General features: G+C 61.7%; 43 protein-coding genes (2 of these 43 running past the window's edge). 30 read left to right on the top strand and 13 right to left on the bottom strand.

Annotation, left to right across the window (positions count from 1 at the left end):
• Both hrpB and ACHZCU_RS08625 read left to right on the top strand, forming a co-directional pair.
• On the top strand, positions 1 to 1,542 hold the 3' portion of the coding sequence (gene hrpB, locus ACHZCU_RS08630) for an ATP-dependent helicase HrpB (protein WP_394706039.1). Its footprint begins 915 nt before the window's first position; 1,542 of the gene's 2,457 nt are visible here — the last part of the coding sequence; the start codon falls outside the window, past its left edge; it ends in the stop codon at positions 1,540 to 1,542.
• A 60-nt stretch (positions 1,543 to 1,602) separates the two neighbouring features.
• Positions 1,603 to 2,910 carry an ActS/PrrB/RegB family redox-sensitive histidine kinase gene (locus ACHZCU_RS08625; protein ID WP_319518438.1) on the top strand — a complete coding sequence of 436 codons (1,308 nt, stop codon included), beginning with the start codon at positions 1,603 to 1,605 and terminating at the stop codon, positions 2,908 to 2,910.
• On the opposite strand, the gene ACHZCU_RS08620 is transcribed toward ACHZCU_RS08625, so the two are convergent.
• Positions 2,901 to 4,166: an MFS transporter gene (locus ACHZCU_RS08620; RefSeq protein ID WP_319518437.1), complete on the bottom strand. Its 1,266-nt coding sequence runs from the start codon at positions 4,164 to 4,166 to the stop codon at positions 2,901 to 2,903. The genes ACHZCU_RS08625 and ACHZCU_RS08620 overlap by 10 nt on opposite strands.
• A 373-nt stretch (positions 4,167 to 4,539) precedes the next feature.
• Positions 4,540 to 5,634: a cytochrome c3 family protein gene (locus tag ACHZCU_RS08615; protein ID WP_227023735.1), complete on the bottom strand. Its 1,095-nt coding sequence runs from the start codon at positions 5,632 to 5,634 to the stop codon at positions 4,540 to 4,542.
• 259 nt (positions 5,635 to 5,893) lie between these two features.
• Here ACHZCU_RS08615 and ACHZCU_RS08610 point away from each other — a divergent pair, with 259 nt between their 5' ends.
• From ACHZCU_RS08610 to ACHZCU_RS08565, 10 genes are all read left to right on the top strand, one after another.
• Entirely contained in the window at positions 5,894 to 7,114 is a 1,221-nt protein-coding gene (locus ACHZCU_RS08610; protein ID WP_319518436.1) for a Na(+)-translocating NADH-quinone reductase subunit A, read from the top strand.
• Positions 7,111 to 7,887: an RnfABCDGE type electron transport complex subunit D gene (locus tag ACHZCU_RS08605; RefSeq protein WP_106309415.1), complete on the top strand. Its 777-nt coding sequence runs from the start codon at positions 7,111 to 7,113 to the stop codon at positions 7,885 to 7,887. Before ACHZCU_RS08610 ends, ACHZCU_RS08605 begins: the two co-directional genes overlap by 4 nt.
• Entirely contained in the window at positions 7,880 to 8,680 is an 801-nt protein-coding gene (locus ACHZCU_RS08600; RefSeq protein WP_319518435.1) for an FMN-binding protein, read from the top strand. Before ACHZCU_RS08605 ends, ACHZCU_RS08600 begins: the two co-directional genes overlap by 8 nt.
• A 1-nt stretch (position 8,681) precedes the next feature.
• The gene (locus tag ACHZCU_RS08595) at positions 8,682 to 9,344 is read left to right on the top strand and encodes an NADH:ubiquinone reductase (Na(+)-transporting) subunit D (RefSeq protein WP_106309410.1); all 663 of its coding nucleotides are present in this window, start codon (positions 8,682 to 8,684) and stop codon (positions 9,342 to 9,344) included.
• Positions 9,344 to 9,955: an NADH:ubiquinone reductase (Na(+)-transporting) subunit E gene (gene nqrE / locus ACHZCU_RS08590; RefSeq protein ID WP_106309511.1), complete on the top strand. Its 612-nt coding sequence runs from the start codon at positions 9,344 to 9,346 to the stop codon at positions 9,953 to 9,955. Before ACHZCU_RS08595 ends, nqrE begins: the two co-directional genes overlap by 1 nt.
• Positions 9,952 to 11,178: an NADH:ubiquinone reductase (Na(+)-transporting) subunit F gene (nqrF, locus tag ACHZCU_RS08585; RefSeq protein WP_319518434.1), complete on the top strand. Its 1,227-nt coding sequence runs from the start codon at positions 9,952 to 9,954 to the stop codon at positions 11,176 to 11,178. The genes nqrE and nqrF overlap by 4 nt, the downstream gene beginning before the upstream one ends.
• A gap of 3 nt (positions 11,179 to 11,181) precedes the next feature.
• Entirely contained in the window at positions 11,182 to 12,198 is a 1,017-nt protein-coding gene (locus ACHZCU_RS08580) for an FAD:protein FMN transferase (protein WP_319518433.1), read from the top strand.
• 22 nt (positions 12,199 to 12,220) lie between these two features.
• Entirely contained in the window at positions 12,221 to 12,388 is a 168-nt protein-coding gene (nqrM, locus tag ACHZCU_RS08575; protein WP_319518432.1) for a (Na+)-NQR maturation NqrM, read from the top strand.
• Complete coding sequence (locus tag ACHZCU_RS08570) at positions 12,385 to 12,777, top strand: CBS domain-containing protein (RefSeq protein WP_319518431.1); 393 nt, start codon at positions 12,385 to 12,387, stop codon at positions 12,775 to 12,777. The genes nqrM and ACHZCU_RS08570 overlap by 4 nt, the downstream gene beginning before the upstream one ends.
• 205 nt (positions 12,778 to 12,982) lie before the next feature.
• A complete protein-coding gene (locus ACHZCU_RS08565) occupies positions 12,983 to 13,564 on the top strand; it encodes an ActR/PrrA/RegA family redox response regulator transcription factor (protein ID WP_394706104.1) in 582 nt (193 codons plus the stop codon).
• 12 nt (positions 13,565 to 13,576) lie between these two features.
• Here the strand turns inward: ACHZCU_RS08565 and ACHZCU_RS08560 are convergent, their stop codons facing one another.
• Positions 13,577 to 14,074, bottom strand: a complete 498-nt coding sequence (locus tag ACHZCU_RS08560; protein WP_106309399.1) for an MmcB family DNA repair protein — start codon at positions 14,072 to 14,074, stop codon at positions 13,577 to 13,579.
• A 167-nt stretch (positions 14,075 to 14,241) separates the two neighbouring features.
• On the opposite strand from ACHZCU_RS08560, the gene ACHZCU_RS08555 reads away from it, so the two are divergent.
• From ACHZCU_RS08555 to coaBC, 4 genes are all read left to right on the top strand, one after another.
• The gene (locus tag ACHZCU_RS08555) at positions 14,242 to 14,886 is read left to right on the top strand and encodes a L,D-transpeptidase (RefSeq protein ID WP_106309396.1); all 645 of its coding nucleotides are present in this window, start codon (positions 14,242 to 14,244) and stop codon (positions 14,884 to 14,886) included.
• Between the two features lie 168 nt (positions 14,887 to 15,054).
• Complete coding sequence (gene nspC / locus ACHZCU_RS08550; protein WP_319519769.1) at positions 15,055 to 16,149, top strand: carboxynorspermidine decarboxylase; 1,095 nt, start codon at positions 15,055 to 15,057, stop codon at positions 16,147 to 16,149.
• A 97-nt stretch (positions 16,150 to 16,246) separates the two neighbouring features.
• On the top strand, positions 16,247 to 17,491 hold the full coding sequence (locus tag ACHZCU_RS08545; RefSeq protein WP_106309390.1) for a saccharopine dehydrogenase NADP-binding domain-containing protein: 1,245 nt from the start codon (positions 16,247 to 16,249) through the stop codon (positions 17,489 to 17,491).
• Between the two features lie 104 nt (positions 17,492 to 17,595).
• Entirely contained in the window at positions 17,596 to 18,795 is a 1,200-nt protein-coding gene (gene coaBC, locus ACHZCU_RS08540; protein WP_319518430.1) for a bifunctional phosphopantothenoylcysteine decarboxylase/phosphopantothenate--cysteine ligase CoaBC, read from the top strand.
• On the opposite strand, the gene ACHZCU_RS08535 is transcribed toward coaBC, so the two are convergent.
• Complete coding sequence (locus ACHZCU_RS08535; protein ID WP_319518429.1) at positions 18,796 to 19,122, bottom strand: chaperone modulator CbpM; 327 nt, start codon at positions 19,120 to 19,122, stop codon at positions 18,796 to 18,798.
• 5 nt (positions 19,123 to 19,127) lie between these two features.
• Positions 19,128 to 20,066: a DnaJ C-terminal domain-containing protein gene (locus ACHZCU_RS08530; protein ID WP_319518428.1), complete on the bottom strand. Its 939-nt coding sequence runs from the start codon at positions 20,064 to 20,066 to the stop codon at positions 19,128 to 19,130.
• 170 nt (positions 20,067 to 20,236) lie between these two features.
• Here ACHZCU_RS08530 and ACHZCU_RS08525 point away from each other — a divergent pair, with 170 nt between their 5' ends.
• The 5 genes from ACHZCU_RS08525 (at position 20,237) to pyc (ending at position 29,211) form a co-directional block, all read left to right on the top strand.
• A complete protein-coding gene (locus ACHZCU_RS08525) occupies positions 20,237 to 20,437 on the top strand; it encodes a DUF2892 domain-containing protein (protein WP_106309384.1) in 201 nt (66 codons plus the stop codon).
• A gap of 13 nt (positions 20,438 to 20,450) precedes the next feature.
• On the top strand, positions 20,451 to 21,443 hold the full coding sequence (locus tag ACHZCU_RS08520) for an efflux RND transporter periplasmic adaptor subunit (RefSeq protein WP_319518427.1): 993 nt from the start codon (positions 20,451 to 20,453) through the stop codon (positions 21,441 to 21,443).
• Complete coding sequence (locus ACHZCU_RS08515) at positions 21,440 to 24,634, top strand: efflux RND transporter permease subunit (protein WP_319518426.1); 3,195 nt, start codon at positions 21,440 to 21,442, stop codon at positions 24,632 to 24,634. Before ACHZCU_RS08520 ends, ACHZCU_RS08515 begins: the two co-directional genes overlap by 4 nt.
• A 262-nt stretch (positions 24,635 to 24,896) precedes the next feature.
• Positions 24,897 to 25,646 carry a helix-turn-helix transcriptional regulator gene (locus ACHZCU_RS08510; RefSeq protein ID WP_319518425.1) on the top strand — a complete coding sequence of 250 codons (750 nt, stop codon included), beginning with the start codon at positions 24,897 to 24,899 and terminating at the stop codon, positions 25,644 to 25,646.
• Positions 25,647 to 25,752: 106 nt separating this feature from the next.
• Positions 25,753 to 29,211 carry a pyruvate carboxylase gene (gene pyc, locus ACHZCU_RS08505; protein WP_319518424.1) on the top strand — a complete coding sequence of 1,153 codons (3,459 nt, stop codon included), beginning with the start codon at positions 25,753 to 25,755 and terminating at the stop codon, positions 29,209 to 29,211.
• A 36-nt stretch (positions 29,212 to 29,247) separates the two neighbouring features.
• On the opposite strand, the gene ACHZCU_RS08500 is transcribed toward pyc, so the two are convergent.
• Positions 29,248 to 30,165 carry a DMT family transporter gene (locus tag ACHZCU_RS08500; RefSeq protein WP_394706038.1) on the bottom strand — a complete coding sequence of 306 codons (918 nt, stop codon included), beginning with the start codon at positions 30,163 to 30,165 and terminating at the stop codon, positions 29,248 to 29,250.
• A gap of 66 nt (positions 30,166 to 30,231) precedes the next feature.
• Here ACHZCU_RS08500 and ACHZCU_RS08495 point away from each other — a divergent pair, with 66 nt between their 5' ends.
• The 5 genes from ACHZCU_RS08495 to ispG all read left to right on the top strand — a co-directional run bounded on the left by ACHZCU_RS08495 (position 30,232) and on the right by ispG (position 34,542).
• Positions 30,232 to 30,714 carry a MarR family transcriptional regulator gene (locus ACHZCU_RS08495; protein ID WP_319518422.1) on the top strand — a complete coding sequence of 161 codons (483 nt, stop codon included), beginning with the start codon at positions 30,232 to 30,234 and terminating at the stop codon, positions 30,712 to 30,714.
• A 146-nt stretch (positions 30,715 to 30,860) separates the two neighbouring features.
• Positions 30,861 to 31,631, top strand: coding sequence for a DeoR/GlpR family DNA-binding transcription regulator (locus tag ACHZCU_RS08490; protein ID WP_319518421.1), 771 nt, complete (start codon positions 30,861 to 30,863; stop codon positions 31,629 to 31,631).
• A complete protein-coding gene (locus tag ACHZCU_RS08485) occupies positions 31,628 to 32,023 on the top strand; it encodes a VOC family protein (protein ID WP_319518420.1) in 396 nt (131 codons plus the stop codon). The genes ACHZCU_RS08490 and ACHZCU_RS08485 overlap by 4 nt, the downstream gene beginning before the upstream one ends.
• 11 nt (positions 32,024 to 32,034) lie before the next feature.
• Positions 32,035 to 33,222 carry an MFS transporter gene (locus ACHZCU_RS08480; protein WP_319518419.1) on the top strand — a complete coding sequence of 396 codons (1,188 nt, stop codon included), beginning with the start codon at positions 32,035 to 32,037 and terminating at the stop codon, positions 33,220 to 33,222.
• 60 nt (positions 33,223 to 33,282) lie between these two features.
• Positions 33,283 to 34,542: a flavodoxin-dependent (E)-4-hydroxy-3-methylbut-2-enyl-diphosphate synthase gene (ispG, locus tag ACHZCU_RS08475; RefSeq protein ID WP_319518418.1), complete on the top strand. Its 1,260-nt coding sequence runs from the start codon at positions 33,283 to 33,285 to the stop codon at positions 34,540 to 34,542.
• Between the two features lie 9 nt (positions 34,543 to 34,551).
• Here ispG and ACHZCU_RS08470 read toward each other — a convergent pair whose 3' ends face one another.
• The 5 genes from ACHZCU_RS08470 to acs all read right to left on the bottom strand — a co-directional run bounded on the left by ACHZCU_RS08470 (position 34,552) and on the right by acs (position 38,843).
• Complete coding sequence (locus ACHZCU_RS08470; RefSeq protein ID WP_106309357.1) at positions 34,552 to 34,773, bottom strand: DUF1413 domain-containing protein; 222 nt, start codon at positions 34,771 to 34,773, stop codon at positions 34,552 to 34,554.
• Position 34,774: 1 nt separating this feature from the next.
• Positions 34,775 to 35,413, bottom strand: coding sequence for a LysE family translocator (locus ACHZCU_RS08465; RefSeq protein ID WP_319518417.1), 639 nt, complete (start codon positions 35,411 to 35,413; stop codon positions 34,775 to 34,777).
• 12 nt (positions 35,414 to 35,425) lie between these two features.
• On the bottom strand, positions 35,426 to 36,211 hold the full coding sequence (locus ACHZCU_RS08460) for an NAD(P)-binding domain-containing protein (RefSeq protein WP_319518416.1): 786 nt from the start codon (positions 36,209 to 36,211) through the stop codon (positions 35,426 to 35,428).
• A 103-nt stretch (positions 36,212 to 36,314) separates the two neighbouring features.
• Positions 36,315 to 36,809, bottom strand: coding sequence for a hypothetical protein (locus ACHZCU_RS08455; protein ID WP_319518415.1), 495 nt, complete (start codon positions 36,807 to 36,809; stop codon positions 36,315 to 36,317).
• A 75-nt stretch (positions 36,810 to 36,884) separates the two neighbouring features.
• Positions 36,885 to 38,843, bottom strand: coding sequence for an acetate--CoA ligase (gene acs, locus ACHZCU_RS08450; RefSeq protein WP_319518414.1), 1,959 nt, complete (start codon positions 38,841 to 38,843; stop codon positions 36,885 to 36,887).
• 200 nt (positions 38,844 to 39,043) lie between these two features.
• Here acs and ACHZCU_RS08445 point away from each other — a divergent pair, with 200 nt between their 5' ends.
• Positions 39,044 to 39,760, top strand: a complete 717-nt coding sequence (locus ACHZCU_RS08445) for a DUF1013 domain-containing protein (protein WP_106309344.1) — start codon at positions 39,044 to 39,046, stop codon at positions 39,758 to 39,760.
• Positions 39,761 to 39,874: 114 nt separating this feature from the next.
• On the opposite strand, the gene ACHZCU_RS08440 is transcribed toward ACHZCU_RS08445, so the two are convergent.
• Positions 39,875 to 40,249: a helix-turn-helix domain-containing protein gene (locus ACHZCU_RS08440; protein ID WP_319518413.1), complete on the bottom strand. Its 375-nt coding sequence runs from the start codon at positions 40,247 to 40,249 to the stop codon at positions 39,875 to 39,877.
• Positions 40,250 to 40,361: 112 nt separating this feature from the next.
• Here ACHZCU_RS08440 and ACHZCU_RS08435 point away from each other — a divergent pair, with 112 nt between their 5' ends.
• Positions 40,362 to 41,489 carry an NADH:flavin oxidoreductase gene (locus tag ACHZCU_RS08435; protein WP_319518412.1) on the top strand — a complete coding sequence of 376 codons (1,128 nt, stop codon included), beginning with the start codon at positions 40,362 to 40,364 and terminating at the stop codon, positions 41,487 to 41,489.
• Positions 41,490 to 41,524: 35 nt separating this feature from the next.
• Here ACHZCU_RS08435 and ACHZCU_RS08430 read toward each other — a convergent pair whose 3' ends face one another.
• Complete coding sequence (locus ACHZCU_RS08430; RefSeq protein ID WP_319518411.1) at positions 41,525 to 42,196, bottom strand: YggS family pyridoxal phosphate-dependent enzyme; 672 nt, start codon at positions 42,194 to 42,196, stop codon at positions 41,525 to 41,527.
• A gap of 178 nt (positions 42,197 to 42,374) precedes the next feature.
• On the opposite strand from ACHZCU_RS08430, the gene leuS reads away from it, so the two are divergent.
• Together leuS and ACHZCU_RS08420 are read left to right on the top strand one after the other, a co-directional pair.
• A complete protein-coding gene (gene leuS, locus ACHZCU_RS08425) occupies positions 42,375 to 45,005 on the top strand; it encodes a leucine--tRNA ligase (RefSeq protein WP_319518410.1) in 2,631 nt (876 codons plus the stop codon).
• On the top strand, positions 44,998 to 45,524 hold the 5' portion of the coding sequence (locus ACHZCU_RS08420; protein ID WP_319518409.1) for a hypothetical protein. Its footprint extends 28 nt past the window's final position; only the first 527 of its 555 coding nucleotides appear in the window; the start codon lies at positions 44,998 to 45,000; its stop codon lies beyond the right edge, outside the window. The genes leuS and ACHZCU_RS08420 overlap by 8 nt, the downstream gene beginning before the upstream one ends.

Here is a 45,524-nt window from a genome sequence, read left to right as displayed (position 1 = left end):
GCAACCGGCATCACCCGGCTGGAGACCGTGAAGGTCTCAAGGGCTGCGGCAGACCAGCGTGCGGGCCGTGCCGGGCGAACCGCACCGGGGATTGCGCTGCGCCTCTGGCATGAGGGGCAGATCGCCGCACTTCCGGCCTTCAGCCCGCCGGAAATCCTGTCGTCCGATCTTTCCGGGCTGGCGCTTGATCTTGCCCATTGGGGTGTCACCGACCCCGCGCAGCTTTCCTTTGCCGATCAGCCGCCCGGGCCGGCCTATGTCGAAGCGACGAAACTGCTGGGTGCGCTGGGCGCGCTGGATGCGGCGGGGCGGCTGACGGAAACCGGCGAACTGATGCGCGCCATCCCCCTGCCGCCGCGCCTTGCCGCCATGGTCATCAGCGCAGCGGAAGCCGGCAACGCCTTTGAGGCGGCCGAACTCGCTACCCTCCTGAGTGAACAGGGGCTTGGCGGCAACAGCCTCGATCTTTCGGAGCGCTTGCGGCGTTTCCGCCGTGAGAAAACCCCGCGCGCAGAGGCCGCGCGCGGCCTTGCCGGACGGATCGCCAAAACGACCGGCGGCGGCAGAAGCGGCGAACCTTTCGATCCCGGCGCAGCCCTGATCCACGCTTTTCCCGACCGGATTGCCATGGCGCGCGGTGGCCGGGGTCGCTATCTGATGGCAAACGGACGCGGCGCGGAGCTGGCCGAGGACGATCCCCTGGCGGCCCATGATTTCCTCGTTATTGCCGACCTCACGGGCGCGGCCGCGCGCGGCCGCATTCTTGCCGCCTGCCCTGTCTCACGTGAAACAATCCTTAAAGCGCGGGCCGATGCGATTGTGACCCGCGAGGAATGCCGCTTCGACCGACAGAGCCTTTCGGTGCGGACGCGCAGCGTGACCCGGCTTGACGCGCTGGTGCTGGCAGAACGGCCCGGCAGCAAGCCCGCCGGGGAAAAAGCCGCCGAAGCGCTTGCCGAAGGATTGCGCACGCACGGGCTTGAACTTCTCGCCCTTCCGAAGGAGGCGGCGCATCTTGTCGAGCGCATCGGCTTTCTTCACCGCAAGCTGGGGGCGCCATGGCCGGATGTCTCGCAACAGGGGCTGCTGAAAAGCCTCGATATCTGGTTCACGCCCTTTCAGGTCAATGTCGCAGCACTTACGGCGATCAGCCCGAAAAGCCTGACCCAGGGCCTGCAGGCGCTGCTGCCTTATCCACTTGCGAGCGACCTCGACCGACTGGCGCCGACGCATTTCACCGCGCCCACCGGCGACCGGGTTCCGATCCGCTATGACCGCGACGAGCCGGTGCTTTCCATTCGCGTACAGATGCTCTACGGGCTGAAGAGCCATCCGACGATTGCGGGAAGCGTGCCGCTGCTGCTGGAGCTGACCTCACCGGCGGGACGGCCGATCCAGACGACACGGGACCTTGCCGGTTTCTGGGCGGGATCATGGAAGGATGTGCGTGCCGACATGCGCGGGCGCTACCCCAAACATGCCTGGCCGGAGGACCCCGCCAATGCGGAAGCCACACGGCGGGCAAAACCGCGCGGAACATGAGACGATGACGCCAACATTCAACGGTTTGCGCCGCTGCCACGGACGAAGGGAGATTTCGCAATGAAAGCACCGGTCCCGGAAATGGTCGGACAGGAACGTCGCGGCAGCCTGCGCCTGCAGACGCTCGTGCGGCTCAGATGGCTGGCGGTTGCCGGACAGGCCGCAACCGCACTGACGGTTGCCTACGGGCTTGATTTTCCGATGCCGCTGTTTCCCGTTCTGGCGCTGATTTTAGCCCTGGCGCTCGGCAATCTGGTCTTGAGCCTGCATTTTCCGGCGACCCAGCGGGTTTCCCCGCGCATCGCCTTTTCGCTGATCGGCTTCGACCTTCTGCAACTTACCGCGTTGCTTTATCTGACGGGCGGGCTTGCCAATCCGTTTGCGCCGCTGATCTGCGTGCCGGTGATCATCTCCTTTGCCGCATTGCCGCTGCATTATGCCTTTGCGCTTCTGGCCTTTGCTGTTTCCGGCGTTTCGGCGCTGGCGCTCAGCCCGTTTCCCCTGCCCTGGCACGAGGGGATTATTCTGGAGATCGAGCCGATCCTGAAATTCGGCATCTGGATCGCCATCATCTCGATGCTGGGTTTTGCGGCCTTTTATGCCCAGCGCATCACCCTTGAGGCCCAGCAGATTTCCGATGCACTGGCAGCCACCGAACTGGTGCTGCAACGCGAACAGCATCTTTCCCAGCTCGACGGGCTGGCGGCCGCGGCCGCACATGAACTCGGCACCCCGCTTGCCACGATTTCGGTGGTGGCCAAGGAGATGGCGCGCGCGCTTTCCGATGATCCCGACCATGGCGAGGATGTGCAGCTGCTGGTCAGCCAGAGCCAGCGTTGCCGTGAAATTCTCGGCCGCCTGACCTCGCTTTCCAATGAGGACGAGGCGCATATGCGCCGCCTGCCGCTGACCTCGCTGATCGAGGAGGTTGCGGCGCCGCACCGGCCGTTCATCGCCGAAATGGAAATCAGGGTTTCAGGCGAAACCAGCGGCGAGCCGGTGGGAACCCGCAATCCCGGCATCATCTACGGGCTTGGCAATATCGTCGAAAACGCCGTCGAGCATGCCCGCCGCAAGGTCGCAATCGACGCGCTTTACAGCGAAACACAGGTGACGATCACGGTGACCGATGACGGCGAAGGCTATACGCCGGATATCCTGCCGCGCATCGGCGATCCCTTCGTGTCCGACCGGCCGAAAGACCCGGCCAACAGCCGCGCCGGCGGGCTTGGCCTCGGCCTGTTCATCGCCAAGACCCTGCTGGAACGCTCCGGCGCGCATCTGACATTCGAAAATGCCGGCGGCGCGCGCATCACCGTTTCCTGGCCACGCTGGCGGATGGAAACAGAGGCTGCCGATCAGAGCTGAGACTTCTGCGCCGGGATCACCTGTGTGAGGAAGATCGCAACCGTGGCAAGGGCCGCAAACAAGGCCAGCAGGAAGCCCGGCGCAAGCGTGATGCCGGTCTGCTGGATGATGAAGGTGGCCAGAAGCGGCGTCAGCCCGCCGACAATGGCAAAGCCGATATTGTAGACGAAGGCGACACCGGTATAGCGCACATCGGTCGGAAAGATTGCCGTCAGCAGCACCGGGCCGACACCCCAGGCAAAGGCGCCGATCAGCGAAATCACGATCATGGCCGGCATCAGCGACGCGACCCCTTCATGTATCCAGACATAGACAGGGATCGCCGCGATCGCCAGCAGCAAGGACGCGACAAAGGCCGGAACCTTGATGCCGACGAAATCGGAAATGGCCCCGGCAACGGGCATGGGCAGCGAAAACACGATGATGCCGATGAGCACGGCGCTGGCCACCTGATCGGGGTCATAATGCAGGAAATCGGTCAGATAGCTGTTCATATAGAGGTAAAGAAGCGGCACGGCGGCAGCCCCAAGCCCGGTGATGAACAGCCCAAGCCAGACGGCGCGGGCATTATCGCGGAACAGGGCGGCCAGCGGCACCTTGTGGGCCGAGGCTTCCATTTCGGCAAAGGCCGGGCTTTCGGCAAGGCGCGCGCGCAGCACAAAACCGGCAATCGCCACCAGACCACCGATGAAAAAGCCGATGCGCCAGCCATAGGAGAGCACGGCCGCATCGCTCAACAGGTGCTCGATCGCCCATTGCACGGCCTGGGCGGCCAGCATGCCGACATTGATGATCATGAACAGGAAGCCGCAGGCAAGACCGCGCCGCTTCGGCATGGTTTCGGTGATCAGCGTCATCGCGCCGGGGATTTCCCCGCCAAGACACAGCCCCTGCACCATGCGCAGCACGACCAGCGCGATGGTTGCCGCAATGCCCCAGGTGGCATAGCCGGGCATGAAGGCGATCAGGAAGGTGGCGCCGGCCATGCCGGCGATCGAAACGCGCAGCATCAGCTTGCGGCCATGCCTGTCGCCGAAATGGGAAAACAGGATGCCGCCAAGCGGGCGCACCAGATAACCGGCGGCAAAGACGGCGAACGCGGCCAGAAGGCGGGTCGCCGCCGCTTCGGAAGGAAAGAAGGTCTTGCCGATCTGCGAGGCGAAGGAGGCGTAGATCACGAAATCATAGAATTCCAGACCGCCGCCCATACTGCCCAGAAACAGCGCCCGATTGCGCTCACCGGCTGTTACCGCCATATGCCTTCCTCCGAAAATTGCATCGAAAAAGACGTTGGCCGAACGACGGGCGAAAGGCAAGCCTGCCGCAAAACCCTGCATTGAGATAATGGCGATCCGTTTTCATGCGGCGGATCAGTCCGGATCAGACAAAACCCATCTGCAGACCGGCCAAACTGCTGACAAAGCGCGTCCCGCGTTCTTTCGTCATACCGACCTTGAGCCGGTATCCAGGGCCGCTTACGGCACCCTCCTGCCCTCTCCCGTCGTGCCTTCAAGAGTGCCGCGCTGACGTGCAGCGGCGAGATCGACATGAAGCGTCGGGCCCGCCGCCGAACAACAGAATGTCCCGCCGGGCGAAAGGCCCGGCGAGAAGCAGAAATGCGGAAGATACCTAGCGCTGGATCCCCAGCTCGCTGACATCGACCTCAAGCGGGCCGGAAAGGTCCTCGATCGAATCGTAAAGCAGTTCCAGCACATATTGCGGATTATGCGCGAAGGCGCCGGGGTCGGCCGTCACGAATTTCCAGTTATAGGCCGCCTTCAGGCTGCGCGGGGTCCAGGCATTATAGTTTACAGAGCGCCCATCGACCTGGTCGCCGCGACCGTCCTGATCGGCATCAACGAAGAAATAGGGATAATGCGGCTCAAACACGATCGGCGTGCCGGCGACATTGGCGGCATAATCCTGAAGCATCTCCATCAGCAGCGCCGCATTATTGGCGACATCGGAGCGGATGCCCTTGGAAAGATCGCCGCTGCCGTCATAGCTCACGCGCGAAATCCGGATTTCGTCGACATTTCCGGTCTCGTGACAGGTCAGACAGGTCTGTTCGGCGACCGTCAGCGTGTGCGGATTGTGACAGGAAACGCAGTCGGCCACCGGACGGGCGTGGAAGAACCGGCCCGAATAGGTCTTGTCGGGGTATTCGAAGCCGCCCGCACCGACAGCGCCGAGACGCACGGCACCGGCCAGCGCATAATGCGGATTGACGAAACCGATTTCGGGATCCGGCGTATCCTCGGCCTTGTCGCCAACGGCATTCGACACGCTCACCCCGGCCTCACGACCGGAGTGACAGGTGAGACAGGCCGCCTCGACACCGGGTTTGACGGGGTGCTCGACACCGCTGGGCAGGGTGATCGCGGTGATTTCGGCAAGGCCGGGATTGTGGCAGGTCTCGCAGTCGACGACACCGCCGACCGGCACGGCCGCCGCCACGCCGGGCTCGCTGCCATCCAGCCCGTGAAAGGCGCGAAAGCCCGCGCCGGAGTGACAGGTGGAACAGCTTGCGGGCACCTCGCCCTCGCCATCCCAGTGCGTAAAGGCTTCAGCCGAGGCATCGGCATGCGCCGAACGCGCCCAGGCCTCGATCATGGTCTGCTGCGGTATCGAAATCTGGTCCGGTCTGAACGGCCCGGACTGCGGCATGACAAAAAGCTCCAGCGCATCGACAGCCGCTTCGCCTTCATCGTTGTCCTGCGCCAAAACAGTATTAGAATTGACAAATGTCAAACTCGCCGCAATAATGGCGACGAAAATTGAAGAAAATCGCTTCACTTCTGAAGACATGGCTTTTCACCCCCGCTGAAAATTCATAGTCTGCGTTTTAAGTATGCTAATCAATTCGGCCCGTTCCGGCAAATCAAATGTCGGATAGACCGTAGGGTTTCATGCGGAAAGTCTCAGGAGTGTTTTGTTGGACCGCCTATTTTCTTCCGGTTTGTCCGTACCGACCGGCCCTTCATTGCCAGACGATCATGTTGCCGACACGCTTCTCACCGAGGAAGCGGCGCTCACGCCTGCTTTCGGGGAAGAACTCCGGGTTGTGCCGCTGGTCGAGGTTGACGCCCTGGTCGCGCAAGGTCAGCCATTGCTTTCGCTGCGCGGTGCGCCGGACGTCAGGCTCGTCGCCCCGATGGCGGCCCGCGTGGCAGCCATCGAGCTCAATCCCGGCCGTCGGCTGATCCAGATGCTGCTGTTCCGCGAAAACGGCGGCGGCCGGCATCAATTTACCACCGAGGGGGCCGGCAATGACGCTGCTGCCCTGCGCGCGCTGATGCAGGACGCCGGTCTCTGGCGCCTCTGTCGCAGCAGGCCGTTCGGGCATATGCCCGGCCTTGCCGAGACCCCGACCGCAATTTTCGTGATGGCCGCCGATTCACGGCCTGCCGCTCCCGACCCGAAAACAGCACTTGCCGGACGCGAGGAGGCGCTGGCGCGCGGCCTTGCCGCGCTCAACCTTCTGGCCGAAGACGCCGTCTTCCTGTGCGAGACCAAGGGCAAGACGCTCGACCTTGCCGATACCGGCACCGTGCGCCGCATTACCTGCGGCAAGCTGCACCCGCAGGGACTTGCCGGCATCCAGATCCACCACCACGCACCGGCCGAAGTCGAGGCGCGCGTCTGGGATATCCATGCCGAGGATGTCGCCGATCTCGGTGATCTTCTGGCCACCGGCCTCCTGCCCGAAACCCGTCTGGTCACCGTCACCGGTTCGGCCATGCGCGAGCCGCGCCTGTTGCGCTGTCAGCCCGGTGCGGACCTGCGCGGCCTCTGTCACGGCTATGTGCGGCCGGGCCCCTATCAGGTGCTCGCCGGTTCCGTGCTCGACGGCCGGCCCGCGCACTGGCTGGGTCCGCGCGACCGGCAGGCCAGCGTGGTGACCCGCGGCTCCGGCAGGCGGCGCGGCCACTGGTTTTCCGCCGCACTGACACGCGCTTCCCGACCGTTGCCGATCATTCCGACGGCGGCCCTTTCCCAGTCGTTCGGCGGCGATATTCCCGCCGCGGCCCTGATGCGCGCGCTTTCGGCCGGCGATCAGGAAGCCGCGGCCCGCCTTGGCGCCCTGTCGCTGCTGGAGGAGGATCTCGCGCTGGTCGATTACGTCACATCCTCCGAACCATCGCTTGCCGCACAATTGCGCGGGCTGCTGAATGCCATCGAACAAGAGGAGGCGCCGGCATGAATCACGGCTTGTGGGACCGCGAAACCGTCGCCCTGCTTCTTCTGATCTCGGTCATGCCGCTGGCGCTGACCTGGCTTTGGTATGGCGGGCTGGACGCCATTGGTCTTTTGCTGCTGGCGCTGATCATTTCCGGCCTGTGGCATGTCATCTTCATGCTGGCACGCGCCCAGCCGCCATCCTTTGCCGGCGCGCTGACGGCGCTTGCGATCGCCATGCTGGCGCCCGAAGACCTCAGCATCATTCAACTGGTCCTCGGCATCAGCTTCGGTTCGGTCATGGCAGAACTCGTGTTCGGCGGCTGGGGGCGCAATGTGCTGAACCCTGCCACCGTAACACTGGCCTTTCTCGGCTTCGGGTTCGTAACCGCGCCCTGGCCGGAACTGCCGCTGCCGCTGGCCTGGGCGGCCATCCCGGCTGCCCTGCTCGGCGCGCTGACCGGCGTGATGCCCGCACGGGTCATTGCCGGCGCGGTGATCGTCATCGGCGGCGCCCAGCTGGCGGGTGTGCCGATTGAACCGATACTGCCGGCCGTCGCCGTGGTTCTGGTTCTTCTGGTTGCCGATCCCGTTGCCAGCGCCTCGACCCGGCTCGGCGGCTGGCTCAACGGCGCCTTTTTCGGCGCATTGATAATCCTGTTCACGCTCGGCTGGCAAAGCGCCGCCCCCTTGCAGATGGCGGTGTCGGCAGCGCTTTTGACCTCGCTTGCCGCCCCGTTGCTGGACGAAGCCGCGATTTCCGTGTGGCTTGCCCAAAGGAGAAGACGTCATGGCTGACCTGAACCCCATCTCGGCATGGCGCCGGTTCCTCGCACTTCCGAATGAAAACCGGACCAAGACCGTCATTGTCGCCTTTCTTGTATCGGCCGTCTGTGCGCTTCTGGTGAGCGGCGCGACCGTCGTGCTGCGGCCGATCCAGGCGGCAAACCGCGCGGCGGAAGAACAGGCCCGGCTGGAAGCGCTGGTCGCCGGCATTCCCGGCATGACCGAATTGCTGGAACAGTCCGGCGGTTCGCTTTCAACGGTGGTGATCAACCTGCCCGAGGGCGCGGCCGCACAGGATGTGACGCCCGAAACACTTGCCACCGCGCTTGACGATGCGGCAAACTGGACCACGCTTTCGCCCGGAGAGGATACGGCGGGTCTCGGCCGGCGGCCGGATTATGCCCAGATCTATCTGCTGCGCGGTGAAAACGGTGACATCTCGCTAGCACTGCTGCCGATCAGCGGCGCGGGCTATCAGGCGCCGATCGACGCCATCCTGGCGCTGCGCGGCGACATGAACACCATCGCCGGCCTTGCGATCACCAACCAGGCGGAAACGCCCGGCCTTGGCGGGCGCATCGAGGAGCCGGCCTGGCTGGCGCAGTTCCCCGGCACCGAACTGGCCGACACCACGGGCGATGTGCGCTTTGCCGTTGCCAAGGGGGCGGCCGGCAATGAATACGAGGTTGACGGCATCACCGGCGCCACAAACACCGGCAACGCATTCACCAAGATCATGCGGTTCTGGGGCGGGCCGGAAGGTTACGGCCCGCTGATCGACGCCGTCCAGCGCGGGGAGTTCTGATATGGCGGACCGCACCAAACTCTGGTCGACGCTGACGGAGCCGCTCGTCCAGCAAAATCCGGTGACGCTGCAGATCCTCGGCATCTGTTCGGCGCTGGCGGTAACCACCTCGGTGGCGACCGCGCTGACCATGTCCGCCTCGCTGACCACGGTGCTGGTACTGTCGTCCATGCTTGTCAGCCTGATCCGCCGCCATATTCCCGATTCCATCCGGCTGATCGTGCAGATCGTCATCGTCGCCTCGCTGGTGGTGGTCATCGACCAGATCCTGCAGGCCTATCTCTTCGACATCAGCCGCAAGCTCTCGGTGTTCGTCAGCCTGATCACCACCAACTGCCTGGTGCTGGGGCGGACCGAATCCTATGCGCGCTCCAACCCGCCGCTGCCCTCCATGGTCGACGCACTCGGCAACGGGCTCGGCTATTCGCTGGTGCTGATCATCATCGGATCGGCGCGCGAACTGTTCGGCGCCGGCAAGCTGATGGGGTATCAGGTCTTTCCGGTGGTCGCCGATGGCGGCTGGTTCACGCCGCTCAACCTGATGCTGCTCGCCCCGAGCGCCTTCTTCATGCTCGGCGGGCTGGTCTGGGCCATTCGCTCCGTGCTGCCGGAACAGGCCGAGCCGTCCGAATTCAACCCGCCGGAAACAGAGGAGGCCAGATGATGAGTGACCTCTGGTCCCTGTTTCTCAGCGCAGCCTTCGTTGAAAATGCGCCGCTGACGCTGTTTCTCGGTCTGTGTACGTTTCTGGCGCTGTCGCGGCGCACCGGCTCGGCCATCGGCCTGGGCATCGCCGTGACTGCGGTTCTGGGCGTCACCGTGCCGCTCAACCAGCTGATCTATCACGCCCTTCTGGCGCCGGGCGCATGGGCCTGGGCCGGCATGCCGGATGTCGACCTTTCCTACCTGAAGCTGATCTCGTTCATCGGCGTTATCGCCGCGACGGTGCAGCTTGTGGAAATGGTGCTCGACCGGTTCTTCCCGGCCATCTACTCTTCCTTCGGCGTCTTCCTGCCGCTTTTGACGGTGCATTGCGCCATTCTCGCCGGCAGCCTGTTCATGGTCGACCGTGATTACAGCGTCGGTGAATCGGCGGTATTCGGCATCGGTCTCGGCTTTGGCTTCGGCGTTGCCGTGGTTCTGCTCGGCGCGATCCGGGCACGCCTTTCCTATGCCGATCTGCCCCAGGGGCTGCGCGGGCTCGGCATTACCTTCACACTGGCCGGAATGATGTCACTCGGCTTTTCGGCATTTGCGCAAATGGTGACGCCATGAACGAGATCGCTGTTGGAGCCATTGTCATTATCGGCCTCGTCCTGGTGCTGACGCTGGCGCTGCTGATCACGCGCGCGCGCCTGATCCCCGCCGAAGCGCTGATGGTCAAGGTCAACGATACGATGGAAATCGAGGCCAATCGCGGCGACCGCCTGCTCGGTGTGCTGCATGGCGCCGGTATCGGCATTCCCGCCGCCTGCGGCGGTTCGGGCACATGCGGACTGTGCCGTGTGCAGGTGGAGGGCGAAGGCGCGGGCGAAGCGCAGGCCACCGAACGCGGCGTGCTTTCAGCCGCCGAGCGCAAGGCCCATATGCGCCTTGCCTGCCAGACCGCGCTTCGAGGCCCCTGCTCGGTGACCGTGCCGCAGGATTTTGTCGGGGCGACCGGCTTTACCTGCCGCGTGGTTTCCAACGAGATGAAGGCGCCGCTGATCCGCGAACTGGTGCTGCAACTGCCCGAAGGCCAGCCGTTTGATTTCGTGGCCGGCGGGTTCATGCAGTTGACCGCACCGGCATACGGGCTTGATTTCCGCGATATCGACATTGACCCGCCGTTTCGCGAGCCCTGGCGGGTCTCCGGCTGGTCGGAGATGACTTCCTACGCCGAAAAATCCGTCACCCGCGCCTATTCGATTGCCTGCCGGCCGGAAGATGCCAGACAGGAACGCGCCGTCTTCAATATCCGCCTCGCCGCACCGCCGCCCGGGCGCGAACAGGAAATTCCGCCGGGCATCGTCTCCTCATGGCTGTTCGCCCTCAAACCGGGTGATGAAGTCGAGGCCTCCGGGCCGTTCGGCGAATTCGAGGTGCAGCCGACAGAGCGCGAAATGGTATTCATCGGCGGCGGTGTCGGCATGGCGCCGCTCAGGGCCATGATCCACGACCAGATCGGCAAGAACACCCAAAGGCGGATGCGCTATTTCTACGGCGCGCGGTCGGTTGCCGACCTGTTCTATGTCGAGGAGTTCGAGAAGATCGCTGCCGAACACGACAATTTCTCCTGGACACCGGCGCTTTCCGATCCCGCACCGGGCGACCGCTGGACGGGGGCAAGCGGTTTCATCCACGATGTGGTGCGCGCGGAACTCTCCCGCCATCCCGCACCGGAAGACTGTGAATATTACATGTGCGGACCGCCGGTGATGATTTCGGCGGTGATCTCCACCCTGCACCGGCTCGGTGTCGAGTCGAAGTCCATCTTCTACGACGATTTCGGAGTCTGACCCATGAACGCACGCCAAACCTTTCTGACCCGCCGCCGCGTTCTCGCACTTTCCGGAACGGCTTTTCTGGCCGCTGCCGGCGCCCACGCAAAAACCCCGGCCATCCTGCAATCAGCGCCTGCGACGCAACAGATCACCGGCGAGGCCTTTGCCACGACATGGCGGGTGACGGTTCCCGATAGCGGCAGGCCGGAAGCATTGCGGGGCGACATCGAGGCTCTGCTTGCCGGCATCGACCGGATGATGTCGCCCTGGCGCACCGACAGCGAGATCAGCGCGTTCAACGCGGCCGGCGCCGGTGGCCGGCCGGTCTCGGCCGAAACCGCTTTCGTGGCTGACGCAGCACTCGATATCGCAATCCGCAGCGACGGCTGGTTCGACCCGAGCGTCGGCCCGCTGGTGGCGCGTTTCGGCTTCGGACCAATTAAGGGAAAAACCGCCGAAGAGGGCGCACCGCCGCTGTGGCATGCGCTCGCCGTTGACGGCAATCGCCTCGAAAAGACCCAGGGCGGTGTGACAATGGATCTCTGCGGCATTGCCAAGGGGCGCGCGCTCGACCTGATGGCTGACCGCCTTCTGGATGCCGGCCATACGGATTTCCTGATCGACCTCGGCGGCGAGCTTGTCGCCCGCGGAAACCATCCCGCCGGCCGGCCATGGCAGGTCGCCGTCGAAGACCCGCGCCTGAACGCAAGCGGCGGCGCCGGTGTGCTGAAACTTGCCGATGGCGCCGTTGCCACCTCGGGTCTTCGCGCGCAAAGCTATGCGCTTTCCGGCCACAGCTACAGCCACATCATCGATCCGCGCCATGCCGTTCCGGTCGAGGGCGCCATCGCATCGGTTTCGGTGCTCGCCCCCGACGCGATGACCGCGGATGGCTGGGCAACGGCACTGACGGCTGCCGGCGGCAACGGACCGGCGCTTGCGCGCAGCCGCGCGATTTCCGCCCTTTTCCTGTTTCATGACGGTGAGGGCCTGCGACGTGAAACCACGGGCGGTTTCAGCCGTTTTCTGCTATAGTGTTCCAGAGAGGAGTACTGACATGGAAATCCTGATGGCAATTGCGATCGTGCTTCTGGGCATGGGTGGCCTGGCTGTCGGCCTTCTTGTCGGGCGCGGTCCGCTCAAGGGCTCGTGCGGCGGCATGGCCTGCATGAAGGAAGCGGCCTGCGAGGGCTGCCCGAACCGTGGGCAGGGGCCGGCGAAATGACGGACACGATCGCCGAGATCACCAAGACCGAGACGCTGACCGTCACCCCGGAAACGCCGATCCGGCGCGCCGTGGCGCTGCTGGTCGAAAGCAAGGCGGCCGCCGCCCCGGTTGTCGATGACAGCGGCATGCTTTGCGGCATCCTCACCCAGAAGGACTGTTTCAACCCGGCGCTTCAGGCAAGCTATTACCAGGAATGGAAAGGCACGGTGGCCGACTATATGAGCCACAACGTCGTCAGCCTGCCGGCCAGCGCCGATCTGGTCACCGCCGCCGAAGCCTTCATTGCCCATCCGCACCGGGTGTTTCCGGTGGTCGACGGCAACCGGCTGGTGGGTCTTCTGCGCCGCTCCGATGTGCTCTCCGCCCTCGTGCGACTCAGCGGCTAAAACGCTTCGGCCATGTCCCTGAGCGGCAGGCATCCGGCCCTGCCGCAACATTTCCGCCTGCTTTCGAAAACCCATCCGGCGGCCTGCCTGCCTGTCACTCCCCGTGGGTCTTTTGGGGTTTACCCCCCGGCTTTCGGGAGTCATAAGCATCTGATACCATTGGAGCGCGGTCATTTGCCGCGGGAAGATTTCAGGCATGGCAGATATGGACGACACGCAAATACCGGGTATCGGGCGGGATGAAACAGCGGGCGATTCCAGCGGCGAAATGAGCCTGCTGATCGTTGACGATGATACGCCCTTTCTGCGCCGTATCGCCCGGGCCATGGAAACGCGCGGCTTTTCGATCGACACTGCCGGCACCGTTGCCGAAGGGGTGGAAAGCGCAAGGGCGCGGCCGCCAAAATATGCGGTCGTCGATCTAAGACTGGAAGACGGCAGCGGCCTTGATGTGATCGCCGCCATTCGCGAGGCCCGAGAAGATACCCGCATCGTGGTACTGACCGGCTACGGCAATATCGCCACGGCCGTGACCGCCGTGAAACTCGGCGCGCTCGACTATCTGGCAAAACCGGCTGACGCCGACGACATCGTTCACGCGCTGACCCAGGCGCCGGGCGAAAAGGTCGACCCGCCGGAAAACCCGATGTCGGCCGACCGGGTGCGCTGGGAACATATCCAGCGGGTCTACGAGATGTGCGACCGCAATGTTTCGGAAACCGCACGCCGCCTCAACATGCACCGCCGCACCCTGCAGCGGATTTTGGCCAAGCGCGCGCCGCGCTGACAATCCGCTCGTTCAGAACGTAATCCCCTCCGCTTCGAGCCGTTCCAGCACCAGTTCCGCCGCTGTCAGCCGCTCGGCGGCATTGCGGGCAAAAGCGAGTGTCAAAAGCTTGCGGCGCGCCGGCGCCAGCTTGTGTTCGGGCGCCGGCCTGATGATTTCCGCACCGTAGCGATCAGCCAGCAACAGCCCGCAATCCTCGGGAAAGATATCCAGCGGCACATCGGCATGGGTGGCGAAGAACAGCCGGTCGCAATAATCGCGATATTGCGGCCATTTGCGGTCGACACGGAAATCCTCGATCGATGACTTGATCTCGATGATCCATATCTCGCCCTTTTCGGTCAGACAGATGAGATCGGCACGGCGCCCGTTCCTGAGCGTCATCTCGCTGATCGCGGCATTGCGCATGTGCTTCATCAGGTGCTGAACGCCGCGACGCACCAGCATGGCACGCTCGGACTGACGCCCGTCGGCCGTCGGGTTTTTCGCGTGAAGGTCGACAATCGCCATGGAACCTCCTTCCGATCGATGCATTTTCACAACAGCGCATGGCCCCTGTAGGGCCATTCACGGGACTTCACATCACTTGCGCTTGTCACGCAATAAAATGTTAACCATAAGCTTCTATCAGCTAACCATTATCATTTTTCGGTTCAATCGTCGTCACGAGTCAGCCTATGCACATCAGAACACTTCTTCTTGCACTCTCCTTAACAGGTCTGCTTGCCGTTGCCGGCTGCACCACGACCGACGGCATGTCTTCGGGCAGAATGGCGCCGGTTTCCGCCTATGCAGCCACCAATGACGAGGGCATCGACCTGCCGCGGGTGCCGATCACGGATGTGGACGAGAAGTACCGCCGCCAGATCGTTGACTACGAAACCGACCAGGCACCGGGCACCATCGTCGTCGATACCAAGGAACGGCTACTCTATTACGTGCTCGAAGATGGCAAGGCCGTGCGCTATGGCATCGGCGTCGGCCGCGACGGTTTCCGCTGGTCCGGCGAGGCTTATATCGGCCGCCGCGCCGAATGGCCGACCTGGCATCCGCCGTCAGCCATGATCAAGCGTCAGCCCGAGCTGAAGGAATTTGCCGGCGGCATGGAACCCGGCATCATGAACCCGCTCGGCGCCCGTGCACTTTACCTCTACCGCAACGGCAATGACACCATGTACCGCATCCACGGTAACCCCAACTGGACGTCGATCGGCCAGGCTGTGTCTTCCGGCTGCATCCGCATGATCAACCAGGACATTATCGACCTTTACGCCCGCGTCGATCCCGATACCCGCACCAAGGTGGTCGTGCTTCCCGGCTGAGGTCGCGCAAAGCGCAATATTCGAAAGGCGGCTTCTGTTCGGGGCCGCCTTTTTCATTTCCGCCGGCGATTTGTCGGGCCTCACGCTTGATTTTGACGGTTCGTTCGATAGATAAGGCCCAAACCCCGAAGCGGCATGACCTTTCGCCGCAACCCGAAAGGCCCGGCTATGCAGACCCCCTATTATCTGATCGACAGATCCCGCCTGCAGGCGAACCTCGACAAGATCGCCTGGCTGCGGCAAGCCTCCGGCGCAAAGGCGCTGCTGGCGCTTAAATGTTTCGCCACATGGTCGGTCTTCGACCAGATGCGCGACTATATGGACGGCACCACCTCGTCCTCGCTTTACGAGGTCAAGCTCGGCTTTGAGAAATTCGGCGGAGAGACCCATGCCTATTCGGTGGCCTATGCCGAAAACGAAATCGAAGACGTGCTCGCAAACTGCGACAAGATCATCTTCAATTCCATCGGCCAGCTGACCCGGTTCGAAAGCCAGTCGGCATCAAAAATCCGGGGCCTGCGCGTCAATCCGCAGGTTTCCACCTCGGATTTCGATCTTGCCGACCCGGCCCGGCCGTTTTCGCGCCTCGGGGAACATGATCCGGAAAAGATCGAAGCCGTGCTCGACAGGGTTTCCGGCTTCATGTTTCACAACAATTGTGAAAACGAGGATTTCGACCGTTTCGACGAGATGCTCGGCGTCATCGAGGCACGCTTCGGCCACCTGATTGCGCGCCTCGACTGGGTCAGCCTTGGCGGCGGCATCCATTTCACCGGCGAAAACTATCCGCTGGAAAAGCTGGCCGAACGACTGAAGGGCTTTGCCGAAAAATACGGCGTTCAGGTCTATCTGGAACCGGGCGAGGCCGCGATTACCGGGGCGGCAACGCTGGAGGTCACCGTGCTCGACACGCTTTATAACGGCAAGGACCTGGCGATTGTCGACAGCTCGATCGAGGCGCATATGCTCGACCTGCTGATCTATCGCGAACCGGCAAAACTTTCGCCCGATGAAGGCCCGCACAAGGTGATGATCTGCGGCAAGTCCTGCCTGGCAGGTGATATTTTCGGCGAGTTTTCCTTTGCCGAACCGGTGAAACCCGGCGACCGTCTGTCCATTGAAAATGCCGCCGGCTACACCATGGTCAAGAAGAACTGGTTCAACGGCGTGAAAATGCCGGCCATTGCCATTCGCGAGAAAGACGGCACAATCCGCACCGTGCGCGAATTCGGCTATGCGGATTATGTATCGAGCCTTTCATGAAGGCGTCACAAGCGCGCGCAAGGATTTGCGCCGCACCCGATTTCACTGGCCCATCGGCCGGACACAACGGACTTGAAAAACCGGAGGCGTTGTCCTGATGAAGAAGAATGTCCTGATCATAGGCGCCGGCGGCGTCGCCCAGGTGGTGGCGCATAAATGCGCCCAGAACAACGACGTGCTCGGCGACATCCACATCGCCTCGCGCACCAAGGCGAAATGCGACGCGATCATCGAGAGCGTTCTTGAAAAGCAGGCGATGAAGCAGGACGGCGTTCTGCTCGCCCACCAGCTCGACGCCCTCGATATCCCGTCAACCGTGGCGCTGATCAACCAGACCGGCGTCGAGATCGTCATCAATGTCGGCACCGCCTTCCTCAACATGTCGGTGCTGGAAGCCTGCCTTGAAACGGGCGCGGCCTATATCGACACCGCCATCCACGAAGAGCCCGACAAGATCTGCGAAACCCCGCCGTGGTACGCAAACTACGAATGGAAGCGCAAGGAACGCTGCGCTGAAAAGGGCGTGACCGCCATTCTCGGCGCGGGCTTCGATCCGGGCGTCGTCAATGCCTATGCCCGCCTTGCCAAGGACGATTATGTCGACGACATCACCGATATCGACATCGTCGACATCAATGCCGGCAGCCACGGCAAGTATTTCGCCACCAATTTCGATCCGGAAATCAATTTCCGCGAATTCACCGGCACGGTTTACGCCTGGCAGAACAATGAGTGGACGCAGAACAAAATGTTCGAGGTCGGCCATGAATTCGACCTGCCGGTTGTCGGCAAGCAGAAGGCCTATATGTCCGGCCATGACGAGATCCACTCGCTGTCGAAGAACATGGGCTCGCCCAATGTCCGTTTCTGGATGGGTTTCGGCGACCACTACATCAACGTCTTCACCGTGCTGAAAAGCCTCGGCCTTCTCTCCGAACAGCCGGTGATGACGGCGGAAGGTGAGGAAGTGGTGCCGCTGAAGGTGGTCAAGGCGGTGCTGCCCGACCCCTCCTCGCTTGCGCCCAACTACACCGGCAAGACCTGCATCGGCGATTTCGTCAAGGGCACAAAGGACGGCAAACCGGCCGAAGTCTTCATCTACAATGTCTCCGACCACAAGGAGGCTTACAACGAAGTCGGTTCCCAGGGCATTTCCTTTACCGCCGGCGTGCCCCCGGTCGCCGCCGCCATTCTGGTCGCATCCGGCGAATGGGATGTGAAGACCATGGCCAATGTCGAGGAACTGCCGCCCAAGCCCTTCCTCCACATCCTCAACCACATCGGCCTGCCGACGCGCGTGAAGGATGAAAACGGCGACCGGGCGCTCGATTTTTCGAAGTAACGCCGAAAACAGGAAAATCGTGAAACCCCGTAGTGACAACACTGCGGGGTTTTTCTTTGTCCGCGTCGTGCTAAAACCGTTGCAACGAAACAGGCGGGCTTATCATGTCGCTGAAAGACAAACGCATTCTTCTGATCATCGCCGGCGGTATCGCGGCTTATAAGAGCCTCGATCTGATCCGGCGGCTGAAGGAGCGCGGCGCGCGGGTGACGCCGGTGATGACGGCGGCGGCGACCGAATTCATCACGCCGTTGGCCGTCGGCGCATTGTCCGGCGGGCATGTGTTTACCGATCTGTTTTCGCGCACTGAGGAACAGGATGTCGGCCATATCCGCCTTGCGCGCGAAAACGACCTGATCGTCGTTGCGCCGGCGACCGCCAATCTGATTGCGAAAGCGGCCAATGGCCTTGCCGACGATCTGGCAAGCGCCGTGCTGCTGGCGCGCGACTGCCCGCTGCTGCTGGCGCCCGCGATGAACCCGAAAATGTGGGGCGCGGCGCCAACGCGGCGCAATCTTGCGACCCTTGTCGCCGACGGCGTCATGACCATCGGCCCGATGGCCGGTGAAATGGCCGAAAGCGGCGAGGCCGGAACCGGCCGTATGGCAGAACCGATGGAGATTGTCGCCGCCATCGAAGCGGTGTTCGATGACAAGCCGAAGCCGCTTTCCGGAAAGCGCGCCGTCATCACCTCCGGTCCGACCCATGAGGCCATCGATCCGGTGCGCTATATCGCCAACCGTTCCTCCGGCCGTCAGGGCCACGCCATTGCCGCAGCCCTTGCGAAACTGGGGGCGGATGTGACGCTGGTTTCCGGCCCGGTGTCGATTGCCGATCCCGAAGGCGTCAGCACCGTGCATGTGGAAAGCGCGCGCGACATGCTGGCCGCCGTCGAGGCCGCCCTTCCCGCCGATATCGCCGTCATGGTCGCAGCCGTTTCCGACTGGCGGGCAACGGATTCCGCCGTGCAGAAGATGAAGAAAAAGCCCGGCGAGGCACCGCCCCCGCTTCAGCTGACGGAAAATCCCGACATTCTGAAAACCATCGGCCATCATGCGCAGCGCCCGCATCTCGTCATCGGCTTTGCCGCCGAAACGCAGGATGTCGCGACCTATGCCGCCGACAAGCTGACCCGCAAGGGCGCCGACCTGATCGTCGCCAACGATGTTTCGAAAGACGGCGTCATGGGCGGCAGCCGCAATCAGGTCATGCTGGTAACAAAGGAAACGACCGAAGTCTGGCCCGACATGGACAAGACGCATGTGGCCGACAAACTGGCAAACTGGATTGCCGGGCGGCTCTGATCAGGCCCCTGCCCGATCCCGCAAGCGCGCGATCACCGCCTCGCGGACATCCTCACCTTCGGCATTGAGCGCTTCATCAAGGGCGCGCATGCGCCGGCGCAGCGTGCTGAGCTCATCCATCAGCCCCAGAATGACCGGAACCGCGTCGTCATTGACCTCCAGATCCTCGGTCAGTTCGACAATGAATTGCAGCCGGGCAAGATCGGTTTCGTCAAAGGCCGGGCCGCGTTCGCCCTCACGCGGCTTGACCCATGCGCGGGTGACGCAGATCTCCAGCCGCTCGGCGCTCAACCGGCCGATCCGTTCCAGCACTTGCGTTTTCGTCATGATGATCATCGCCGGCCTCCTTTCCAGCCCGCGCGTGGATCGTAGCCATGCTCGCTTCGCCATGCCCTGAGCGCCTCCTCAAGGGCGGGATCGGGCTCCGGCGGCAATACGATCTTCAGGGTGACCAGCATGTCGCCGGCCCCGCCGCCCGGTTTCGGCGCACCCTTGCCCTTCAGCCGCATCACCCGGCCGGAACTGGAATTGGCCGGGACCTTCAGATTGACCCGGCCGCCGATCGTCGGCACCGAGACGGTTGCGCCCAGCACGGCTTCATCAATGCCAACCGGCAGTTCCATCGTCAGATCATCGCCCTCGCGGACAAAGACCGGATCCGGCAGAACCTCGACCCGCACATAGGCATCACCCGCCGGACCGCCATTGACGCCCGGCTCGCCCTTTCCGGCAAGTCTTAACGTCTTGCCGTCCTCGATGCCGGCCGGAATCGTCAGCGCGATGCGCCCGCCTTCGGGAAGGCCGACGGTCTTCTTTGCGCCGGAAAGCGCCTCGATGAGGCTGACCTGAAGATGAAAGTGACGATCTGCGCCGCGCATCCGCATCGAACTCCGTCGTTGCCCTGCGCCGTCCCCGGCCCGGCCGCCGAAGGCGCGGGCGAAGAATTCGCCGAGATCGTCAAACCCGCCTTCGAACTCGTAGCGCGCGCTCGGATCGGCCTCGGCATGGGCGCGATAATATTGTCGCTCCGGCCGCTCCTGCTGGTTGATGTCGATCTCGCCGGCATCGAAGCGGCGGCGTTTTTCCGGGTCGCTCAAAAGGTCGTAGGCCGCCGTCACCTGGCTGAACTGTTCCGCCTTGGCGGCGTCACCAGGATTGAGGTCGGGATGAAGTTTCTTGGCAAGTTGCCGATAGGCCTTCTTGATCTCGTCCTGAGAGGCCGTTTTGGCAACGCCGAGCAATTGATAGGGGTCTTGTTGTTGCTGCACCATGATTGTGACCTTGATCAATCGGCGGATCGGCCGCCTTGCCTTATGATATGGGAATGTCCGTTTCCGCTTTCCAGACGTCGGCTGCGCTTGGCGGAAAGCAGAACGGCTCTTGCAAATTCGATATAATAACGTATATACGAAAGTACGTATCTTTTAGCGAGGAGTTTGCAATGTCTCTCGATCGTGCCGTTCTGGCCTTTGCCGGTTTCATGGTTCTGCTGTCGGTGCTTCTGACGGTCTTCGTCAGCATCTACTGGCTGTGGCTCACCGCCTTTGTCGGCCTCAACCTGCTGCAGTCGGCCTTTACCGGCTTCTGCCCGGCCGCCATCATCTTCAAAAAGCTCGGCATCAAGTCCGGCACCGCATTTTGAAAGTGAGATGATGATGCCAAAAGCGCTTGCATGGCGCGGCGCGGCCGCGCTTCTTGCCGCCGTCCTTACGGCCTTTCCGGTATCCGCCGCGATGGTGACGGTCGAACCGATGACCGTGCCGGAATGGAAGGCGGTCTATGGCGAGGTCAAGGCCCGCGACACCGTGCCGGCGCGCGCGCGCATCGGCGGCACGCTGGAATCGCTGACGCTGACGGAAGGCGATACGGTCAGCGAAGGCGATGTGATCGGCACCGTCAGAGACGACAAGCTGGATTACCAGATCGCCGCCTATGAAGCGCAGTTGAAGGGGCTCAACGCCTCGCTGGAAAACGCCCGTTCGGAACTGGAACGCGGCGAAAACCTCAACAAGCGCGGGGTGATGAGCAACCAGCAGCTCGACACGCTGAGAACCCAGGTCGACGTCGTCGTCAACAATATCGCGTCGGTCAACGCCAATATGGAAGTGGTTCGCCAGCAATTGCGCGAGGGCGACATTGTCGCCCCGGCTTCCGGCCGGGTGCTGCAGGTGCCGGTGGTCGAAGGTTCGGTGATCCTGCCCGGCGAGACCGTGGCGACGATCGGCTCCGGCGGCTTTTTCCTGAGGCTTGCCATTCCCGCCCGCCACGCAAACCTGCTTGAGGAAGGCGCGAGCATCGAGATCACCCGCCCCGATGCGGACGGCGCGGCCACGGGCAAACTGGTCAAGCTCTACCCCGAGCTCGACAACAACCGCGTGATTGCCGATGTCGAGGTCGACGGGCTGAAGACCAGCTATGTCAACCAGCGCTTTCTGGTGCGCGTGCCGATCGGCGAGCGCGAAGCGTTTTTCGTGCCGGCTGCGGCTGTGACCACCCGTCACGGGCTGGATTTCATCACGGTTTCGCTCGGCGGCGGCCAGACGCGGGAAAAGACCGTGATCACCGGCGGCAACGCCGTCATCGACGGCCATACCATGACGGAAGTGCTGACCGGGCTTGTCGCCGGCGATGAGGTGATTGTCCCATGAAACCGCATAAGCTTGGCATAGCGGGCGGGCTGACGAAGTCCTTCATCGCTTCGCCGCTGACACCGCTGTTTCTGCTGGCGGCCCTTGCGCTCGGCATCGTGGCGCTGTTCACCCTTCCGCGGGAGGAAGAGCCGCAGATTTCCGTGCCGATGGTCGATATCATCGTCCAGGCCCCGGGCCTGAAGGCGGAGGATGCCGTCAAGCTTGTCTCCGAACCGCTGGAGACGATCATCAAGGGCATCAATGATGTCGAGCATGTCTATTCGCAGATCTCCGACAACCAGGTCATGGTCACCGCCCGTTTCAAGGTCGGCACGCCGTCCGACAGCGCCGTTCTGCGGGTTCATGACAAGGTCATGGCCAACATGTCCGATATCCCCGTCGGCATTCCCGAGCCGCTGATCGTCGGCCGCACCATCGATGACGTCGCCATTGTGGCGCTGACGCTGACGCCGGCGAAAGATCAGGATGCCGGCATCACCGCCAATGATCTGACCCGGGTGGCCCGCGAATTACAGACCGAACTGACCAAGATCGACGAGGTGGGGCTTACCTATCTGGTCGGCGAGACCGGCGAGGCCATCCGCATTGCGCCCGATCCCGAGCGGCTTGCCCTTTACGGCGTGACGCTGAAGGCGCTGACCGGCAAGGTGACGGCGGCAAACCGCGCCTTTTCCACCGGCACGGTGCGCGACAACGGCATGCAGATCAATGTGATGGCGGGCCAGACCCTGTCGTCGCCCGGCGAAATCGGCAATCTTCTGCTGACCAGCGCCGATGGCCGCCCGGTTTATGTGCGCGATGTTGCCGATATCACCTATATCACCAATGATGCCGACGCCATCACCTCCTCGGTCACGCTGGCCGAAGACGGCACGATGGACCGTGTGCCCGCCGTTACCCTGGCGATCGCCAAACGCGCCGGCGCCAATGCCGTCAATGTTGCCCACGACATTCTCCACCGCGTCGACGAGCTCGAAGGAACCCTCATTCCCGACACGATGACGGTCGCCGTCACGCGGGATTACGGCGAGACCGCCAATGAGAAGGCCAACGAACTGCTGTTCCATCTGGCGCTTGCCACGGTGTCGATCATCATTCTGGTCTGGGTCGCCATCGGGCTTCGGGAAGCCCTCGTCGTTGCGATCGTCATTCCGGTGACGATCCTGCTGACCCTGTTTGCCGCAAATATCATGGGCTATACGCTCAACCGCGTGTCGCTGTTCGCGCTGATCTTTTCCATCGGCATTCTGGTGGACGACGCCATTGTCGTGATCGAGAACATCGCCCGCCACTGGGCCATGCCCGACGAGCGGACCCGCGTTCAGGCGGCCATCGAGGCGGTGGCGGAAGTCGGCAATCCGACGATCGTCGCGACGCTGACGGTTGTTGCCGCCCTCCTGCCGATGATGTTCGTCTCAGGCATGATGGGCCCTTATATGAGCCCGATCCCGGCAGTCGCGTCCGCCGCGATGATCTTCTCCTTCTTCGTCGCGGTGATGATCACGCCCTGGCTGATGGTGCGGATTGCCGGCAAGGCCAAGCTCCATGCCGATGACGGCCATGGCGGCGGCGCGCTCGGTCGCGCCTATGCGATGGTTGCCCGGCCGATCCTGAAGACGAAGCTGCGCTCCTGGACCTTTATCGGGCTCGTGCTGGTCGCCACTTTCGGTTCGCTCAGCCTGTTCTACACCAAGCATGTCACCGTCAAGCTGCTGCCCTTCGACAACAAGTCGGAACTGCAGGTAACAATCGACCTGCCGGAGGGCGCTTCGGTCGAGGAAACCGATGCGATTGCCCAGGCTGTTGCCGATGTGGTGCTGCAGACGCCAGAGGTCATGTCGGTGCAGACCCATGCGGGCACCGCCTCCCCGTTCAACTTCAACGGACTGGTTCGCCACTATTATATGCGCAACCGACCGGAGATGGGCGACGTCCAGATCAATCTGACGCCGAAGGGCGAGCGCGATCGCTCAAGCCATGAGATCGCGCTCGATCTGAGGCAGAAGATCCTGGCCGCGGTTCCCGTGCCGGCCGGAAGCTCACTCAAGGTCGTCGAGCCGCCGCCCGGCCCGCCGGTCATGGCAACGCTGCTTGCCGAAATCTACGGTCCGGATGCCGAAACCCGGCGCGCGGTGGCCGAAAAGGTCAAGGAGGCCTTCCGTTCCGTGCCCTTCATCGTCGATGTCGATGACAGCTACGGCCAGCAGGCAAAGCGCCTGCGGGTGACGATTTCCGGCGACGATCTGGAATCCTACGGCGTTGCCGAGCAGGATGTCTTCGATGCGCTTGCTGCACTCAACGGCACGACTACGGTCGGCTATTCCCATCGCGGTGGCGGCCGGCCCCCGATCCCGATCGAGATCGGCCGGACGAAGGACCAGAAGGTGCTCGACGAGACCTTCCTGTCGACGCCAGTCGCCTCGACCACCGGCGGAACGGCCTCCGTGGTCGAACTCGGCGATGTCGTCACCGTGAGCGAAGAACCCACCTCCTATGCCATCTTCCGCCATAATGGCCATTATGCCGACATGGTGACCGGTGAGCTGGCGGGGGATTTCGAGGCGCCGCTATACGGCATGCTGGCAGTTCAGGATGCCATCGACGCGATGGACTGGGGCGATCTGCCCAAACCCGCGATCAAGCTGCACGGCCAGCCGGAAGATGAAACCACACCGGTGCTGTTGTGGGACGGCGAATGGGAGGTCACCTGGGTCACCTTCCGCGATATGGGAGCGGCCTTCATGGTCGCGCTTCTGGGGATCTATATCCTGGTCGTTGCCCAGTTCGGCTCGTTCAAGGTGCCGCTGGTGATCCTGACGCCGGTGCCGCTGACCTTTATCGGCATCATGCTCGGTCACTGGATGTTCAACGCGCCGTTCACGGCCACCTCGATGATCGGCTTCATCGCGCTTGCGGGCATCATCGTGCGCAACTCGATCCTGCTGGTGGACTTTATCCGGCATACCAAATCGGATGACGTGCCGATGATCGACACGCTGATTGCGGCCGGTTCGATTCGCTTCAAGCCGATCCTGCTGACCGCGCTTGCAGCCATCATCGGCGCGGCCGTGATCCTGGCCGATCCGATCTTCCAGGGCCTGGCGATCTCGCTGCTGTTCGGCCTGATATCGTCGACGCTTCTGACCGTGCTGATCATTCCGGCGATCTATCGCGCATTGCGAAGCTGACAAGAAGACCGGCCGCGATCTGGCAAAATCGCGGCCGCATTCCCGTATAGATTGCTCTCGGCGATGCGGCCGAAATTAAGCGTGCAAAAACGTTGCGTGCCACTAATCTTATGGTTGATAACGCTCCCAATACGTGTAAATTTGAGCACTGTAACTTTAAGGCTGTTCGCATCTCGATGCCTGAACGGCCAAGCCTTGTAATATGAATCGTCCAGGCCGGTGCAAAGACTTTGTTGCCGCTAGCCCGAAAGAAACCGCTCCCTTGAAAAAGTTTCACGACGTGCTGGAATGTCTCGTGCTGATGCATGAGATTGATAGCCTTATCAACCTTTACAATGCAGTCGAAAAGGTCGCTCTCCGTTACAATTTTGATCGCCTTGGCCTTTTCCAGCGAACCGTCACCCCCGCAGGCAACAATGTCGCGTGGCAGAACCTTTTCGAACACATTGTGAGCGCGGATGTCTCGGTACTTTTCGATAGCGATGCCGACGGCACACTGCTGTCGTTCGGCACATCGGGCGACCCATATTACTGGGACAGAGCGACAGTCGAGACTAAAGAATTCAACCCTGCTATCTACCGCAGGCTGCGCACGCGCTGCGTGCGGGCTGCGGAAACCGGCTTGAATTACGGCGTCACCTTTCCCGTCTATCAGCGCGAAGGGCTTGCAGGCGCAATGGTGTTTGCCTGCGAAAACCGGATCGAGCTTTCCACGCTTGAGGTCAGCCTGTTCGCCACCCTTGCCAGGGAAACACTAAAGCGCAGTCTCTTTATTCTGCAATGCGGGAAACCGACGCGGCGGCGCTCGGGCATCGTTCCGGAACTGTCTGCCCGCGAGGTCACAATCCTCAGAAATCTCGCCGATGGCATGACATCGGTGGAAACCGGCAAGGCGATCGGCCTTACCAATCATACCGTCAACTGGTATGTGAGCGGGCTGCAGCAAAAACTGCATGCCCGCAACCGGCAAAACCTTGTGGCGCTTGCATTCCGGCTTGGCCTCATCTCCTGATTGGTTCAAAATAAGTCAGGCCGGAAAGCAGGTTTGCGCTCGGACCCGAGTTTGGCTATGACTTTTAAATTGCGATTTTCACGCTTTTTTCCTGAGGAGGACTTCCTTGCCGATTTCAAAGATTCTTGTCGCCAATCGTTCCGAGATTGCCATCCGCGTTTTTCGCGCTGCAAACGAACTCGATATAAAAACGGTGGCGATCTGGGCGGAAGAAGACAAACTGGCGCTCCATCGGTTCAAGGCGGATGAAAGCTATCAGGTCGGGCGCGGCCCGCATCTTGATCACGACATGGGCCCGATCGAGAGCTATCTCTCCATCGAGGAAGTGATCCGCGTCGCCAAGCTTTCCGGCGCCGATGCCATTCACCCCGGCTACGGCCTGCTTTCGGAAAGCCCCGAATTCGTCGATGCCTGCGCGGAAGCCGGCATCACCTTCATCGGGCCGAAGGCCGAAACCATGCGCCGGCTCGGCAACAAGGTCGCCGCGCGCAATCTCGCCATCGAGGTCGGCGTCCCGGTCGTGCCCGCCACCGATCCACTGCCCGACGACATGGCGGAAGTGGAGCGCATGGCCGACGAGATCGGCTATCCGGTGATGCTGAAGGCGTCCTGGGGCGGCGGCGGCCGCGGCATGCGCGCCATCCGCTCGAAGGACGATCTCGCCCGCGAGGTGACGGAAGCCAAGCGCGAGGCCAAGGCCGCCTTTGGCAAGGACGAAGTCTATCTCGAAAAGCTCGTCGAGCGCGCGCGCCATGTGGAAAGCCAGATCCTCGGCGATACCCACGGCAATGTCGTGCACCTGTTCGAGCGCGACTGTTCAATCCAGCGCCGCAACCAGAAGGTCGTCGAGCGTGCGCCCGCACCTTATCTGAACGACCAACAGCGCGCCGAGCTTGCGGAATATTCCCTGAAGATCGGCCGGGCCACCAACTACATCGGCGCCGGCACTGTCGAATATCTGATGGATGCCGATACCGGGAAATTCTATTTCATCGAGGTCAATCCGCGCATCCAGGTCGAGCACACGGTAACCGAAACCGTGACCGGCATCGACATCGTCAAGGCGCAGATCCACATTCTCGACGGGGCCGTGATCGGCACCGAAGAATCCGGCGTTCCCCCGCAGGAGGAGATTTATCTGCGCGGCCATGCGCTGCAGTGCCGCATCACGACCGAGGATCCGGAACAGAATTTCATCCCCGATTACGGCCGGATCACCGCCTATCGCGGGGCCACCGGCTTCGGCATCCGTCTGGATGGCGGCACCGCCTATTCGGGCGCGGTCATCACCCGGTTCTACGATCCGCTGCTGGAAAAGGTCACCGCCTGGGCACCCTCCCCGCAGGAGGCCGCCCGCCGCATGGACCGGGCGCTGAGGGAATTCCGCATTCGCGGCGTGGCCACCAACCTGACCTTCCTTGAAGCGATCATCACCCACCCGCAATTCATGGACTACAGCTACACCACGCGTTTCATCGACGAGACGCCGGAGCTGTTCTCCCAGGTCAAGCGGCAGGACCGTGCAACCAGGCTCCTGAACTATCTGGCCGACGTCACCGTCAACGGCCACCCCGAAACCAAGGGCCGCCCGAAACCATCCGACGAGATCGCAGCACCGGTCATTCCCTTCATCGAAGGCGACCCGAAGCCGGGCACCAAGCAGCTTTTCGACCAGATGGGGCCGGAGAAATTCGCCAAATGGATGCGTAACGAAAAGCGCGTCCTGATGACCGACACCACCATGCGCGACGGCCATCAGTCGCTGCTGGCAACCCGCATGCGCACCCACGACATCGCCTCCATTGCCGGGACCTATGCCCGGGCACTGCCGGAGCTTCTGTCGCTGGAATGCTGGGGCGGCGCGACCTTCGACGTATCCATGCGCTTCCTGACGGAAGACCCGTGGGAACGGCTTGAGAAGGTGCGTGAAAACGCCCCGAACCTGCTGTTGCAGATGCTGCTTCGCGGTGCAAACGGCGTCGGCTACAAGAACTATCCCGACAATGTCGTGAAATATTTCGTCCGCCAGGCGGCTGCCGGCGGGATCGATCTGTTCCGCGTGTTCGACTGCCTGAACTGGGTGGAAAACATGCGCGTTTCGATGGATGCCGTGGCCGAGGAAGGCAAGCTGTGCGAGGCGGCAATCTGCTATACCGGCGACATCATGAATGCGCGCCGGCCGCAGTATGACCTGAAATATTACACCGACCTTGCCAAGGAACTGGAGGCCGCCGGCGCCCATATCATCGCGGTCAAGGACATGGCCGGGCTGCTGAAGCCGGCCGCCGCCAAGATGCTGTTCACGGCCCTGCGGGACGCCACCGAACTGCCGATCCATTTCCACACGCACGATACCTCCGGCATTGCCGCAGCCACCGTGCTGTCGGCAATCGACGCTGGCGTCGACGCCGTGGATGCGGCCATGGATGCCTTTTCCGGCAATACCTCGCAGCCCTGCCTCGGCTCGATCGTCGAGGCGCTCAAGGGTCACGAGCGCGATCCGGGCCTCGATACCGGCTATATCCGTCGCATTTCGTTTTACTGGGAGGCCGTGCGCCACCAGTATGCCGCGTTTGAAAGCGATCTGAAGGGTCCGGCCTCGGAAGTCTATCTGCATGAAATGCCGGGCGGCCAGTTCACCAATCTGAAGGAGCAGGCCCGTTCGCTGGGTCTTGAAACCCGCTGGCATGAAGTGGCCCAGGCCTATGCCGACGCCAACCAGATGTTCGGCGATATCGTCAAGGTCACGCCGTCCTCGAAGGTCGTCGGCGACATGGCGCTGATGATGGTGAGCCAGGACCTGTCCGTTGCCGATGTCGAAGACCCGGCCAAGGACATGTCGTTCCCCGATTCGGTGATCTCGATGCTGAAGGGCGACCTTGGCCAGCCACCGGCCGGATGGCCGGAGGGCCTGCAGAACAAGGCGCTGAAGGGAGACGAGCCCTATACCGTGCGCCCCGGCTCGCTGCTTGAGGATGCCGATCTCGAAGCTGAACGGAAAGAAGCTGAAGAAAAGGTCGGACGCGAAATCAATGATTTCGAGCTGGCCTCCTATCTGATGTATCCGAAGGTCTTCGTCGACTACGTGATGGCAAACGAGACTTACGGCCCCGTCTCGGTGCTGCCGACGCCGGCCTATTTCTACGGTCTTGACGAAGGCGGCGAGCTTTTTGCCGATATCGAACGCGGCAAGACGCTTGTCGTTCTCAACCAGGCGATCACCAGCCCCGACGAAAAGGGCATGGTCACGGTGTTCTTCGAGCTGAATGGTGCGCCGCGCTCCATCAAGGTGCCGGACCGGGCGCATGGTGCGGCCGGCGGCGCCAACCAGAAGGTGGACCCCGCCAACCAGAACCAGATCGGTGCGCCGATGCCGGGCGTGATTTCAACGGTTGCGGTTTCCGCCGGCCAGCAGGTCTCTTCCGGCGACGTCCTCGTTTCCATCGAGGCGATGAAGATGGAAACCGCGCTCCACGCCGACCGCGACGGCATCATCAAGGAAGTCCACGTGAAGGCCGGCGACCAGATCGACGCCAAGGACCTTCTGGTGGTGTTCGAGGACTGAGGCCCCGCACTCAGCGCAATATTTGCAGAACCCCGGTCATTCGGCCGGGGTTTTTGCGTTTTCAGGCGCAACAAAGGCCGGCTGCACGTTTGCAGCGTTGCGACCCGCGGAGCGACCAAGCCAGAGGCTTGCGAGAACAAGCACGGCACCGGCGATCTGCAGCGGCGACAAAGCCTGTCCCAGCAGGACCCAGCCGAGGAGCACGGCACTGAGCGGGCTCAGGAAGCCCAGAATGGCTGCCCTTGACGGACCGATCTTCGCAATGCCGCGAAACCAGAAGAAATAGGTGAGCGCGCCGCCGACAACACCGAGCCAGACAAGACCTGCAATGTTTTGCAATGAGGGAACCGGAAAGGCCGGTTCGAAAACGAGCGCCAGAGGCAGAAGCAGCAGGCCGCCGGTGGTCAGCTGCCAGGCGGTCAGGGTCAACGGCGGGACGGGGAACTGCCATTTGCGGGTCAGGACCGTGCCGGCCGCCATCGACAGGGCACCGCCAAAGGCTGCGGCAATGCCCAGCGGATCGAGCACGGCCTCCGGCGACAGCACGAGGAAACCGACGCCGACCAGCCCGCCGAGTGCGGCGACCAGTCCCATCAATCTGATTTCCGTTCCAAGGGCCAGCCGCGCCAGAAACAGCACGATCAGCGGCTGTGTGGCGCCAAGCGTTGCGGCGACGCCACCCGGCAGGCGATAGGCGGCCACAAACAGAAGGGTCCAGAACAACGTAAAATTCAGGAAACCCAGAACAAACAGCCGCGGCAGCATGGCGAATGACGGCCACTGCCGGACCACGACAAGCAGGATGAGACCCGCTGGCAGCGCTCTGAGAAGACCGAGCGTCAGCGGCAGACCGGGCGGCAGCAGTTCGGTGGTGACGATATAGGTGCTGCCCCAGATGGCCGGCGCCAGTGCGGTGAGCAGAAAATCGGATGTCTTCGGCATTTCAGCCTCCATTTATCTTGATTTCAAAATATCCTGTTTTAACTTGACGTCAAGGTAAAATTTCTGCAGGTTCCATTCATGGATCATGTCGACAGTATTCTTGCCGAATGGCAGGCCGAGCGCCCGGACCTTGACGCCATGCCCATGGGCGTCATGGGACGTCTGAAACGGCTGCAGGTGCACCTTGCGCGCAATCTGGAAACGGTTTTCTCCCGCTACGGGCTGAATGCCGCCAGTTTCGATGTACTGGCCACGCTGCGCCGTTCCGGCCCGCCCTACGCGCTCTCGCCATCGACGCTGATGGAACGGACGATGGTATCGTCCGGAACGATGACCAACCGGATCGACCGGCTCGAAGCCGCAGGCTTCATCTCGCGCCGGCGCAATCCGGAGGACGGCCGCGGTTTCGCCATCGCGCTTACGGACGAAGGCTTTGCCCTGATCGACGAAGCGGTAACCGCGCATGTCGAAAACCAGCACAGGCTGATTGAAACGCTTGGTGCCGACGACCGCGAAGCGCTCGACCGCCTGCTGGCCAAGTGGCTGGCGGCCTTCGAGTAGAACCGTCCGGCGCGGGCAATGCCGGGCCTGTTTCTGCAGAGCCGACATTCTATCTTTGTGAGCGGAACCACCGAAACATTCCACAATACCCTTGCATGCACATTTAAACCGGATTATGCACGTTTGTGCACGATTTGGACAAAACCATGCATCTGATCCGCGAACGACAAGACATCATTCTTCAGCGCCTCAGGGCTTCAGGCCGGGTTCTGGCCGCCGATCTGGCTGCGGAATTTGCCGTGTCTGAGGACACGATCAGACGCGACCTGCGCGACATGGCCGCGCGCGGGCTGTGCGAACGGGTCTATGGTGGCGCGCTGCCCATCGCTCCGGCCGCCGGACCGCTGAACACCCGCGACAAAAAGGGCGACGCGGAAAAACAGCAGCTCGGCCGCCTGCTTGCCGGCGAGATTGACGACGGCATGACCGTTTTCCTCGATGCCGCAAGCACCAATATTGCCGCGGCCCGTGCCTTGCCGGCCGACCGGCGGGCCACAATCGTCACCAATGCACCGGCCATTGCCGCCGCCCTCGACGGGCATCGGACCCTCGATGTGATCATGATCGGCGGGCAAATTCACCACGATGTCGGCGGCGCCGTCGGCACCCGCCCGATCGAAGATATTCAGGCCTTCCATTTCGACCTGTGCCTGCTCGGCACCTGCGGTCTCGATATTGAGGCCGGCCTCACCTGCTTTCATTACGAAGATGCCCTGTTCAAGCGCGAGGCCGCCGCCTGCGCGCACCGGGTGATAACCGCCATGACCGCGGCGAAATTTGCCACCCGCGCGCCCTGCAGCGTGATTGCGCTTGATGCGCTCGATGCCCTTGCCATCCCGCACACGCTCGATGCCGGGGCGGTTGAGGCGCTTCAGGCCACCGGGCTTTCGCTTATCGGACGAGGAGACAGCCGATGAATGCCTGTCGCATTGCCCATGTCGCGCTCTGGACCGCCGATCTGGAACGTCTGGCCGTCTTCTACCGGGATGTCTTCGGCGCAACCATCGGGGAGCGCTATGAAAGCCGCCGCAGACCCGGTTTTGTTTCCCGCTTCGTGTCGCTGACAGACGGTTCTGCCATCGAACTGATGCAGGCGCCCTGGATTTTTCCGGCAGGCGACGCGTCGGCCCAAAAGCCCGGATGGGACCATATCGCCATCAGCCTCGGCAGCACCAGCGCCGTCGACCGGCTGGCGGCGGAGGCGAAAACCACCGGGTTTCTTCTCAGTCCGCCCCGAACCACAGGCGACGGCTTCTACGAGGCCGTCCTTGCCGATCCCGACGGCAACCGCATCGAAATCACTGCCTGACGAGAACAACAATGACCGATACCCCGCTTGCCGAAACCAGCCGTCCGCGCCGCTACATGTCGCCGCATCGCCTCGGTGTTTCGCTGCTGTTTCTGATGAACGGCTTCTATATGGGCTCCTGGGCGCCGAAAATTCCGGTCTTTGCCGAAAAGCTGGGCCTTTCGGAGGGCGAACTCGGCCTGATGATTCTGGTCTTCGGGGTGGGTTCAATTCTCGCCATGCCGATGACCGGCATCTTCAATGCCCGCTTCGGCTCCACCAGCGTCGTCAGGGCAGCGGCGCTGATGTTTCTGCCGTCACTGATCCTGATCACCGTGGTCAACAGCATCTGGCTCGCCGTTATCGTGATCTTTTTTTTCGGCGGCCTGATGGCGGCCATGGATGTCTCGATGAATGCCAACACGGTGGCCGTGGAAAAGGTGGAACACCGGGCGATCATGTCATCCTGCCATGCCTTCTGGAGCCTTGGCGGGCTTCTGGGCGCCGGTCTCGGCGGCTTTCTGATTTCGGCGATCGGCCCGCTTGGCCATGCGATTGCCGCAACCGTGCTCGCCGGAATTTTTCTGGTCGCGTCCTTTCCCCGGCTGGTGGCGGATACCCCCGACGGAGAAGAAAAACACCAGAAGATCCGCCTGCCGATGACACCGCTTCCCTGGCTGATCGGGGTCGTGGCGCTGTTTTCGATGATCCCGGAAGGGGCGGTCACCGACTGGAGCGCGCTTTATCTGCATGACGAACTTGGCATCGATATCGCCTGGGCCGGCTTCGGTTATGCAGCCTTCCAGCTCTCCATGACGACGATGCGCTTTGCCGGCGATCTCGTGCGCGATCGCCTCGGCGGGGTAACCACCATGCGGATCTGCGCGGTGCTCTCGGTCATCGGACTGCTGCTTGCGGGCCTCGCCCCCACGACGCCGATCATCATCATCGGTTTCGCGATTGCCGGTCTCGGTATTTCCAACATGGTGCCGATTGCGTTTTCCGCCGCCGGCAATCTGCCGGGCATGGCGCCTGGTATCGGCCTGTCGGTCACGACCACGCTCGGCTATTCCGGCATTCTGGTCGCCCCTTCGGCAATCGGCTTTCTGGCCGAGCATACCGGCTTTGCACCGATTTTTGTCGGCTTGTCGCTTCTCCATGTTATCGTCTTCCTGCTGGCGCCGCTGATGCGTTATGCCGACCGCGACAAGGTGGGCTGACAGTTGACAAGATGGCGGCATTGTACCACCTGAAAGGCAGTTTCCGTTTCGGAGAAAATGATGACCTTTGCCGCCCCCCGCAATTTCGATCCCCTGCCCCGTCGCGCATCCGTTGCCGTCAATGTCGGTGGCGTGCTTGTCGGCGGCGGCGCGCCGGTGGTCGTCCAGTCCATGACCAATACCGACACGGCCGATATCGACGCCACTGTGGCGCAGGTTGCAGCCCTTTCGAAAGCAGGCTCCGAACTGGTGCGCATCACCGTTGACCGTGATGAGGCGGCGGCCGCCGTGCCGCGCATTCGCGAGCGGCTGGAACATCTCGGCCTCGATGTGCCGCTGGTCGGCGATTTTCACTATATCGGCCACAAGCTTCTTGCCGATCATCCGGCCTGTGCAGAGGCGCTTGCCAAATACCGCATCAATCCCGGCAATGTCGGTTTCCGCGACAAGCGCGACAAGCAATTTGCCGATATCATCGAAATGGCGATCCGCTACGACAAGCCGGTGCGCATCGGCGTCAACTGGGGCTCGCTCGACCAGGAATTGCTGACGCGGCTGATGGACGAAAATTCCGAAGCCGGTTCACCGCTTTCCGCCCGCGATGTCACCCGCGAGGCGATCGTCCAGTCAGCGCTGATTTCGGCGGATCTTGCCGAAGAAATCGGCCTGCCGCGAAACCGCATCATCCTTTCGGCCAAGGTTTCCCAGGTTCAGGACCTGATTGCGGTCTATTCGATGATCGCCGAACGTTCCGACCACGCGCTGCATCTTGGCCTGACCGAAGCCGGCATGGGCACCAAGGGCATTGTCGCATCGTCTGCGGCCATGGGCTATGTGCTGCAGCACGGCATCGGCGATACGATCCGCGTTTCGCTGACGCCGGAACCCGGCGGCGACCGCACCCGCGAGGTGCAGGTGGCGCAGGAACTGTTGCAGGTCATGGGCTTTCGCCAGTTCGTGCCGGTGGTGGCCGCCTGTCCCGGCTGTGGGCGCACCACCTCGACGGTGTTTCAGGAGCTGGCCTCGAAGATCCAGGCCGATATCCGCAAGAACATGCCGATCTGGCGTGAGAAATATCCAGGCGTGGAGGCCCTCAACGTCGCCGTCATGGGTTGCATCGTCAACGGCCCGGGTGAGAGCAAACACGCCGATATCGGCATTTCGCTGCCCGGCACCGGCGAAACCCCGGCAGCCCCGGTCTTCATCGACGGCAAGAAAGCCAAGACCCTGCGCGGCCCAAACATCGCTGCTGATTTCGAGGCCATGGTCGATGACTATATCGAAAACCGTTTCGGCACCGGCAGCCAGGCCGCCGAGTGAAACAGGGAGCTATCCCTTCTTCAGGTAGATCCGGCCGCCGCCCTTCTTGCGGCCGGTGTCTTCCACATCGGGAAAGCGCCCTTTGCGCACGGCATTGAGGAATTCGCGGCCGATTTTCACCTTGTCGCCGATATAGAGCCGGTTCCAGCCCTCGCCATAAAGCGTCGGGAAATGAAACTCGCCCGGCTCCATTGCGAGCAGCCGGTTCGCTATGTCGTCTTCATCAAGCATATCAGATCCGTGTTGTGAGGAGCTTGAAGCCTGCGAGTGTAAAGAGAACCGCCATCGTCCCCTCGATGGCACGGCGGGCCTTGTGGTAGCCACGCACGACCACGCCGGACGAAAACAGCAGCGCCAGCGTGTTGAAGGTGAGAAAGCCGATAAACTCGGCAACGACGATGAACAGGATGATTGTCCCATAACCCGCATTCTGCGGCAGGCCAATGGACACAAGCGAGACCCAGGTGAAGATCGCCTTCGGATTGGTTAGGTGGATGTAAAGGCCGCGCCGGTAAAACGTGCCGAAGCCTGAACGCCCGGCAATCTTCGGCACCATGGCATGCGCATCCGACCGCGTAGCCGCACGAAAACTCTTGAAGGCGAGGTAAAGCAGGTAGCACCCGCCGACGATCTTCAGCACCATCAGACCATAGGCAAGTTTTGTTACGACGGCCGCCATGCCGGTGCCCGCCAGCACTGCCCAGAAAAAGGAACCGGTCAAAGCGCCGTTTGCAAGTGCAATGGCCTGGCGCCGGCCGTGGCCCATGGCCGTGCCGGCAATGGCAAGCGTTGCCGGGCCGGGGCTGACCACGGCGATGAAATAGGCGGTCCAGGCAAGGACCAACGGCCCGAAAAGCGCGGCGGAGTTCATTGGCATATCCTGTCAGTCGGAAGTGGGTTTCGCATTCTCGAACCGGTCCCAGATCCCGTCAAGCGCTTTTGAAAATTCCGTATAGACCTGGTTTTCCTTCAGATGGGTCAGCACCTGCTCATTGGTGCCGCCACGGGTGGCCGATTCATGGGTCAACTCGGAAAATGACATTTCCGGTGCATTGCGGGCCGTTGCTGCCAACGCATAGAACACGGCACCGGAAAATGCCCGTGCCTTGTCGGCCGGCACATCCTTGCCTTGCAACCAATCTGCAATGGTCTCGTAATAGGCATAAGCGCCGGCAAGCGAAGCGGTAGCGACACACAGTGCCTGATATTCGGCCTCGGTTTCGACCGCAACGACCGTGCCGAGCGGCTCGAACATTTCAATCGCGTCCTCATCCGGCGGGAAGATCGGTGTCGGTCCGCCGTGGAAGGCAACGGCCGGCAGCGGCGTGACGAGCGTGATCCGCGTCGCCGGCGCCACGATTCTTGAAAGCCGCGCCTGGCTGTAGGTCGGCATGAAACTGATGACGTGGTGCGCCGTCCCGAATTTCAGATCCGCGGTGATCGCCTCGCCATCCTGCGGCCTGAGCGCCAGGCAAACGGTTTCAGAGCCATCGACCACATCCTGATTGCTGCCGGCGATTTCGACATTTTCGAAGCGGTCGGCCAGTTCCGCCGCAATCTGCTCGTTGCGCGGCGACAGAAGAATGGTCGGCTTTTCGCCCTCGACCGTGCTCATGCCGGTCACCACCGCCCGCGTGATCTCGCCCGTTCCGATAAATCCGATTGTCATGACATTCCTTCCTGCATTGCTGCGTCAGCATAGAAGGACATGGATGGCTTGAAAACGGGGGAAGGAAGAAAGCGTGGTGGTCTTCGTCTCTTCGCTGTTCGTACTAATTGCCCGTGCCCGGACAGTTTGCCTGCACGATATCAAAGGCTTTCTTCGCCCCGATACTACTGAGAAGGCCATTTTTCTTTTCCGTGCGGAAAGCCAGATCAGCACTGTCGGCATTGCTGAACAGGGTCATTATTTTCCGGGATTGATCGGCATCAATGGCAAGAAGGCTGCCGAAAGCAGGAATCTTTTCCGAAACGAAACTGTATTCCGTAACATCATCGCCTGACCGAAGCGCCAGTTTTGCGGCTGTTTCGAACATCATGATGCGTTCCGGCTGGAAGAAGATGACGACATTGCCGTCTTTTGAACAGACGGCACCCAGCGAAGCCTTATCGAAATCGTCGCCTGTCTCAGAGACCATCGCAAGCGGTATGATCGTCCTGTCAAAAATGTCCTGATGGAATTGCACGCTCCATCCGGCCTTCAGATCATCCGCCCGGGCTACCGTTGCACAGATAATCAACGCGACGATGGCGACGATCCGAAACATCCTATATTGCCCTCCGCCTTTGAATGGAAAGACAGGGAAGCGCCTGATATGGCCGCTTCCCTGTCTCACACATACCTATGCCGCCTTGGATTTGTTCTGACGGTTTTCGATCAGGTCGTCGACGACATCAGGATCGGCAAGCGTCGAGGTGTCGCCGAGTGCGCCGAAATCATCCTCGGCAATCTTGCGCAGGATGCGGCGCATGATCTTGCCGGAGCGGGTTTTCGGCAGGCCCGGCGCAAACTGGATCTTGTCCGGCGTGGCGATCGGTCCGATTTCGGCGCGCACCCATTTGACCAGTTCCTGCCGCAGCGCTTCGTCGGGATCGTGCTCGCTCATCAGCGTGACATAGCAATAAATGCCCTGCCCCTTGACCGGATGCGGATAACCGACCACGGCCGCTTCGGACACGAAATGGTGCGAAACCAGCGCGCTTTCGATTTCCGCCGTTCCGAGCCGGTGGCCGGAAACATTGAGCACATCATCGACGCGGCCGGTGATCCAGTAATAACCGTCTTCATCGCGCCGGCAGCCGTCACCGGTGAAATATTTCCCCTTATAGGTGGAAAAATAGGTCTGGACGAAACGGTGATGGTCGCCATAGACCGAGCGCGCCTGGCCCGGCCAGCTGTCGGTGATGCACAGATTACCATCGGCAGCCCCTTCCAGCACATTGCCCTCATTGTCGACCAGTTGCGGCTGGACGCCGAAGAACGGCCTAGTGGCCGAACCGGGCTTGAGATCGGTGACCCCCGGCATCGGCGTGATCATCATGCCGCCGGTTTCCGTCTGCCACCAGGTATCGACAATCGGGCAGCGCTCCTCACCGACAACGCGGTAATACCATTCCCAGGCTTCCGGATTGATCGGCTCGCCGACCGAGCCCAGCAGGCGCAGGCTCTCGCGCGAGGATTTCTTCACCAGATCGTCGCCGGCCCCCATCAGCGCGCGGATCGCCGTCGGCGCGGTGTAGAGAATGTTGACCTTGTGCTTGTCGATCACCTCCCAGAACCGGCCGGAATCCGGGAAGGTGGGCACGCCCTCGAACATCACCGTCGTGGCGCAATTGGCCAGCGGCCCGTAGACGATATAGGAATGACCGGTGACCCAGCCGACATCGGCCGCGCACCAGTAGATATCGCCCTCCTTGTAGTCGAACACATATTCATGGGTCATCGAGGCCCAGACGAGATAGCCACCGGTGGTGTGCAGAACACCCTTCGGCTTGCCCGTGGAGCCGGATGTATAGAGGATAAACAGCGGGTCTTCCGCCTTCATCTTCACCGGCGGGCAATCGCCCTTCACGGTCTTGATTTCCTCGTGATACCACATGTCGCGTCCGCGGGCCCAGCCGACATGGCCGCCGGTGCGGCGCACGCACAGTACGTGGTTGACGAGGACATACTGTTTTGCCGCGATATCGATGGCGAGATCGACATTTTCCTTCAGCTGGATCGGCTTGCCGCCGCGCACGCCCTGGTCGCAGGTGACCACGAAGGTCGATTCACAATCGACGATACGGCCGGCCAGCGCTTCGGGCGAAAAGCCTGCAAACACCACCGAATGGATTGCGCCGATGCGCGCGCAGGCCAGCATCGCATAAACCGCTTCCGGCACCATCGGCATATAGATCGTCACCCGGTCGCCCTTCTTGACGCCGTACTTCTTCATCACGTTCGCCATCCGGCAAACCTGATCGTAAAGCTGGTTATAGGTGATCTTCTTGTCGATATAGGGGTTGTCGCCTTCCCAGATGATGGCGGTCTGTTCCCCGTGGGTCTTCAGGTGGCGGTCGATACAGTTGTAGGAGACATTGGTCTGGCCGTCCTCGAACCACTTGATCGAGACCCGGCCCTTGAACGACGTATTCTTGATTTTGGTATAGGGCTTGAACCAGTCGATCCGGCGGCCGTGCCGGTCCCAGAAGATTTCAGGCTCCTCGACGCTTTCCTGATACCATTTCTCGTATTTGTTGGCGTCGATCAGAGCACGCGTCTTCGCCTGCTTCAAAACCGGATAGGTCTTGCCTGACATGCTTTCCTCCTCATGATTTCCTCCGTTGTCCCCATTCATACAGTCTCAGACGATGTCTTCAATAAGACATTCGTCAATTGTTTCGACGTGATTGCATTCGAAGCGCATAGGGATTATATGAACGCCCATGTATTCCCGGAAATTGTGGCAAACACCCACGGACCGCGACACCGGCGCGGACGACAGAAGGACTATATCCAATGGCACAAAAGCTGCTTATGCCCAAGGCGACAGCCGTATGGCTCGTGGACAACACGGCCTTGTCGTTCGATCAGATTGCCGATCTCTGCAAACTCCACCCGCTGGAAGTCAAGGCGATCGCGGACGGCGAATCCGCACAAGGCATCAAGGGTCTCGACCCGATCTCGACCGGACAGCTTTCGCGTGAAGAGATTGCACGTGCGGAAGGCAACCCGAACCACAAGCTGAAGCTTTCCGAACCGAAGGTGCGCGTGCCGGAATCCAAGCGCAAGGGCCCGCGTTACACGCCGGTTTCCAAGCGTCAGGACCGCCCGAACGCCATCCTTTGGCTGGTGCGCAACCATCCGGAACTGAAGGACGCGCAGGTTTCGCGCCTTGTCGGCACCACCAAGTCGACCATCGAGCAGATCCGCGACCGCACCCACTGGAACTCGGCCAATCTGACGCCGATGGACCCGGTCACGCTCGGCCTCTGCAGCCAGATCGATCTGGACCTTGAAGTCGAAAAATCCGCCAAGGACCGTCCGCTGCCGTCTGCGGAAGAACTCGATAATGCCCGGCTTGCCTCTGCCAGCGAGATGGAAAGCCTTGGCGACAGCGTCAGCTCTTCGTCGCAGGAAGACAAGGAAATGTCCGCCGACGAGGTGTTCTCGCGCTTTGCATCGCTCAACAACAATGACGATGAAGACAAGGACGAGGATGACGATAACCGCTGATCAGCAGCGGTACGCTTCGCCCATGGCATGGGAGGGGCCCAGATGCCCCTTCCGAGACGCTCCTTCCGATAGCTGAAAACGGCGGTATTTCAGTTTTTCCTGATCGCGTTGTTTTCAGCTCATCCTCTGGTCAAAATCCTTGCGGGCCTCGGCGATCTCTGCGCCGTTCTCCACAACCCAGTCATAGAGACCGCAATAGAGCGCTTTTACCGACGCGCCCAGCGTGGTCAGTTCGTATTCGACACCGACCGGGGAGGTCGCCAGCACATGGCGCCGGACGAGACCGTTGCGTTCAAGCCTGCGCAATGTGTCGGTCAGCGCCTTCTGGCTGACCCCTTCCAGACGTTTCCTGATGGCATTGAAGCGATGCGGCCCGTAGGAAAGCACCGTCAAGGTCATGATCGACCACTTGCCGGAGATCTGGTCGAGAATCTCCCGGCTCATGCAGCCGGCATTGAATTGCGGACATTGTTCGACGCGCTGATCCATGGGTTTCCTCTCCTATACCTAGGCAAAGCATAGTGCCTTATTGACACTAGGTCTATATTTTATACCTATAGCGGCGTCATTCCCAGGACAGATCCGACCGGAAGGAAAATTCATGCCCCAAAGCACAACAGACGCCCTGTTCAGACCGTTCAAATTCAAGAAACTCGAGCTGAAAAACCGTATCGTCATGGCGCCGATGACGCGCAGCTTCTCGCCGGAAGGCATTCCCGGCGACAATGTAGCCGCCTATTACAGGCGGCGCGCGCAAAACGATGTCGGCCTGATCCTCTCCGAAGGCACCGTCATCGACCGGCCGACCTCGAAAAACGACCCGGCCATCCCTGATTTTCACGGTGAAAAGGCGCTTGCCGGCTGGAAGAACGTCATCGATACGGTTCATGCCGCCGGCGGCAGGATGGGACCGCAAATCTGGCATGTCGCCAACACGGTTGCCAGCCCGGACTATCCGGACCCGGATGAAACCGAAAGCCCGTCCGGTTTTGTCAAACCGGGCGAGAAGCGCGGCCGGGCCATGAGCGAGGAAGACATCGCCGACACGATCGCTGCCTATGCCAAAGCCGCAGCCGATGCCGAACGCCTCGGCTTCGACGTGGTCGAGCTGCATGGCGCGCACGGTTACCTGATCGATCAGTTCTTCTGGCCGGAGCTCAATCTGCGCACCGACCGCTGGGGCGGCCCTTCCATTTCCGAGCGCGTGCGTTTTGCCGTCGAGACCCTGAAAGCCGTGCGGGAAGCCGTCTCCGACGACATGCCGGTCATCATCCGCCTCAGCCAGTGGAAACAACAGGATTACGGCGCCAGGATCGCCACCTCGCCCGACGAGATGGCCGAATGGCTGGAACCGCTGGTGGATGCGGGTGCGGATATTCTCCACTGCTCGCAGCGCCGTTTCTGGGAGCCGGAATTTCCCGAAATCGATGGTGAAAACGGCCTCAACTTTGCCGGCTGGGCCAAGAAGATTACCGGCGTTCCGACGATCTCCGTCGGTTCCGTCGGCCTCGACGGCGCCGACTTCCTCGGTTCCTTCGGCGGCCAGCAGACATCGGTCTCCGCAGCAGGCATTACCCGGCTGGTCGACCGTATGGAAAAGAACGAATTCGACCTTATCGCGGTCGGCCGCGCCCTTTTGCGGGACCCGGAATGGGTGAAAAAGATAAAGGCCGACGAGACCGACAGGCTCGAAGCGTTTTCACGTGAAACACTGGCCGAGCTTTACTGACAAAGGCGGGCGGCTTCGGCCGCCCCTCACCCGATTTACGCCGCGTAATCGCGCGCGCCGAAGATCGCGGAGCCGACGCGCACGCTGGTCGCGCCGAAGGCAACCGCGATTTCATAGTCGCCGGACATGCCCATGGACAATTTCGGCACGCTGTTTTCGCTTGCAAGATCGGCAAGCAGCGCGAAGTGCGGACCGGGATTTTCGCCGGCCGGCGGGATACACATCAGACCTTCGATCTCAAGACCCAGCTCATCGCGGCACAGTGTCAGAAATGCCCCCGTCTCGCGCGGGTCGATTCCGGCCTTTTGCGGCTCATTGCCGGTATTCACCTGAACATAAAGCCGGGGCGCCCTGCCCTGCTTTGCCATTTCCTTGGCAAGCGCGCGGGCAATCTTCTCGCGGTCGACGCTTTCGATCACATCGAACAGCTTCACCGCATCTTCGGCCTTGTTGGATTGCAGCGGCCCGATAAGGCGCAGTTCAAGATCCGGTGTTTCCTGCTTCAGTTCCGGAAATTTCCGCTGCGCTTCCTGAACCCGGTTTTCGCCGAACACCCGCTGGCCTGCCGCGATTGCCTCGCGGATCATATCGGCCTCGTGGGTCTTGGAAACGGCCACCAGCGTCACCGCGTCTTTTGCCCGCTCGGCCTCATGTTCGGCTGCAGCGATTTTCGTGCGCACATCTTCGAGGTTTTCGCGAACACCCATCGGCCTGAACTCCCTTCAATTCATGTCGGCGCACCTTATGGCAAAGGTGCGGTGCGCCGCAACGGGTCCGCAGCGGTTTCCCGCACCGCCAAATCGCCCCGTTTAACTTGACGCTGAGGCGCTTTCATGATGAAGCTCACCGCCAAAATCCAAAAGAAAATGACCGAGTAGCTGCACTATGGCCTCTGAACGATATAATCCGCGCAAAGTCGAACCCGAATGGCAGAAGAAGTGGAACGAGGACAATGTCTTCGTCACTGATAATGCCGACCCGCGCGATACCTATTATGTGCTTGAAATGTTTCCCTATCCGTCGGGACGCATTCACATTGGCCATGTCCGCAACTACGCCATGGGCGATGTTGTGGCGCGCTATAAACGGGCACGCGGTTTCAATGTTCTGCACCCGATGGGCTGGGACGCCTTCGGCATGCCGGCCGAAAACGCTGCGATGCAGAACAAGGTCCACCCCAAGGACTGGACCTATGACAACATCGCGACCATGCGCAATCAGCTCAAATCCATGGGCCTGTCGCTGGACTGGACCCGTGAATTTGCCACCTGCGATGTCGAATATTATCAGCGCCAGCAGCATCTGTTCCTCGACATGCTGGAAAAGGGCCTGGTCTACCGCAAACAGTCGAAGGTGAACTGGGACCCGGTCGACATGACCGTGCTTGCCAATGAGCAGGTGATCGAGGGGCGCGGATGGCGCTCCGGCGCACTGGTTGAAAGCCGCGAGCTGACGCAGTGGTTCTTCAGGATCACCGATTACGCCCAGGAGCTGCTGGACGCGCTCGACACGCTCGACCATTGGCCGGAAAAGGTCCGTCTGATGCAGAAGAACTGGATCGGCCGCTCCGAAGGCATGATGGTGCGCTGGGACATTGCCGACGGTGCGGGCAAGGCCGGCAATCACGAAGAGATCACCGTCTATACCACCCGCCCCGATACGCTGTTCGGCGCATCCTTCATGGCGATTTCGGCCGACCACCCGCTGGCCAAGGAAGCCGCGAGGCACGACGACAAGGTTGCCGCCTTCTGCGAGGAGACGCGGCGCGCCGGTACATCGCTGGCCGCCCTCGAGACGGCTGAAAAGAAGGGCGTCGACACCGGTATTCGCGTGCGTCATCCCTTTGACGACAGCTGGGAACTGCCGGTTTACGTCGCCAATTTCGTGCTGATGGATTACGGCACGGGCGCGATCTTCGGCTGCCCCTCCGGCGACCAGCGCGACCTGGATTTCGCCCGCAAGTTCGGCCTGCCGGTGACGGCCGTGGTGATGCCGAAGGATGGCGATGCGGCAACGTTTGCAATCGGCGACGAGGCCTATACCGACGATGGCGTGATGATCAATTCGCGCTTCCTCGACGGCATGAGCACCACAGATGCCTTTGAAACCGTTGCGCAAAAGCTTGAAGGCGAAGTCGTGCGCGGTGCGCCGCGCGGCGAACGCAAGGTCAATTTCCGCCTGCGCGACTGGGGTATTTCCCGGCAGCGCTACTGGGGCTGCCCAATCCCGGTGATCCACTGCGATGACTGCGGCGTGGTGCCGGTTCCCAAGGCTGATCTTCCGGTTCAGCTGCCCGACGACATCGATTTCGAAAAGCCCGGCAATCCGCTCGACCGTCACGCCACCTGGCGTCACGTCGCCTGCCCGCAATGCGGCAAGGATGCCCGGCGCGAAACCGACACGATGGACACATTCGTGGATTCCAGCTGGTATTACACCCGTTTTACCGCACCGCACGAGGACGCGCCGACGGACCCGGCCGTGGCCGACCGCTGGCTGCCGGTCGACCAGTATATCGGCGGCATCGAGCACGCCATTCTGCACCTGCTCTATTCGCGCTTCTTCACCCGTGCGATGAAGGCAACCGGCCATGTCAGCCACGAAGAGCCGTTCAAGGGCCTGTTCACCCAGGGCATGGTGGTGCATGAAACCTATCGTATCGGCGGAAACGGCCCGAAAGGCCGCTGGGTCCCGCCGACGGACGTCACGGTGGACGAGACAGATGGCGTTCGCAAGGCCGTCCTCACCGAAACCGGTGAAGAGGTTGCCATCGGCGCCATCGAGAAAATGTCGAAGTCGAAGAAGAACGTTATCGACCCGGATGATATTCTGGCGACCTATGGCGCCGACACGGCCCGTTTCTTCGTGCTGTCGGATTCCCCGCCGGACCGCGACGTGGTCTGGACCGAAGCCGGCGTTCAGGGCACGTTCCGCTTCGTGCAGCGCATCTGGCGGCTGGTATCCGAAGCCGCCCCGACGCTCGCCGGTGTCGAACCTGCAGCAGGCAAGGACGGAAAGGCGCTCGAAGTTTCCCGCGCTGCCCACAAGACGCTGAAGGCCGTGGCAGCCGACCTCGACGGCCTCGGGTTCAACAAGGCGATTGCACGGATCTACGAACTGGTGAACGTGCTGGCGCAGCCGCTTTCGGAAATCGAGACGGCGGATGACGAACTGCGCGGCGCCGTGAAACAGGCAAGCCTGTTCCTGACCCATTGTTTTGCACCGATGATGCCGCATCTGGCTGAAGAATGCTGGCAGGCGCTCGGCGCTGAGGGTATGATCGCCATGGCGGCCTGGCCGGACTATGATGAAGCCCTGACCGCCGACAATGAAATCACGCTGCCGGTCCAGATCAACGGCAAGAAGCGCGCCGAACTGACGGTGGCGCGCGATGCCGATCAGGACAGTATCAAATCGGCGGTGCTGGAGCTTGAAGCGGTCGTTCGGGCGCTGGATGGCAAGGCCCCGCGCAAGATCATCGTTGTGCCGCAAAGGATCGTGAATGTTGTTGTCTAAACCACGTCTGAGAGCGATTGCCTTTTCACTTGGCGCCTTGGCCGCCGTTGCCACACTGGCATCATGCCAGGTGCGGCCGCTTTACGGCGGTGCGGAAGGCACGGCGCTGAACGCGAAAATGCACGAACTTGCCTTTTCCGTGCCGACAACGCAGGTCGCACAATATGTCCGCAATGAGCTGATCTTCCTGACAGGCGGCGGCGCGGGCGAAAGCATCAACGCAAAATATGATGTCAACCTTTCGGCCTTTTCCGTAACCTCGGAACTGCTGCAGGATGATTCATCGGATACGGCACGTGCCGGCCGCACGATCGTGACAGCGGATTTTGCACTGCGCCGGCGGGAAGACAACAAGCTTCTTGCAAGCGGCCGCCGACAGGCGACAGCGCTTCTCGACTTTCCTTCGCAGGAATTTGCCAAATTGCGGGCAATTCGCGATGGCGAGCAACGGGCCTCCAAGGAAGTTGCCGAGATCATCAATGCCGATCTGGCAATAGCACTCAGCAAGGAACCACCGCT

Origin of the sequence: uncultured Martelella sp., assembly GCF_963677965.2 — a bacterium.
Classification (GTDB): Bacteria; Pseudomonadota; Alphaproteobacteria; order Rhizobiales; family Rhizobiaceae; genus Martelella; species Martelella mangrovi.
This window is presented reverse-complemented; position numbering and strand designations above follow the sequence as displayed.

What these genes read in the sequence shown, in the direction of transcription:
- ACHZCU_RS08625 (WP_319518438.1), top strand. Translation starts at nt 1,603, where the DNA reads ATGAAAGCACCGGTCCCGGAAATGGTCGGACAGGAACGTCGCGGCAGC.
- ACHZCU_RS08620 (WP_319518437.1), bottom strand. Translation starts at nt 4,166, where the DNA reads ATGGCGGTAACAGCCGGTGAGCGCAATCGGGCGCTGTTTCTGGGCAGT.
- ACHZCU_RS08605 (WP_106309415.1), top strand. Translation starts at nt 7,111, where the DNA reads ATGAATCACGGCTTGTGGGACCGCGAAACCGTCGCCCTGCTTCTTCTG.
- ACHZCU_RS08600 (WP_319518435.1), top strand. Translation starts at nt 7,880, where the DNA reads ATGGCTGACCTGAACCCCATCTCGGCATGGCGCCGGTTCCTCGCACTT.
- ACHZCU_RS08595 (WP_106309410.1), top strand. Translation starts at nt 8,682, where the DNA reads ATGGCGGACCGCACCAAACTCTGGTCGACGCTGACGGAGCCGCTCGTC.
- nqrE (WP_106309511.1), top strand. Translation starts at nt 9,344, where the DNA reads ATGAGTGACCTCTGGTCCCTGTTTCTCAGCGCAGCCTTCGTTGAAAAT.
- nqrF (WP_319518434.1), top strand. Translation starts at nt 9,952, where the DNA reads ATGAACGAGATCGCTGTTGGAGCCATTGTCATTATCGGCCTCGTCCTG.
- ACHZCU_RS08580 (WP_319518433.1), top strand. Translation starts at nt 11,182, where the DNA reads ATGAACGCACGCCAAACCTTTCTGACCCGCCGCCGCGTTCTCGCACTT.
- nqrM (WP_319518432.1), top strand. Translation starts at nt 12,221, where the DNA reads ATGGAAATCCTGATGGCAATTGCGATCGTGCTTCTGGGCATGGGTGGC.
- ACHZCU_RS08570 (WP_319518431.1), top strand. Translation starts at nt 12,385, where the DNA reads ATGACGGACACGATCGCCGAGATCACCAAGACCGAGACGCTGACCGTC.
- ACHZCU_RS08565 (WP_394706104.1), top strand. Translation starts at nt 12,983, where the DNA reads ATGGACGACACGCAAATACCGGGTATCGGGCGGGATGAAACAGCGGGC.
- ACHZCU_RS08560 (WP_106309399.1), bottom strand. Translation starts at nt 14,074, where the DNA reads ATGGCGATTGTCGACCTTCACGCGAAAAACCCGACGGCCGACGGGCGT.
- ACHZCU_RS08555 (WP_106309396.1), top strand. Translation starts at nt 14,242, where the DNA reads ATGCACATCAGAACACTTCTTCTTGCACTCTCCTTAACAGGTCTGCTT.
- nspC (WP_319519769.1), top strand. Translation starts at nt 15,055, where the DNA reads ATGCAGACCCCCTATTATCTGATCGACAGATCCCGCCTGCAGGCGAAC.
- ACHZCU_RS08545 (WP_106309390.1), top strand. Translation starts at nt 16,247, where the DNA reads ATGAAGAAGAATGTCCTGATCATAGGCGCCGGCGGCGTCGCCCAGGTG.
- coaBC (WP_319518430.1), top strand. Translation starts at nt 17,596, where the DNA reads ATGTCGCTGAAAGACAAACGCATTCTTCTGATCATCGCCGGCGGTATC.
- ACHZCU_RS08535 (WP_319518429.1), bottom strand. Translation starts at nt 19,122, where the DNA reads ATGACGAAAACGCAAGTGCTGGAACGGATCGGCCGGTTGAGCGCCGAG.
- ACHZCU_RS08530 (WP_319518428.1), bottom strand. Translation starts at nt 20,066, where the DNA reads ATGGTGCAGCAACAACAAGACCCCTATCAATTGCTCGGCGTTGCCAAA.
- ACHZCU_RS08525 (WP_106309384.1), top strand. Translation starts at nt 20,237, where the DNA reads ATGTCTCTCGATCGTGCCGTTCTGGCCTTTGCCGGTTTCATGGTTCTG.
- ACHZCU_RS08520 (WP_319518427.1), top strand. Translation starts at nt 20,451, where the DNA reads ATGCCAAAAGCGCTTGCATGGCGCGGCGCGGCCGCGCTTCTTGCCGCC.
- ACHZCU_RS08515 (WP_319518426.1), top strand. Translation starts at nt 21,440, where the DNA reads ATGAAACCGCATAAGCTTGGCATAGCGGGCGGGCTGACGAAGTCCTTC.
- ACHZCU_RS08500 (WP_394706038.1), bottom strand. Translation starts at nt 30,165, where the DNA reads ATGGAGGCTGAAATGCCGAAGACATCCGATTTTCTGCTCACCGCACTG.
- ACHZCU_RS08495 (WP_319518422.1), top strand. Translation starts at nt 30,232, where the DNA reads ATGGATCATGTCGACAGTATTCTTGCCGAATGGCAGGCCGAGCGCCCG.
- ACHZCU_RS08490 (WP_319518421.1), top strand. Translation starts at nt 30,861, where the DNA reads ATGCATCTGATCCGCGAACGACAAGACATCATTCTTCAGCGCCTCAGG.
- ACHZCU_RS08485 (WP_319518420.1), top strand. Translation starts at nt 31,628, where the DNA reads ATGAATGCCTGTCGCATTGCCCATGTCGCGCTCTGGACCGCCGATCTG.
- ACHZCU_RS08480 (WP_319518419.1), top strand. Translation starts at nt 32,035, where the DNA reads ATGACCGATACCCCGCTTGCCGAAACCAGCCGTCCGCGCCGCTACATG.
- ispG (WP_319518418.1), top strand. Translation starts at nt 33,283, where the DNA reads ATGACCTTTGCCGCCCCCCGCAATTTCGATCCCCTGCCCCGTCGCGCA.
- ACHZCU_RS08470 (WP_106309357.1), bottom strand. Translation starts at nt 34,773, where the DNA reads ATGCTTGATGAAGACGACATAGCGAACCGGCTGCTCGCAATGGAGCCG.
- ACHZCU_RS08465 (WP_319518417.1), bottom strand. Translation starts at nt 35,413, where the DNA reads ATGAACTCCGCCGCGCTTTTCGGGCCGTTGGTCCTTGCCTGGACCGCC.
- ACHZCU_RS08460 (WP_319518416.1), bottom strand. Translation starts at nt 36,211, where the DNA reads ATGACAATCGGATTTATCGGAACGGGCGAGATCACGCGGGCGGTGGTG.
- ACHZCU_RS08455 (WP_319518415.1), bottom strand. Translation starts at nt 36,809, where the DNA reads ATGTTTCGGATCGTCGCCATCGTCGCGTTGATTATCTGTGCAACGGTA.
- acs (WP_319518414.1), bottom strand. Translation starts at nt 38,843, where the DNA reads ATGTCAGGCAAGACCTATCCGGTTTTGAAGCAGGCGAAGACGCGTGCT.
- ACHZCU_RS08445 (WP_106309344.1), top strand. Translation starts at nt 39,044, where the DNA reads ATGGCACAAAAGCTGCTTATGCCCAAGGCGACAGCCGTATGGCTCGTG.
- ACHZCU_RS08440 (WP_319518413.1), bottom strand. Translation starts at nt 40,249, where the DNA reads ATGGATCAGCGCGTCGAACAATGTCCGCAATTCAATGCCGGCTGCATG.
- ACHZCU_RS08435 (WP_319518412.1), top strand. Translation starts at nt 40,362, where the DNA reads ATGCCCCAAAGCACAACAGACGCCCTGTTCAGACCGTTCAAATTCAAG.
- ACHZCU_RS08430 (WP_319518411.1), bottom strand. Translation starts at nt 42,196, where the DNA reads ATGGGTGTTCGCGAAAACCTCGAAGATGTGCGCACGAAAATCGCTGCA.
- leuS (WP_319518410.1), top strand. Translation starts at nt 42,375, where the DNA reads ATGGCCTCTGAACGATATAATCCGCGCAAAGTCGAACCCGAATGGCAG.